Annotated in this window: 37 protein-coding genes, 4 tRNA genes, 2 rRNA genes, 1 other RNA gene and 1 riboswitch; of the genes, 26 read left to right on the forward strand and 18 right to left on the reverse strand. The window is 52.3% G+C overall.

Annotated elements, in window-relative coordinates:
* Positions 1 to 7 precede the first annotated feature (7 nt).
* The 3 genes from rrf (at position 8) to birA (ending at position 2,431) form a co-directional block, all read left to right on the forward strand.
* A 5S ribosomal RNA gene (gene rrf / locus ACQE32_RS19450) occupies positions 8 to 123 on the forward strand.
* A gap of 311 nt (positions 124 to 434) precedes the next feature.
* Positions 435 to 1,472 (forward strand): UDP-N-acetylmuramate dehydrogenase, encoded by a 1,038-nt coding sequence (gene murB / locus ACQE32_RS19455; RefSeq protein WP_427022290.1) that lies wholly within the window; start codon positions 435 to 437, stop codon positions 1,470 to 1,472.
* On the forward strand, positions 1,469 to 2,431 hold the full coding sequence (gene birA / locus ACQE32_RS19460; RefSeq protein ID WP_427022291.1) for a bifunctional biotin--[acetyl-CoA-carboxylase] ligase/biotin operon repressor BirA: 963 nt from the start codon (positions 1,469 to 1,471) through the stop codon (positions 2,429 to 2,431). The genes murB and birA overlap by 4 nt, the downstream gene beginning before the upstream one ends.
* A 65-nt stretch (positions 2,432 to 2,496) precedes the next feature.
* Here the strand turns inward: birA and coaA are convergent, their stop codons facing one another.
* Positions 2,497 to 3,447: a type I pantothenate kinase gene (gene coaA / locus ACQE32_RS19465; RefSeq protein WP_427022292.1), complete on the reverse strand. Its 951-nt coding sequence runs from the start codon at positions 3,445 to 3,447 to the stop codon at positions 2,497 to 2,499.
* Positions 3,448 to 4,038: 591 nt separating this feature from the next.
* On the opposite strand from coaA, the gene ACQE32_RS19470 reads away from it, so the two are divergent.
* The 14 genes from ACQE32_RS19470 (at position 4,039) to rpoC (ending at position 18,357) form a co-directional block, all read left to right on the forward strand.
* A tRNA-Thr gene (locus ACQE32_RS19470) sits at positions 4,039 to 4,114 on the forward strand.
* Between the two features lie 10 nt (positions 4,115 to 4,124).
* Positions 4,125 to 4,209 (forward strand) — tRNA-Tyr (locus tag ACQE32_RS19475).
* 45 nt (positions 4,210 to 4,254) lie between these two features.
* Positions 4,255 to 4,379: non-coding RNA, RtT sRNA (locus tag ACQE32_RS19480), on the forward strand.
* 128 nt (positions 4,380 to 4,507) lie between these two features.
* Positions 4,508 to 4,582: transfer RNA gene (locus ACQE32_RS19485), tRNA-Gly, on the forward strand.
* Positions 4,583 to 4,587: 5 nt separating this feature from the next.
* Positions 4,588 to 4,663 (forward strand) — tRNA-Thr (locus ACQE32_RS19490).
* A gap of 111 nt (positions 4,664 to 4,774) precedes the next feature.
* A complete protein-coding gene (gene tuf / locus ACQE32_RS19495) occupies positions 4,775 to 5,959 on the forward strand; it encodes an elongation factor Tu (protein ID WP_427022293.1) in 1,185 nt (394 codons plus the stop codon).
* A gap of 231 nt (positions 5,960 to 6,190) precedes the next feature.
* Positions 6,191 to 6,574, forward strand: coding sequence for a preprotein translocase subunit SecE (gene secE / locus ACQE32_RS19500; protein ID WP_085072266.1), 384 nt, complete (start codon positions 6,191 to 6,193; stop codon positions 6,572 to 6,574).
* A 1-nt stretch (position 6,575) separates the two neighbouring features.
* On the forward strand, positions 6,576 to 7,121 hold the full coding sequence (nusG, locus tag ACQE32_RS19505) for a transcription termination/antitermination protein NusG (RefSeq protein WP_085069543.1): 546 nt from the start codon (positions 6,576 to 6,578) through the stop codon (positions 7,119 to 7,121).
* 151 nt (positions 7,122 to 7,272) lie between these two features.
* Positions 7,273 to 7,701 carry a 50S ribosomal protein L11 gene (gene rplK / locus ACQE32_RS19510; protein WP_085069544.1) on the forward strand — a complete coding sequence of 143 codons (429 nt, stop codon included), beginning with the start codon at positions 7,273 to 7,275 and terminating at the stop codon, positions 7,699 to 7,701.
* Between the two features lie 3 nt (positions 7,702 to 7,704).
* Positions 7,705 to 8,409 carry a 50S ribosomal protein L1 gene (rplA, locus tag ACQE32_RS19515; RefSeq protein WP_250651102.1) on the forward strand — a complete coding sequence of 235 codons (705 nt, stop codon included), beginning with the start codon at positions 7,705 to 7,707 and terminating at the stop codon, positions 8,407 to 8,409.
* 348 nt (positions 8,410 to 8,757) lie between these two features.
* Positions 8,758 to 9,255, forward strand: a complete 498-nt coding sequence (gene rplJ, locus ACQE32_RS19520) for a 50S ribosomal protein L10 (protein ID WP_012772934.1) — start codon at positions 8,758 to 8,760, stop codon at positions 9,253 to 9,255.
* A 62-nt stretch (positions 9,256 to 9,317) separates the two neighbouring features.
* Complete coding sequence (gene rplL, locus ACQE32_RS19525; RefSeq protein WP_038629792.1) at positions 9,318 to 9,683, forward strand: 50S ribosomal protein L7/L12; 366 nt, start codon at positions 9,318 to 9,320, stop codon at positions 9,681 to 9,683.
* 325 nt (positions 9,684 to 10,008) lie between these two features.
* The gene (gene rpoB, locus ACQE32_RS19530; RefSeq protein ID WP_426982374.1) at positions 10,009 to 14,037 is read left to right on the forward strand and encodes a DNA-directed RNA polymerase subunit beta; all 4,029 of its coding nucleotides are present in this window, start codon (positions 10,009 to 10,011) and stop codon (positions 14,035 to 14,037) included.
* Between the two features lie 96 nt (positions 14,038 to 14,133).
* Complete coding sequence (gene rpoC, locus ACQE32_RS19535; protein ID WP_426982373.1) at positions 14,134 to 18,357, forward strand: DNA-directed RNA polymerase subunit beta'; 4,224 nt, start codon at positions 14,134 to 14,136, stop codon at positions 18,355 to 18,357.
* A gap of 319 nt (positions 18,358 to 18,676) precedes the next feature.
* Here the strand turns inward: rpoC and ACQE32_RS19540 are convergent, their stop codons facing one another.
* Complete coding sequence (locus tag ACQE32_RS19540; protein ID WP_426982372.1) at positions 18,677 to 18,862, reverse strand: hypothetical protein; 186 nt, start codon at positions 18,860 to 18,862, stop codon at positions 18,677 to 18,679.
* A 307-nt stretch (positions 18,863 to 19,169) separates the two neighbouring features.
* Here ACQE32_RS19540 and ACQE32_RS19545 point away from each other — a divergent pair, with 307 nt between their 5' ends.
* Complete coding sequence (locus ACQE32_RS19545) at positions 19,170 to 20,258, forward strand: DUF1176 domain-containing protein (protein ID WP_426982371.1); 1,089 nt, start codon at positions 19,170 to 19,172, stop codon at positions 20,256 to 20,258.
* A gap of 186 nt (positions 20,259 to 20,444) precedes the next feature.
* Here the strand turns inward: ACQE32_RS19545 and thiH are convergent, their stop codons facing one another.
* The 7 genes from thiH to rsd all read right to left on the reverse strand — a co-directional run bounded on the left by thiH (position 20,445) and on the right by rsd (position 26,914).
* Positions 20,445 to 21,572, reverse strand: a complete 1,128-nt coding sequence (thiH, locus tag ACQE32_RS19550; RefSeq protein ID WP_426982370.1) for a 2-iminoacetate synthase ThiH — start codon at positions 21,570 to 21,572, stop codon at positions 20,445 to 20,447.
* Positions 21,572 to 22,348, reverse strand: a complete 777-nt coding sequence (locus ACQE32_RS19555; RefSeq protein WP_427022294.1) for a thiazole synthase — start codon at positions 22,346 to 22,348, stop codon at positions 21,572 to 21,574. Before ACQE32_RS19555 ends, thiH begins: the two co-directional genes overlap by 1 nt.
* Position 22,349: 1 nt before the next feature.
* Positions 22,350 to 22,550 carry a sulfur carrier protein ThiS gene (gene thiS, locus ACQE32_RS19560; RefSeq protein WP_426982368.1) on the reverse strand — a complete coding sequence of 67 codons (201 nt, stop codon included), beginning with the start codon at positions 22,548 to 22,550 and terminating at the stop codon, positions 22,350 to 22,352.
* Positions 22,547 to 23,296: a HesA/MoeB/ThiF family protein gene (locus ACQE32_RS19565; RefSeq protein ID WP_426982367.1), complete on the reverse strand. Its 750-nt coding sequence runs from the start codon at positions 23,294 to 23,296 to the stop codon at positions 22,547 to 22,549. Before ACQE32_RS19565 ends, thiS begins: the two co-directional genes overlap by 4 nt.
* Positions 23,289 to 23,930 (reverse strand): thiamine phosphate synthase, encoded by a 642-nt coding sequence (gene thiE / locus ACQE32_RS19570; protein ID WP_426982366.1) that lies wholly within the window; start codon positions 23,928 to 23,930, stop codon positions 23,289 to 23,291. Before thiE ends, ACQE32_RS19565 begins: the two co-directional genes overlap by 8 nt.
* Positions 23,927 to 25,849 (reverse strand): phosphomethylpyrimidine synthase ThiC, encoded by a 1,923-nt coding sequence (gene thiC, locus ACQE32_RS19575; RefSeq protein WP_427022295.1) that lies wholly within the window; start codon positions 25,847 to 25,849, stop codon positions 23,927 to 23,929. Before thiC ends, thiE begins: the two co-directional genes overlap by 4 nt.
* 84 nt (positions 25,850 to 25,933) lie before the next feature.
* Positions 25,934 to 26,033, reverse strand: a riboswitch (TPP riboswitch).
* 374 nt (positions 26,034 to 26,407) lie between these two features.
* A complete protein-coding gene (rsd, locus tag ACQE32_RS19580) occupies positions 26,408 to 26,914 on the reverse strand; it encodes a sigma D regulator (RefSeq protein ID WP_250651091.1) in 507 nt (168 codons plus the stop codon).
* 137 nt (positions 26,915 to 27,051) lie between these two features.
* On the opposite strand from rsd, the gene nudC reads away from it, so the two are divergent.
* Both nudC and ACQE32_RS19590 read left to right on the forward strand, forming a co-directional pair.
* Entirely contained in the window at positions 27,052 to 27,825 is a 774-nt protein-coding gene (gene nudC, locus ACQE32_RS19585; protein WP_426982364.1) for an NAD(+) diphosphatase, read from the forward strand.
* 243 nt (positions 27,826 to 28,068) lie between these two features.
* On the forward strand, positions 28,069 to 28,887 hold the full coding sequence (locus ACQE32_RS19590; protein ID WP_250651089.1) for an arginase family protein: 819 nt from the start codon (positions 28,069 to 28,071) through the stop codon (positions 28,885 to 28,887).
* Positions 28,888 to 29,027: 140 nt separating this feature from the next.
* Here ACQE32_RS19590 and ACQE32_RS19595 read toward each other — a convergent pair whose 3' ends face one another.
* From ACQE32_RS19595 to ACQE32_RS19625, 7 genes are all read right to left on the reverse strand, one after another.
* Positions 29,028 to 29,465 (reverse strand): hypothetical protein, encoded by a 438-nt coding sequence (locus tag ACQE32_RS19595; RefSeq protein WP_250651088.1) that lies wholly within the window; start codon positions 29,463 to 29,465, stop codon positions 29,028 to 29,030.
* A 76-nt stretch (positions 29,466 to 29,541) separates the two neighbouring features.
* Positions 29,542 to 30,354 (reverse strand): cytochrome c oxidase assembly protein, encoded by an 813-nt coding sequence (locus ACQE32_RS19600; RefSeq protein ID WP_427022296.1) that lies wholly within the window; start codon positions 30,352 to 30,354, stop codon positions 29,542 to 29,544.
* 15 nt (positions 30,355 to 30,369) lie between these two features.
* On the reverse strand, positions 30,370 to 30,846 hold the full coding sequence (locus ACQE32_RS19605) for a DUF2243 domain-containing protein (protein WP_250651086.1): 477 nt from the start codon (positions 30,844 to 30,846) through the stop codon (positions 30,370 to 30,372).
* 216 nt (positions 30,847 to 31,062) lie between these two features.
* A complete protein-coding gene (locus ACQE32_RS19610; RefSeq protein WP_250651085.1) occupies positions 31,063 to 31,248 on the reverse strand; it encodes a DUF1289 domain-containing protein in 186 nt (61 codons plus the stop codon).
* A gap of 123 nt (positions 31,249 to 31,371) precedes the next feature.
* On the reverse strand, positions 31,372 to 32,130 hold the full coding sequence (locus ACQE32_RS19615; RefSeq protein WP_250651084.1) for an ABC transporter ATP-binding protein: 759 nt from the start codon (positions 32,128 to 32,130) through the stop codon (positions 31,372 to 31,374).
* Positions 32,130 to 33,158 carry a FecCD family ABC transporter permease gene (locus tag ACQE32_RS19620; protein WP_427022297.1) on the reverse strand — a complete coding sequence of 343 codons (1,029 nt, stop codon included), beginning with the start codon at positions 33,156 to 33,158 and terminating at the stop codon, positions 32,130 to 32,132. Before ACQE32_RS19620 ends, ACQE32_RS19615 begins: the two co-directional genes overlap by 1 nt.
* The gene (locus tag ACQE32_RS19625) at positions 33,155 to 34,147 is read right to left on the reverse strand and encodes an ABC transporter substrate-binding protein (protein ID WP_426982360.1); all 993 of its coding nucleotides are present in this window, start codon (positions 34,145 to 34,147) and stop codon (positions 33,155 to 33,157) included. Before ACQE32_RS19625 ends, ACQE32_RS19620 begins: the two co-directional genes overlap by 4 nt.
* Positions 34,148 to 34,606: 459 nt before the next feature.
* Between ACQE32_RS19625 and hemE the strand changes: the two genes are divergently transcribed.
* From hemE to ACQE32_RS19650, 5 genes are all read left to right on the forward strand, one after another.
* On the forward strand, positions 34,607 to 35,674 hold the full coding sequence (gene hemE / locus ACQE32_RS19630; RefSeq protein WP_250652781.1) for a uroporphyrinogen decarboxylase: 1,068 nt from the start codon (positions 34,607 to 34,609) through the stop codon (positions 35,672 to 35,674).
* A gap of 2 nt (positions 35,675 to 35,676) precedes the next feature.
* A complete protein-coding gene (gene nfi / locus ACQE32_RS19635; RefSeq protein ID WP_250651081.1) occupies positions 35,677 to 36,342 on the forward strand; it encodes a deoxyribonuclease V in 666 nt (221 codons plus the stop codon).
* A 62-nt stretch (positions 36,343 to 36,404) separates the two neighbouring features.
* The gene (locus ACQE32_RS19640) at positions 36,405 to 36,995 is read left to right on the forward strand and encodes a YjaG family protein (protein ID WP_085069579.1); all 591 of its coding nucleotides are present in this window, start codon (positions 36,405 to 36,407) and stop codon (positions 36,993 to 36,995) included.
* 188 nt (positions 36,996 to 37,183) lie between these two features.
* Positions 37,184 to 37,456, forward strand: coding sequence for a nucleoid-associated protein HU-alpha (hupA, locus tag ACQE32_RS19645; RefSeq protein ID WP_085069581.1), 273 nt, complete (start codon positions 37,184 to 37,186; stop codon positions 37,454 to 37,456).
* Between the two features lie 85 nt (positions 37,457 to 37,541).
* Entirely contained in the window at positions 37,542 to 38,186 is a 645-nt protein-coding gene (locus ACQE32_RS19650) for a DUF1481 domain-containing protein (protein WP_427022298.1), read from the forward strand.
* 48 nt (positions 38,187 to 38,234) lie between these two features.
* Here the strand turns inward: ACQE32_RS19650 and purD are convergent, their stop codons facing one another.
* Together purD and purH are read right to left on the reverse strand one after the other, a co-directional pair.
* Entirely contained in the window at positions 38,235 to 39,515 is a 1,281-nt protein-coding gene (purD, locus tag ACQE32_RS19655) for a phosphoribosylamine--glycine ligase (RefSeq protein ID WP_250651078.1), read from the reverse strand.
* 18 nt (positions 39,516 to 39,533) lie between these two features.
* Positions 39,534 to 41,123, reverse strand: coding sequence for a bifunctional phosphoribosylaminoimidazolecarboxamide formyltransferase/IMP cyclohydrolase (purH, locus tag ACQE32_RS19660; protein ID WP_427022299.1), 1,590 nt, complete (start codon positions 41,121 to 41,123; stop codon positions 39,534 to 39,536).
* Between the two features lie 581 nt (positions 41,124 to 41,704).
* On the opposite strand from purH, the gene ACQE32_RS19665 reads away from it, so the two are divergent.
* Positions 41,705 to 41,783 (forward strand): 16S ribosomal RNA (locus ACQE32_RS19665); the annotation flags it as partial.

A 41,783-nucleotide genomic window follows, 5' to 3' on the forward strand; every position in this document is an offset into this window, starting at 1 on the left:
GAATTTGCCTGGCGGCGAGAGCGCGGTGGTCCCACCTGACCCCATGCCGAACTCAGAAGTGAAACGCCGCAGCGCCGATGGTAGTGTGGGGCCTCCCCATGCGAGAGTAGGGAACTGCCAGGCATCAAAACAGCGACGGAGCCTCAGCGAAAGCTGAGGCTTTTTCGTGTCTGACGATCGGTAAAAAACCCCGTTTTCGTGGCTAGAATATCGTCAGTGCCCACCTGCAGATCCTGCTCTGCGACTAATTTTCATTCCCTTCTGCTTTTAAGTTGACCAGGCTTGATAATATTTATTGCCGTCAGCGCCCTGTCTTTAGTTTTTTCACTGTCAGGCTTATTAACGAACATGCCTTGCCGATCCACAGGATAAAATTTTCTTCCTACTGTATCGATCGGTTAAACTGAGCGCAGTTAATCGGAAAAGGCCGCTTCATGTCCAGTCCTGCATTCTCACTTAAAAAACTACATACCTTTGCCATTGAAACAGGCGCAGAAAAAGTTGTATACGCAGAAACGCCGCAAGATATTCTTGCAGCCTGGCGTGAGTGTCATCAGCGCGATTTGCCCTTCTTATTATTAGGTGAGGGTAGTAATGTCCTGTTTCTGCAAGCTTTCAGCGGCATAGTTGTAATAAACCGTATTAAAGGCATTACTATTACTGAAAGTGATAAGCACTGGCATCTACAGGCAGGAGCTGGTGAAAACTGGCATGCTCTGGTCGCTTACACATTACAGCAAAACATCGCCGGACTGGAAAACCTTGCTTTAATACCCGGCTGCGTTGGCTCTTCGCCTATTCAAAATATTGGTGCCTATGGTGTCGAGATAAAGGATGTTTGCGAGTGGGTTGAAGTTCTTGAACTGGAAAGCGGCCAGATTCATCGGCTGACGGCAGCAGAATGTGAGTTTGGCTATCGCGATAGTATCTTCAAGCATCGGCTACAGAACGGTTATGCGATTACCCGCGTTGGTTTTAGCTTACCCAGGCAATGGCAACCTGTAATGAGCTATGGCGATCTGGCTAAGCTCGATCCCGCAACCGTCACTCCTCAGCAGATTTTTGATTCTGTTTGTCATATGCGTCGCAGTAAATTGCCCGATCCGGCGTTAACCGGAAACGCTGGCAGCTTCTTTAAAAATCCTGTGGTTACTGCAGAGCAGGCTACAGCATTACTGGCAACTGTCCCGCATGCTCCCCATTATCCGCAAAGTAACGGTGAAGTTAAGCTGGCTGCTGGCTGGCTTATTGATCAGTGCCAGTTAAAAGGTTATCGCATTGGCGGAGCGGCCGTACATCAGCAGCAGGCACTGGTATTAATCAATGCGGAAGAGGCAAGTGCAGAAGATGTTGTCGCATTAGCCCGTGAAATCAGACAGCGTGTGGGGCAAAAATTTAACGTCTGGCTGGAGCCGGAAGTGCGTTTTATTGGCGCTGACGGAGAAAAAAATGCCGTTGAGGTTATTTCATGAAAGATAACAGCGTACCGTTAAAATTAGTTTCTATCCTGGCTGATGGCGAATTCCATTCAGGTGAACAAATTGGCGAAAAGCTCGGTATGAGCCGCGCTGCAATAAACAAACATATCCAGACTTTAAAGGAGTGGGGGCTGGATGTCTTTACCGTGACAGGAAAGGGCTATTGTTTGCCTGCTCCTGTACAGTTACTGGACGAAGCGGAAATTAACCGCAACCTGGAACAACAGGGACTGGCGGTAATACCCGTTATAGACTCCACTAACCAGTATCTGCTGGAACGCATGGGATCGCTAAAAACGGGCGATGCCTGCGTGGCTGAATATCAACATGCAGGGCGTGGACGCCGTGGCCGTCAATGGTTTTCTCCTTTCGGCGCTAATCTCTATCTCTCAATGTACTGGCGTCTTGAACAGGGGCCAGCTGCGGCAATGGGCTTAAGCCTGGTTATCGGTATTGTCATTGCTGAAGTATTGCAGCGGCTGGGTGCTGAAGGCGTAAGAGTAAAGTGGCCGAACGATCTTTATCTGAACGATCGAAAGCTGGCTGGCATCCTGGTCGAAATGATCGGGAAAACAGGCGATGCCGCACAAATCGTATTTGGCGCAGGCATCAATTTGAAAATGCGTACCCCTGATGCCACGGTAGTAAACCAGGGCTGGATTAACCTGCAAGAGGCGGGTATTGCTATCAACCGCAACGAACTTGTAAGCCTGTTAGTAAATCAATTGCGTCATAGCCTGCGTGATTTCGAACGGGAAGGATTAGCACCTTTTCTTTCTCGCTGGCAGCGGCTGGATAACTTTATTAACAGACCGGTTAAGTTATTGATTGGCGATCGTGAAGTATTGGGCATCGCTCGCGGTATTGATCAACAAGGTGGGTTACTGCTTGAACAGGATGGCGTAATAAAATCCTGGGTAGGCGGCGAAATATCCTTGCGACCACAGAACTGACGGCTTACTTTATCGACAGAGTGCTTCTGAAGATGCGGATAGCCTCTCAGAAGCACTATTCAGCCTTATTTACGTAACCGCACCTGTTCAACAGCGTGGTTAGCACTTTTGCTCAGGATTAGGCTGGCACGCTCACGCGTGGGTAAAATATTTTCCTTCAGGTTACGCCAGTTAATCTCTCTCCATAGTTGGGTTGCGATATTAACGGCTTCCTCTTCGGACAGCTGTGCGTAGTGATGAAAATAAGAGTCGGGATCGGTAAAGGCCCCTTTGCGAAACTTCAGAAACCTGTTGATATACCAGTCTTCCAGCAGCTCTTCAGGCGCATCGACGTAAATAGAAAAATCAACAAAATCAGAAACAAATACGTGATGCGGATCGTGAGGATAATCCATCCCGCTTTGCAGCACGTTTAATCCTTCCAGGATTAAAATATCGGGCTGCTGTACGATTTTATCGCCGTCAGGGATGACATCATAAATCAAGTGAGAATAAACCGGCGCCGTTACTTCAGTTGCCCCCGATTTCAGGTCAGCAACAAAATTGACCAGGCGGTGCATATCATAAGACTGCGGAAAGCCTTTTTTCTTCATCAGGTCGCGTTCTTTTAATACGGCGTTCGGATGAAGAAAACCATCGGTGGTAATTAATTCGACGCGGCGATGTTCAGGCCAGCGGCTTAGCAACGCCTGTAAAACGCGCGCAGTAGTGCTTTTACCTACGGCTACGCTACCTGCAATGCTGATGATATACGGGATCTTTTGCCCGCTGGTACCTAAAAACTGTTCCAGCACTGCCTGACGACGCAAATTAGAATTAATATAGAAATTCAGCAGACGGGACAAAGGCAGATAGATTTCAGCTACCTCTTCCAGTGAAAGATCTTCATTAATGCCTTTCAGACGAGCGATCTCATCCTCTGATAATGTCATCGGAACAGAATCACGCAACGCAGCCCATTGTTGGCGACTGAATGTCAGATACGGGGTGGTAAATGAGGACTCTTTATTACTCATAAGCATGCTTCTGCCAGCAGATATTTACCGAATGGCAACAGGTAAGCATAGCCATCTTCCTGTGCCCTGGAGGTAATTTCAGAAAACAATGCGCAGGAGGTTAACACCAGTAACAGGAGAAAAAGAAGGAAAAAAATGGATTGCTAAAGGTAATCAGAACGATCCTCGCAAATTTGTTATTAACAAGCAGCAGGAAGTAAGGGAGGTTTAGATAAAACTTCAATTCTCCTTCAGGTGATAAACAGGCTATATAATCCAGTGGGTTTAATCGCCACCCATTAATATGTGATGTGTGTCACAAAAGAAAATTTTGCATGCTTTATCTGTAGCGCTGACCATAATCAGGTGGGCAATTTAGCACCACTGAAGAGAAAAAAAGTTATCCGGCAGCCAATATTTTCACGCAAAAGAATAGCGTTATAAGTAAAAATCACGCTTTGATAACCCAGATCCCACAGTAGGAATGGTTGTTTTTTCTTCAAAAAAACGTAAATTTGCGAAGAATTGCACAAATAGTGACCGATAGAACATTTATCGCAATTTTTTTGTTGCATACCGCAGCCGGTCTTCCTAGAATGCGCCTCACTTGATGCCGGCTTAGCTCAGTAGGTAGAGCAACTGACTTGTAATCAGTAGGTCACCAGTTCGATTCCGGTAGCCGGCACCATCAAGTATCAGGTGGGATTCCCGAGCGGCCAAAGGGAGCAGACTGTAAATCTGCCGTCACAGACTTCGAAGGTTCGAATCCTTCTCCCACCACCATATTTAAGCTTTGGCAACAGAGCTAAACCAAACTGAACCGCCTAAAGGTTTTCGGTTTGGAGAAGGTGAAAACCTTCGTTAAGGTTCGAGTCGAGCAGCGCGAGACAACACGCGCAGCGTGGCCCGAAGGGTGAGGAGCGAAGCGACGAGTAATCCTTCTCCCACCACCATATTCAGACTGAGCTCAAGCACAGTCAGAGTCAGCAGGCAACGCAAGTTGGCTCGAAGCTCGAATAATAAGCATCCTTAACTTATTATTCATTTGCTACAGAAAGAACAGGTAGCCGAGTTCCAGGTTGCGGGCATCGTATAATGGCTATTACCTCAGCCTTCCAAGCTGATGATGCGGGTTCGATTCCCGCTGCCCGCTCCAGATGTGCTGATATGGCTCAGTTGGTAGAGCGCACCCTTGGTAAGGGTGAGGTCCCCAGTTCGACTCTGGGTATCAGCACCACTTCTTTATCTCCCTCCCTGATTCTTCCTGTACAAAAAATTCAACAGCACAGGCGATGCCTGGTTGATGTGGTGATATCACCGATTTAACCGTGTCTTAGAGGGACAATCGATGTCTAAAGAAAAATTTGAACGTTCAAAACCGCACGTCAACGTCGGTACTATCGGCCACGTTGACCACGGTAAAACTACCCTGACTGCAGCTATCACTACCGTTCTGGCGAAAACCTACGGCGGTGCAGCGCGTGCATTCGATCAGATCGATAACGCGCCGGAAGAAAAAGCTCGTGGTATCACCATCAACACCTCTCACGTTGAATATGACACCCCGTCTCGCCACTACGCGCACGTTGACTGCCCGGGCCACGCCGACTATGTGAAAAACATGATCACCGGTGCTGCTCAGATGGACGGCGCTATCCTGGTTGTTGCTGCGACTGACGGCCCGATGCCGCAGACCCGTGAGCACATCCTGCTGGGTCGTCAGGTTGGCGTTCCTTACATCATCGTGTTCCTGAACAAATGTGACATGGTTGATGATGAAGAGCTGCTGGAACTGGTTGAAATGGAAGTTCGTGACCTGCTGTCACAGTATGACTTCCCGGGCGACGACACTCCGATCGTTCGCGGTTCCGCGCTGAAAGCGCTGGAAGGCGAAGCAGAGTGGGAAGAGAAAATCATCGAGCTGGCTGGTCACCTGGATTCTTACATCCCGGAACCTGAGCGTGCGATTGATAAGCCGTTCCTGCTGCCGATCGAAGACGTATTCTCAATCTCTGGCCGTGGTACCGTTGTTACCGGTCGTGTTGAGCGTGGCGTGATCAAAGTTGGTGAAGAAGTTGAAATCGTTGGTATCAAAGATACGGCGAAATCTACCTGTACCGGCGTTGAAATGTTCCGCAAACTGCTGGACGAAGGTCGTGCTGGTGAGAACGTTGGTGTTCTGCTGCGTGGTATCAAGCGTGAAGAGATCGAGCGTGGTCAGGTTCTGGCTAAGCCGGGCTCCATCAAGCCGCACACCCAGTTCGAATCAGAAGTTTATATTCTGTCCAAAGACGAAGGCGGCCGTCACACTCCGTTCTTCAAAGGCTACCGTCCTCAGTTCTACTTCCGTACTACTGACGTGACTGGCACCATCGAACTACCGGAAGGCGTTGAGATGGTAATGCCGGGCGACAACATCAAAATGGTTGTTACCCTGATCCACCCGATCGCGATGGACGACGGTCTGCGTTTCGCAATCCGTGAAGGCGGCCGTACCGTAGGCGCGGGCGTTGTTGCTAAAGTTCTGGGCTAATTGCCGATAACATTTGACGCAACGTACAAGAAGAGGGCATCATTTGATGCCCTTTTTATACGCTGTAACATAGAACCTGGCTCATCAGTGATTTTCCGCTCATAATCATTGCTGAGACAGGCTCTGTAGCACGGCGTGATCGACCGAGTTACGCCTTAACAGCTGCATTCGGTTTGGCTGCCTCGCATGCGCGGGGCAAAATTGTTTCTGATTTATGTGGCAGGTTGGTTTATGAGTGCTAATACCGAAGCTCAAGGAAGCGGGCGCGGCCTGGAAGCAATAAAGTGGGTAGTCGTCGCCATTTTGCTGATCGTAGCAATCGTAGGTAACTTCTATTATCGCGAAGTGACCTTACCGCTGCGCGCATTGGCTGTTGTTGTTCTCATCGCGTTGGCGGGCGGTATCGCACTGTTAACGACGAAAGGTAAAGCAACGCTGGCTTTCGCTCGTGAAGCCAGAACCGAAGTGCGCAAAGTCATTTGGCCTACGCGTCAAGAAACGCTGCATACCACGTTAATCGTTGCCGCGGTTACCGCCGTGATGTCACTGATTTTGTGGGGGCTGGATGGTATTCTGGTCCGTCTGGTATCGTTTATCACTGGCCTGAGGTTCTGAGATGTCTGAAGCTCCAAAAAAGCGCTGGTACGTCGTTCAGGCGTTTTCCGGTTTTGAAGCGCGCGTAGCACAGTCGCTGCGTGAGCATATCAAATTGCACAACATGGAAGAATTGTTTGGCGAAGTCATGGTGCCCACTGAAGAAGTGGTAGAAATCCGTGGCGGCCAGCGTCGTAAAAGCGAGCGCAAATTCTTCCCGGGTTACGTCCTGGTGCAGATGGTTATGAATGACGCGAGCTGGCACCTGGTGCGCAGCGTTCCGCGTGTTATGGGTTTCATCGGCGGAACTTCCGATCGCCCGGCACCCATCAGCGATAAAGAAGTTGATGCGATCATGAACCGCCTGCAGCAGGTTGGCGACAAACCCCGTCCCAAGACGCTGTTTGAGCCAGGTGAAATGGTTCGCGTTAACGATGGTCCGTTTGCCGACTTTAACGGCGTGGTGGAAGAAGTTGATTATGAGAAGAGCCGCCTGAAGGTGTCTGTTTCTATTTTCGGCCGTGCCACACCGGTTGAGCTGGATTTCGGCCAGGTCGAAAAAGGCTAAATTGCCCAATCGAAATTTTCGATTAAGGGTTGCAGAAGGCGCGAAATTGCCCTACAATTTCGCGCCTTTTGTTTTTATGTGGCTTTAATGCCATGTGAAAGATTAATCACGGGAAGCCTTAAACGGCGTTATACCCAAAAGAGGAAATATCATGGCTAAGAAAGTACAAGCCTACGTCAAGCTGCAGGTTGCAGCTGGTATGGCTAACCCGAGTCCGCCAGTAGGTCCGGCTCTGGGTCAGCAGGGCGTTAACATCATGGAATTCTGTAAAGCGTTTAACGCCAAAACAGAAAGTATTGAAAAAGGTCTGCCGATTCCGGTTGTTATTACCGTTTATTCTGACCGTTCTTTCACCTTCGTTACCAAAACGCCTCCGGCAGCTGTGCTGCTGAAAAAAGCGGCGGGTATCAAGTCTGGTTCTGGCAAGCCGAACAAAGACAAAGTCGGTAAAGTAACCCGTGCTCAGGTACGTGAAATCGCAGAAACCAAAGCTGCGGACATGACTGGTGCTGACGTAGAAGCGATGACTCGCTCTATCGAAGGTACTGCTCGTTCCATGGGCCTGGTAGTGGAGGACTAAGAAATGGCTAAGCTGACCAAGCGCATGCGTGTGATCCGTGACAAAGTTGATGCGACTAAACAGTATGACATCAACGAAGCTGTTGCTCTGCTGAAAGAACTGGCTACCGCTAAATTCGTTGAAAGCGTTGACGTTGCTGTAAACCTCGGCATCGACGCTCGTAAATCCGATCAGAACGTGCGTGGCGCAACTGTACTGCCGCACGGTACCGGTCGCTCTGTACGCGTTGCTGTATTTACCCAGGGCGCAAACGCTGAAGCTGCGAAAGCAGCTGGCGCAGAGCTGGTAGGTATGGAAGATCTGGCTGAGCAGATCAAAAAAGGCGAAATGAACTTTGACGTTGTTATCGCATCTCCGGATGCAATGCGCGTTGTTGGCCAGCTGGGCCAGGTTCTGGGTCCGCGCGGCCTGATGCCGAACCCGAAAGTGGGTACGGTTACGCCGAACGTTGCTGAAGCAGTTAAAAATGCTAAAGCTGGCCAGGTTCGTTACCGCAATGACAAAAACGGCATCATCCATACCACTATCGGTAAGGTTGATTTCGACGCTGACAAACTGAAAGAAAACCTGGAAGCCCTGCTGGTTGCGCTGAAAAAAGCAAAACCGTCTCAGGCGAAAGGCGTGTACATCAAGAAAGTTAGCCTGTCTACCACCATGGGCGCTGGCGTTGCCATCGACCAGTCTGGTCTGACTGCAGTGGCGAATTAATAATCGCTTTACGCGGGCGAAAGTTTCTACTAGAATCTTACGCCCGTTGTTCTGTTAAAACAGAACGCATGCCTGAAGTTTTATTTTTAGCATCTGTAACGATGCCAAAGAAAAAGCAAGGCAACAGATTTTCGGTTGGAGCCTGGCCTTATCCAGGCCTCCGTCCAAGACCGCAGGTGTTTCGAAAGAAACTTAATATTCCTGCGTAGACGGTGACAGAGCCTGAAGAATATTTTTATTTTCTGGATTCTGCTCACCGTGTTTTAGCGCCTGGCTTCCTTCCGGTCGCCAGGTGAAGTGAGTTCCGGTGGAATTTTTCCTCCGGCTAAAATCCAGGAGCAAAAGCTAATGGCATTAAATCTTCAAGACAAACAAGCGATTGTTGCTGAAGTCAGCGAAGTAGCCAAAGGCGCGCTGTCTGCGGTAGTTGCGGATTCTCGTGGCGTTACCGTTGATAAAATGACTGAACTGCGTAAAGCAGGTCGTGAAGCTGGCGTTTACATGCGTGTTGTTCGTAACACCCTGCTGCGCCGCGTCGTAGAAGGTACTCAGTTCGAGTGCCTGAAAGACACGTTTGTTGGTCCGACCCTGATTGCATACTCTATGGAACACCCGGGCGCTGCTGCTCGTCTGTTCAAAGAGTTCGCGAAAGCGAATGCAAAATTTGAGGTCAAAGCTGCAGCCTTTGAAGGTGAGCTGATCCCGGCGGCACAAATTGACCGTCTGGCAACGCTGCCGACCTACGAAGAAGCACTGGCACGTCTGATGTCGACCATGAAAGAAGCCGCTGCAGGCAAACTGGTCCGCACTCTGGCTGCCGTACGCGATGCAAAAGAAGCCGCTTAAGGCCTTCTTTTACTACGCACTTTTACGTACACACTATTTTCTGATTCTTAGGAACAATTGTCATGTCTATCACTAAAGATCAAATTCTGGAAGCAGTAGCCGCTATGTCCGTAATGGAAGTGGTTGAACTGGTTTCCGCTATGGAAGAAAAATTCGGCGTTTCTGCTGCTGCTGCTGTAGCTGTTGCTGCTGGCCCGGCTGAAGCTGTTGAAGAAAAAACTGAGTTCGACGTAGTCCTGAAAGCTGTTGGCGCTAACAAAGTTGCTGTGATCAAAGCAGTACGTGGCGCAACTGGCCTGGGCCTGAAAGAAGCGAAAGATCTGGTTGAGTCTGCACCGGCTGCGCTGAAAGAAGGCATCAGCAAAGACGACGCTGAAGCTCTGAAAAAATCCCTGGAAGAAGCTGGCGCTGAAGTTGAAGTTAAATAAGCCAACCCTCCAGGTTGCAGCCTGACTTTTTAGGCTGATGGCTGGTGACTTTTTGGTCACCAGCCTTTTTGCGCTACAGGGCTTCAATGGGGTTTCGCACTGTTTGTCCATTGAACGTCTTCAATATCTTTTTCTATCGACGCCTTAATATACTGCTTCCCTGCAGGGTTCCCTGCCCATGCAACAGCAATGAAATGATTTAAGAGTGATAGAAAGACGTATTGCGGAAAGTCTCTCGTACTTTCCGGCAAACAAAATAGTGTTGCATGAACTGTCCTTCAGGACGGACAGAGTGGGTCGACTTGTCAGCTAGCTGAGGAACCCTATGGTTTACTCCTATACCGAGAAAAAACGCATTCGTAAGGATTTTGGGAAACGTCCACAGGTTCTGGACATTCCTTATCTCCTTTCTATCCAGCTTGACTCGTTCCAGAAGTTTATCGAGCAAGATCCGGAAGGCCAATACGGTCTGGAAGCTGCATTCCGTTCCGTATTCCCAATCCAGAGCTATAGCGGCAACTCTGAGCTGCAGTATGTCAGCTACCGCTTAGGCGAACCTGTATTTGATGTGAAAGAGTGTCAGATCCGTGGCGTGACATATTCTGCTCCGCTGCGCGTTAAACTGCGCCTGGTGATCTACGAGCGCGAAGCGCCGGAAGGCACCGTTAAAGACATCAAAGAACAAGAAGTTTACATGGGCGAAATTCCGCTCATGACCGAAAACGGTACCTTTGTTATCAACGGTACTGAAAGGGTTATCGTTTCTCAGCTGCATCGTAGTCCTGGCGTATTCTTTGACAGCGATAAGGGTAAAACCCACTCTTCGGGTAAAGTGCTGTATAACGCACGTATCATCCCTTACCGCGGTTCATGGCTTGACTTTGAGTTTGACCCGAAAGACAACCTGTTCGTCCGTATTGACCGTCGTCGTAAGCTGCCGGCCAGTATCATTCTGCGCGCACTGAGCTTCACCACTGAGCAGATTCTCGATCTGTTCTTCGAAAAAGTGGTGTTTGAAATCCGTGACAACAAGCTGCAGATGGAACTGGTGCCTGAGCGTCTGCGTGGCGAAACTGCCTCTTTCGATATCGAATCGAACGGTACGGTCTACGTTGAAAAAGGCCGTCGTATTACCGCGCGTCATATTCGTCAGCTGGAAAAAGATGGTATCCAGCATATCGAAGTGCCGGTGGAGTACATTGCAGGCAAAGTGGTTGCTAAAGACTACGTTGACGAAAGCACCGGTGAGCTGATCGTATCCGCTAACATGGAGCTGTCGCTGGATCTGCTGGCCAAGCTGAGCCAGGCGGGTCATAAGCGTATCGAAACGCTGTTTACCAACGACCTTGACCACGGCGCCTATATCTCCGAAACGCTGCGCGTTGACCCAACCAACGATCGCCTGAGCGCGCTGGTTGAGATCTATCGCATGATGCGTCCGGGCGAGCCGCCGACGCGTGAAGCTGCGGAAAACTTGTTTGAGAATCTGTTCTTCTCCGAAGATCGTTATGACCTTTCTGCGGTAGGCCGCATGAAGTTCAACCGCTCTCTCGGCCGTGATGAAATCGAAGGCTCTGGTATCCTGAGCAAAGATGACATCATCGAAGTCATGAAGAAGCTCATCGGTATCCGTAACGGTAAAGGCGAAGTGGACGATATCGACCACCTCGGCAACCGTCGTATCCGCTCCGTAGGCGAAATGGCCGAAAACCAGTTCCGCGTAGGTCTGGTGCGCGTTGAGCGTGCGGTGAAAGAGCGTCTCTCTCTGGGCGACCTCGATACCCTGATGCCGCAGGATATGATTAACGCTAAGCCGATCTCCGCGGCGGTGAAAGAGTTCTTTGGTTCCAGCCAGCTGTCTCAGTTTATGGACCAGAACAACCCGCTGTCAGAGATCACGCATAAGCGTCGTATCTCTGCCCTGGGCCCAGGCGGCTTGACGCGTGAGCGTGCAGGCTTCGAAGTGCGAGACGTACACCCGACTCACTATGGTCGCGTATGTCCAATCGAAACGCCGGAAGGTCCGAACATCGGTCTGATCAACTCCCTGTCGGTATATGCGCAGACTAACGAATACGGTTTCCTTGAAACGCCGTACCGTCGCGTTATCGATGGCGTGGTCACCGACGAAATTCATTACCTCTCTGCTATCGAAGAGGGTAACTACGTTATCGCTCAGGCGAACACCAACCTCGATGAAGAGGGTCATTTTGTCGATGATCTGGTGACTTGCCGTAGCAAAGGCGAATCGAGCCTGTTCAGCCGCGACCAGGTTGACTACATGGACGTTTCCACCCAGCAGGTGGTTTCTGTCGGTGCGTCCCTGATCCCGTTCCTGGAGCACGATGATGCTAACCGCGCCCTGATGGGTGCGAACATGCAACGTCAGGCGGTTCCGACTCTGCGTGCTGATAAGCCGCTGGTAGGTACCGGTATGGAACGTGCGGTAGCGGTTGACTCCGGTGTAACCGCCGTAGCGAAACGTGGTGGTACCGTACAGTATGTTGATGCTTCTCGTATCGTTATCAAAGTTAACGAAGAAGAGATGTATCCGGGCGAAGCCGGCATCGACATCTACAACCTGACTAAATATACCCGTTCTAACCAGAACACCTGCATCAACCAGATGCCGTGTGTTTCTCTGGGTGAGCCGGTTGAGCGCGGCGACGTGCTGGCTGATGGTCCGTCCACCGACTTGGGTGAACTGGCGCTGGGTCAGAACATGCGCGTAGCGTTCATGCCGTGGAACGGCTACAACTTCGAAGACTCCATTCTGGTCTCCGAGCGCGTAGTACAGGAAGATCGTTTTACCACGATTCATATCCAGGAACTGGCCTGCGTGTCGCGTGACACCAAGCTGGGGCCTGAAGAGATCACCGCTGATATCCCGAACGTGGGTGAAGCTGCGCTCTCCAAGCTGGATGAATCCGGTATCGTTTATATCGGTGCGGAAGTGACCGGTGGCGACATTCTGGTTGGTAAGGTAACGCCGAAAGGTGAAACCCAGCTGACGCCAGAAGAGAAACTGCTGCGTGCGATCTTCGGTGAGAAAGCGTCTGACGTTAAAGACTCTTCTCTGCGCGTACCAAACGGCGTTTCAGGTACCGTTATCGACGTGCAGGTCTTTACCCGCGATGGCGTGGAAAAAGACAAGCGCGCGTTGGAAATCGAAGAGATGCAGCTGAAGCAGGCGAAAAAAGACCTGACTGAAGAACTGCAGATCCTCGAAGCCGGCCTGTTTGCCCGTATCCACTCAGTGCTGGTTTCCGGCGGCGTGGAAGCGGAAAAACTGGACAAGCTGCCGCGTGAGCGTTGGCTGGAGCTGGGCCTGACCGACGAGCAGAAACAGAATCAGCTGGAGCAGCTGGCTGAGCAGTACGATGAGCTGAAGCACGAGTTTGAGAAAAAACTTGAAGCGAAGCGCCGCAAAATCACTCAGGGCGATGACCTGGCACCGGGCGTGCTGAAAATCGTTAAAGTGTATCTGGCCGTTAAACGTCAGATCCAGCCTGGTGACAAGATGGCAGGTCGTCACGGGAACAAAGGTGTTATCTCCAAGATCAACCCGATCGAAGATATGCCTTACGATGAGAACGGTACGCCGGTCGACATCGTACTGAACCCGCTGGGCGTACCGTCACGTATGAACATCGGTCAGATTCTGGAAACGCACCTGGGCATGGCTGCCAAAGGCATTGGTGACAAGATCAATGCGATGCTGAAGAAGCAGGAAGAAGTCGCCAAGCTGCGTGAGTTTATCCAGCGTGCTTACGATCTGGGCGCCGACGTACGTCAGCGTGTTGATCTGAACACCTTCTCTGATGATGAAGTGCTGCGCCTGGCAGAGAACCTGAAAAAAGGTATGCCGATCGCAACGCCGGTGTTTGATGGCGCGAAAGAGAGCGAAATCAAAGAGCTGCTGCAGCTTGGCGATCTGCCGACTTCTGGCCAGATCACCCTGTTTGATGGCCGTACTGGCGAGCAGTTCGAGCGTCCGGTTACCGTTGGCTACATGTACATGCTGAAACTCAACCACCTGGTTGATGACAAGATGCACGCACGTTCTACCGGCTCTTATAGCCTGGTTACTCAGCAGCCGCTGGGTGGTAAGGCACAGTTCGGTGGTCAGCGCTTCGGTGAGATGGAAGTGTGGGCGCTGGAAGCATACGGCGCGGCCTACACGCTGCAAGAAATGCTTACCGTTAAGTCTGATGACGTTAACGGTCGTACCAAAATGTATAAAAACATCGTGGACGGCAACCATCAGATGGAACCGGGCATGCCGGAATCCTTCAACGTACTGTTGAAAGAGATCCGCTCGCTGGGTATCAACATCGAGCTGGAAGACGAGTAATTACCGCAAGGTAGCACTCGCAGTCGTACTGGTTACAAGAGAGTCCGGGCTTGCCCGGGCTTTCTTGAGAAGTCTCACTCCGACGGGAGCTAATCCGTGAAAGACTTACTTAAGTTTCTGAAAGCGCAAACTAAAACCGAAGAGTTTGATGCGATCAAAATTGCTCTGGCCTCGCCAGACATGATCCGTTCCTGGTCTTTCGGTGAAGTGAAAAAGCCGGAAACCATTAACTACCGTACCTTCAAGCCAGAGCGTGATGGTCTGTTCTGCGCCCGTATCTTCGGGCCGGTAAAAGACTATGAATGCCTGTGCGGTAAGTACAAGCGCCTGAAACACCGCGGTGTTATCTGTGAGAAGTGCGGCGTTGAAGTGACCCAGACTAAAGTGCGCCGTGAGCGTATGGGCCACATCGAGCTGGCTTCCCCGACTGCGCACATTTGGTTCCTGAAGTCTCTGCCGTCCCGTATCGGTTTGCTGCTGGATATGCCGCTGCGTGATATCGAACGCGTACTGTACTTCGAATCCTATGTGGTGGTTGAAGGCGGTATGACCAACCTCGAGAAGCGTCAGATCCTGACTGAAGAGCAGTATCTGGATGCGCTGGAAGAGTTTGGCGACGAATTCGATGCGAAGATGGGCGCGGAAGCGATCCAGGCGCTGCTGAAGAATATGGATCTGGAGCAGGAATGCGAGCAGCTGCGCGAAGAGCTGAACGAAACCAACTCCGAGACCAAGCGTAAAAAGCTGACCAAGCGTATCAAACTGCTGGAAGCGTTCGTGCAGTCTGGCAACAAGCCGGAGTGGATGATCCTGACCGTGCTGCCGGTTCTGCCGCCGGATCTGCGTCCGCTGGTTCCGCTGGACGGTGGTCGTTTTGCGACTTCTGACCTGAACGATCTTTATCGTCGCGTCATTAACCGTAACAACCGTTTGAAACGTCTGCTGGATCTGGCTGCGCCAGATATCATCGTACGTAACGAAAAACGTATGCTGCAGGAAGCGGTAGATGCGCTGCTGGATAACGGCCGTCGTGGTCGCGCCATCACTGGCTCCAACAAGCGTCCGCTGAAGTCGCTGGCTGACATGATCAAAGGTAAGCAGGGTCGTTTCCGTCAGAACCTGCTGGGTAAACGCGTCGACTACTCTGGTCGTTCCGTTATTACCGTAGGTCCTTACCTGCGTCTCCATCAGTGCGGCCTGCCGAAGAAAATGGCGCTGGAACTGTTCAAACCGTTCATCTACGGCAAGCTGGAGCTGCGTGGTCTTGCTACCACCATCAAAGCCGCCAAGAAAATGGTTGAGCGTGAAGAAGCGGTAGTTTGGGATATACTGGATGAAGTTATCCGTGAGCACCCGGTTCTGCTGAACCGTGCGCCGACGCTGCACCGTCTGGGTATTCAGGCTTTTGAACCGGTTCTGATCGAAGGTAAAGCTATCCAGCTGCATCCGCTGGTTTGTGCGGCATATAACGCCGACTTCGATGGTGACCAGATGGCTGTTCACGTACCGCTGACGCTGGAAGCCCAGCTGGAAGCGCGTGCGCTGATGATGTCGACCAACAACATTCTGTCTCCGGCGAACGGCGAACCGATCATCGTTCCGTCTCAGGACGTTGTACTGGGTCTGTACTACATGACCCGCGACAAAGTGAACGCCAAAGGCGAAGGCATGGTGCTGACTGGCCCGAAAGAAGCTGAGCGTGTTTATCGCGCTGGCCTGGCCGAGCTGCATGCGCGCGTTAAAGTGCGTATCACTGAATACGAAAAAAATGAGCAGGGCGATTTCATCCCGAAAACCAGCATTATCGATACCACTATCGGCCGTGCAATTCTGTGGATGATCGTACCGCAAGGTCTGCCGTACTCCATCGTCAACCAGGCGCTGGGTAAAAAGGCGATCTCCAAAATGCTGAACACCTGTTACCGCATTCTGGGCCTGAAGCCGACCGTTATCTTTGCTGACCAGACCATGTACACCGGTTTTGCCTACGCAGCCCGTTCAGGTGCTTCCGTTGGTATCGATGATATGGTTATTCCGGCGAAGAAAGTGGAAATCATCACCGAAGCGGAAGCGGAAGTGGCTGAGATTCAGGAACAGTTCCAGTCTGGCCTGGTAACGGCTGGCGAGCGCTATAACAAGGTTATCGATATCTGGGCCGCGGCAAACGAACGTGTTGCTAAGGCGATGATGGAAAACCTCTCTACCGAAACGGTTATCAACCGTGACGGCGAAGAGGAAAAACAGGTTTCCTTTAACAGCATCTTTATGATGGCCGACTCTGGTGCGCGTGGTTCCGCCGCTCAGATTCGTCAGCTGGCTGGTATGCGTGGTCTGATGGCGAAGCCGGATGGCTCTATCATCGAAACGCCGATCACCGCGAACTTCCGTGAAGGTCTGAACGTACTCCAGTACTTCATCTCCACACACGGTGCGCGTAAAGGTCTGGCGGATACCGCACTGAAAACGGCAAACTCCGGTTATCTGACCCGTCGTCTGGTTGACGTGGCGCAGGACCTGGTAGTAACCGAAGATGACTGTGGTACGCATGAAGGCATCATGATGACGCCGGTTATCGAAGGTGGCGACGTTAAAGAGCCGCTGCGTGAGCGCGTTCTTGGCCGTGTAACGGCAGAAGACGTACTGAAGCCGGGCACTGCTGACATTCTGGTATCACGTAACACTCTGCTTGATGAGCACTGGTGTGACGTACTGGAGCAGAACTCTGTCGACAGCGTTAAAGTTCGCTCTGTTGTTGCCTGTGAAACCGACTTCGGTGTGTGTGCACACTGCTACGGTCGTGACCTGGCGCGTGGCCACATCATCAACAACGGTGAGGCTATCGGCGTTATCGCGGCACAGTCAATCGGTGAGCCGGGTACACAGCTGACGATGCGTACCTTCCACATCGGTGGTGCGGCATCGCGTGCGGCTGCTGAATCCAGCATCCAGGTGAAGAACAAAGGTACTATCAAGCTGACCAACGCCAAGTCGGTTACCAACTCCGCTGGCAAGCTGGTTATTACCTCCCGTAACGTTGAACTGAAAATGATCGACGAATTCGGGCGCACCAAAGAAAGCTATAAAGTGCCTTACGGTGCGACCATGGCGAAAGGTGACGGTGAGCAGGTCAATGCCGGTGAAACGGTAGCGAACTGGGATCCACACACCATGCCGGTTATCACTGAAGTGAGCGGTTTCATCCGTTTCACCGATATGATCGACGGCCAGACCATTACCCGTCAAACTGACGAGCTGACCGGTCTGTCTTCGCTGGTGGTACTGGATACCGCAGAACGTACCACAGGTGGTAAAGATCTGCGTCCGGCACTGAAAATCGTTGATGCTAACGGTAACGATGTACTGATCCCGGGCACCGATATGCCGGCACAGTACTTCCTGCCGGGCAAAGCGATTGTTCAGCTGGAAGATGGTGTGAAGATCAGCTCTGGTGATACGCTGGCGCGTGTGCCGCAGGAATCTGGCGGTACTAAGGATATTACCGGTGGTCTGCCGCGCGTTGCTGACCTGTTTGAAGCGCGTCGTCCGAAAGAACCTGCGATTCTGGCTGAAATCAGCGGTATCGTCTCCTTCGGTAAAGAGACCAAAGGCAAGCGTCGTCTGGTGATCACGCCGATCGACGGTAGCGATCCGTACGAAGAGATGATTCCGAAATGGCGTCAGCTCAACGTGTTTGAAGGTGAGCGCGTAGAACGTGGTGACGTTATCTCCGATGGTCCGGAATCACCGCATGACATTCTGCGTCTGCGTGGCGTTCAGGCTGTGACCCGTTATATCGTTAACGAAGTGCAGGACGTATACCGTCTGCAGGGCGTTAAGATTAACGATAAACATATCGAAGTTATCGTGCGTCAGATGCTGCGTAAAGCAACCATCGCTAACGCGGGCAGCTCCGAGTTCCTGGAAGGCGAGCAGGTAGAATACTCACGCGTGAAGATTGCCAACCGCGATCTGGAAACCAATGGCAAAGTGGGCGCAACTTACGCTCGCGATCTGTTGGGTATTACCAAAGCGTCACTGGCAACCGAATCGTTTATCTCTGCAGCATCGTTCCAGGAAACCACCCGTGTCCTGACCGAAGCCGCAGTAGCAGGCAAGCGTGATGAACTGCGCGGCCTGAAAGAGAACGTGATCGTGGGTCGTCTGATCCCGGCTGGTACCGGTTACGCGTACCATCAGGATCGTATGCGTCGTCGCCAGTCTGGCGAGCCGACCGTGGCGCCTCAGGTGAGCGCGGAAGAAGCAACGGCCAGCCTGGCCGAGCTGCTGAACGCCGGCCTCGGTGGCAACGACGACGAGTAATCGTCAGACGTAGCGCCGTTAGAGCCATAAATAAAAAACCCTGCTTCGGCAGGGTTTTTTTATGGAAATCCAAAAACATGTAAGCTTTTCTGATCCTGTTTTCACCTGTTGTGAAAAAAACGATATTTACTGAGGAAGAATAATATCGCCATGCATAACGGGGACATCAAGGAATGATAAGGTCGCTCTTTCAGTATGCCAATCAAGATAAGCGGTGCACCACTTGCCCGGTAATAATGGTCGCTATCCTATGGAGTTCTTTTAACATCAAATGTTCTCGGTCGGGTTAAGACGTTTATCTGGGTGCCATTATTTGTCACTATCTCTGCAAGACCTGATTCAAAATTTGGCTATGCTCACCGATATCCATATTGTCTAAAAGAAACCGTACATCATCTCCTCTGGCATGGCCTAAATCTATCCAGCCAGGAACGTCGGAGTAGACCAGCCCATTATCCGATACAGGTGCGTACTGCCCATCAATGACGCTATCACGATTAGCCATTTTCTCTCCCTGTTAGCATATCTCCTTTAGTCGCTTTACCTGCGCTTTACTCAAAAAAATTAGTAAAATCAGTAATAAACGCGAAAATTAAGTAGAAAATGAGGCGTTATAATCTAGTCAGCTGCCTGAATATATTTACTGAAGCGGCCGGGAAGCCGCAGCGAGAATAGTCATAAAGAATATGAATACGATCGGCTATTATGCTGCTCTAAAGCCTTAGTTGAGTAACCGCTAAACTTTGTGGCCATCGGGCACAGGTAGAAGTGTGCTTATCTATTTGTTTACTGCATATCAAGGGAATCCAGGCATGAACTTATCTGGCAAGGCTCTGCTGTTATTAATGCTGTCTGGTGGGCTACCTACCGCAATGGCTATCGCCGAGCCGCCGGGAGAGCCGGTACAGCGTTTTTTTAAAGGGTGGCAGGTAACCTGCAACAACCTTAACGACTGCGATATCCGCAACGTGGATGAAAATATGCGCATCGTGATCCGTCATCAGGCGGGGCCTGAAGGTACTGCCTCGCTGGATATTATGAGCTTTGATGCCAGGAAAGCGGAGGGTGTCTGGCTGGATGGAAAACGGTGGAACCATGCCATAAGCCTTTCAGATGCTGATGCGAATAATGATTACGCTAATGCACACAGCGACAGCTTAAGCGATATTCAGGCGCTGGTGACAGCGGCTAAAAATGCCATGACGATTTCCCTGACGTCCGATAATGAGATTACCGGTTCATTAAGCGGCCTGAATGCGGCGCTGCTGTTTGTTGATGAACGGCAGGGGCGTCTCGGTAATCAAACGGCGCTGTTTAAAACCGGTACTGAGCCAGCCGGGAGCGTGCCGTCGCGCGCCTCCGTAGCGCCTTCATTACCGCCTGTGCCGCCTGTTGTGCCATTAAATAACGCCCAGGCGCTGCTTCAAAAGGTGATCGCCAGCCAGCAGCCGGTACTGAAAAGGGAAGAGTGCGAACCCGCTGAAGAAGATATCGCACGCAGCGAGGCGCAACCGCTGGACGCGCAGCATGCTTTAGTGATGATTAACTGCGGCATGGGAGCCTATCAATCTTCCAGCGTACTGTTTATTACGCCGCGCGCCGCACCTGAAAAAGCGCAGCAGTTGGTGCTACCGTTACCGTTACATAACGCGGAAGGCAAGCCCAATAGCGTAAGTTGGTTTACCGAAGCCAGCTACGATCCGCACAGCGGTCAGTTGTTTCATGCTGCGCGTGGTCGAGGCATCGCTGATTGCGGCGAAAGCGCAGCCTGGCGCTATGACGGTAATATATTCCATTTGATGAGCTATAACAGTCAGCCGGGCTGCGACGGTGGTGAACCGGGAGACTGGCCTTCGGTATGGGCTACGCCGGGTTATACCGACAGCGAAAACAGCCGGTAATTACCCGGTCTCATTGCCGGGTTGCGGAGGGCAGGGTCAGCAGAGTGAATAAAAAACTGACCCTGGTCAGCACGTTATTGCCTGACGTCATCACTGTAATTCGTCCAGCCAGCACGGCAAAGCGTAGCCGTTCAGTACTGGATAATCCCTTCCAAAAAAGATCGGCAACGCTTTATTCATTACCCTTTATTGCGGCGTGCGTCCCAGCCAGCTGTCCCAGTCTTTCCATACCGGTTGTAATCCTGCCTGCGTAAGCGCCGCTGCCACTTCCTGAGGGGTACGGTGATCGTCCGGTGAAAATTGCTCCAGCTGCGGATTATTTTCGGCATAGCCGCCAGGCTGTGTTTTGGAGAAAGCGCTAATGCTGTTGATGGCCAGCGGTACTACTCGGTCGCGAAACGCAGGAGATTCCCGCGTTGACAGCGAAAGCTCTACTTCCGGCGCAAACAGGCGGAAAGCGCAGATGGTCTGCACCAGCTGGGCTTCGCTCATCAGCGAAGCAGGCTCAATACCGCCAGCACAGGGGCGTAAGCGTGGGAAAGAAACGGAATAACGGCTCTGCCAGTAAGTTTTTTGTAACCACAGCAGATGTTCCCCCAGCATAAAACAGTCAGTTCGCCAGCTGTCGGAAAGACCAATCAGCGCGCCAAGTCCGATCTTGTCGATCCCGGCGCGGCCAAGCCGATCCGGCGTTTCCAGCCGAAAGAAAAAGTCCTGCTTGTTTCCTTTCAGATGGTGCTGCTGATAGATTTTGGGCTGGTAGGTTTCCTGATAAACCAGCACGCCATCCAGTCCGATATGCTTCAGCCCCACATATTCCGCTTCCGATAGCGGCTGCACTTCCATCATCAGCGAACTGAAATGCCGTCGGATCTGCGGCAGATGCTGGTGGAAGTATTCAATGCCTACTTTGGTCTGATGCTCGCCAGTAACCAGCAGCAGATGATCAAAGCCCATGGCGCGGATCGCCTGACATTCGCGTTCGATCTCATCCGCATCAAGCGTTTTACGCTTAATGCGGTTGCTCATTGAAAAACCGCAATAGGTACAGTCATTGGCGCACAGATTCGAAAGATAAAGCGGCACGTAAAAACTAACCGTATTGCCGAACCGCTGACGCGTCAGGCGTTGAGCTTTCTGCGCCATTGGCTCAAGAAAAGCCGCCGCCGCCGGAGAGAGCAATGCCATAAGATCTTCACGATCCGGGCGCGAGGCGTTTAGCGCCTGCTGCACATCGGCGGCGGTTTTGCTGTGAATACGCAGGCGAATATCATCCCAGTCAAGCTGCCGCCAGCGTTCAGTAAAATCCTTCATTACGCGCCCTCCGATTGACTGAGAAAAGCAGTCAGCGGACTGGATGGCACTGCCTGTGGCTGGCTGGCGCCAAGGCCGCTTTGGTGCGCGATGCGTCCGGCTTCAACAGCGAGACGAAATGCCCGCGCCATTTCTACCGGAGAACGTGCCACGGCAATCGCTGTATTTACCAACACCGCATCCGCGCCCATTTCCAGCGCTTCACTGGCATGACTGGGCGCACCGATACCAGCATCAATAACCACCGGCACTTTCGCCTGTTCGATGATGATCGCCAGCAGATCGCGGGTTTTTAATCCCTGGTTGCTGCCGATAGGCGCGCCCAGCGGCATAACCGCGGCGCATCCCACTTCTTCCAGCCTTTTGCACAATACCGGATCGGCGCTGCAGTAGGGCAGCACGGTAAAGCCTTCCCTGACCAGTTGTTGCGCCGCTTTCAGCGTCTCAACCGCATCCGGCAGCAGATAGCGCGCATCGGGATGAATTTCCAGCTTCAGCCAGTGGGTGCCAAGCGCTTCGCGCGCCAGACGGGCGGCAAAGATCGCTTCCTCTGCGGTTTTCGCTCCCGAGGTATTTGGCAGCAGCTGTACGCCCAGTGCCTGCAACGGGGCAAGTATGCCATCGTCGCCGCCGCGTAAGTCGAGACGTTTCATCGCCATGGTCACCAGCTGCGAGCCGGAGGCGCGAATCGCTTCCAGCATCAACGCGGGCGTGGCGAACTTGCCGGTGCCGGTAAACAGGCGTGAAGAAAATTGTTTGTCTGCTATCTGTAACATATCAGCCTCCGGCTATTGCCTGAAAAATCACCACCACATCGCCTTCACGTAATGCATGCTGTGACCAACTGCCACGCGGTATTATCTGTTGATTAACCGCCAGCGCAGTGCCAGCAGGCTGACACTCCAGCTTATCCAGCAGTTGATCCAGCGTGAGCGGAGGATCCAGCATCAGCGTTTCATCATTAACGACGATCTTCATTTATCGCCTCCGCAGATCGGGCAATGCGGATCGGCTGTCAGGCTCAACGTACGCCAGGTTTGTTGACGACCATCAAACAGACGCAGCTCTCCATCCAGCGCCGAAGGCAGGCCAGCGAGCATTTTGAGCGCCTCAAGCGCCTGTAACGTTCCGATTGTGCCCACGACCGGGCCAAGTACGCCGGCGGTACGGCAGTTACGCTGAGGTTCGCTGTTGTCTGGCCAGAGGCAGCGGTAGCAGCCATGTCGCCAGGGCGGTGAGATCACCAGCAGTTGTCCGCTGAAACCAACGGCGCTTCCGCTGATCAGCGGCGTATTGGCCGCGACGCAGGCAGTATTAACCACATGACGGGTGGTCATATTATCGCTACAGTCCAGCACCAGATTCACCTGCGGCACCCAGTGCGCCAGCTGTTCAGCATCCATTCTTTCCTGCAGGGCGATAGTTTCCACCTGTGGATTAAGGGATTGCAGTTGATACTGGGCCAGTGGCGCTTTCGCTTTACCGCAGTCGGCGCTGCGATAGAGGATCTGTCGCTGTAAGTTGCTGATATGCAAAATATCATCATCAGCCAGCAGCAGCTTGCCAACGCCCGCCGCCGCCAGCCATAGCGCGGCCGGCGCGCCAAGACCGCCAAGGCCGACAATCAGTACGCTGGCCTGTTGCAGCTTCTGTTGGCCCTCTACGCCAAATTCTTCCAGCAGAAGCTGGCGGCTGTAACGCAGGAAATCACGATCGTTAATCATGATCCTCATCTCCCGTACCGGCCAGCGCCAGTAATTGTTGGGTGGCGTCGCGCCAGTCAGCCGCTTTTGTAATCGCGCTTACCACCGCAATGCTGCCGACGCCGCAGGCCAGAACATCCGGCGCGCGTTCAAGACTGATACCGCCGATGGCAACGGTAGGTATATCTTCCAGCCGTGCCAGATGGCGTTTTAACTGCTCCAGCCCCTGAGGAGAAGAGGGCATTAGCTTGGTTTGCGTCGGGAAAATATGGCCCAGGGCAATATAGGAGGGCTTCACGGCCAATGCCCGATCGATTTCCTCATCATCATGCGTAGAAATGCCAAGACGCAGGCCAGCGTGACGAATTGCCTGCAAATCGGCGACATCCAGATCTTCCTGTCCCAGATGAACGCCATAAGCATGGTGTTTAATCGCTAACTGCCAGTAATCATTGATAAACAGCCGAGCCTGGTACGTTTTACCTAACGCGATAGCCTGTTGCACAATCGGCTCTACTTCGGCGTCAGGCTGGTCTTTGATGCGTAGCTGTAAGGTACGCACGCCCGCATCCAACAGACGCGCTATCCATTCCAGGCTATCGACAACAGGATAGAGACCAAGCCGGTGGGGCGTTGCAGGAAAAGGCTGGCTCATGCTTTTTCCTCCGGGCGGAGCGCATCAGCAGGATGATAAAGCTCACTGCCACGCTGTCGAAATGCCTGCGACATCTCAGCCATGCCCACTTCAATCGGCTGCGCCTCAGCCTGCTGTTTTGCCGCGTAATCGCGCACTTCCTGGGTGATTTTCATTGAGCAGAATTTCGGACCGCACATTGAACAGAAGTGTGCGACCTTGCCTGACTCCTGCGGCAGCGTTTCATCGTGATAAGCGCGAGCGGTATGCGGATCGAGTGCAAGGTTAAACTGATCTTCCCAACGGAATTCAAAACGCGCTTTTGACATGGCGTTATCGCGGATCTGCGCGCCGGGATGACCTTTCGCCAGATCGGCGGCATGTGCGGCGATCTTATAGGTAATCAGGCCTTGCTTAACATCCTCTTTATTCGGCAGACCCAGATGCTCTTTCGGCGTGACGTAACAGAGCATCGCACAGCCAAACCAGCCAATCATGGCGGCGCCGATACCGGAGGTGAAATGGTCATAGCCAGGGGCAATATCGGTGGTCAACGGGCCGAGCGTGTAAAAAGGTGCTTCGTGGCAGTGTTCCAGCTGCTCGGTCATATTGCGTCGGATCATCTGCATTGGCACATGTCCCGGCCCTTCAATCATCACCTGAACGTCATACTCCCAGGCAATTTTAGTCAGCTCGCCCAATGTATGCAGTTCGGCAAACTGCGCTTCATCATTGGCATCCTGAATCGAGCCGGGACGTAGCCCATCGCCCAGCGACAGAGATACATCATAGGCGGCACAAATTTCACAGATTTCGCGGAAGTGCTCATAAAGAAAGCTTTCCTGATGATGGGAGAGGCACCACTTAGCCATAATCGAGCCGCCGCGCGAAACGATGCCGGTCAGACGTTTTGCCGTCATGGGCACATAGCGCAACAGCACCCCCGCGTGGATAGTAAAATAGTCCACGCCCTGTTCCGCCTGTTCCAGCAGGGTATCGCGGAACAGTTCCCAGGTCAGGTTTTCCGCAATGCCGTTGACCTTTTCCAGCGCCTGATAAATAGGAACCGTACCAATCGGCACCGGGCTGTTACGCAAAATCCACTCGCGCGTTTCATGAATGTAGCGTCCGGTAGAGAGATCCATCACCGTATCCGCGCCCCAGCGGGTGGACCAAACCAGCTTTTCAACCTCTTCTTCAATAGAGGAGCTGACGGCAGAGTTGCCGATATTGGCATTCACCTTAACCAAAAAGTTACGGCCAATAATCATTGGCTCGGCTTCGGGATGGTTAATATTGGCAGGGATAATCGCGCGGCCTGCGGCAACCTCCTGGCGCACAAATTCCGGCGTGATGTTTTCCGGCAGCTGAGCGCCAAAGCCGTGGCCAGGATGCTGCTGGAGCAGAACTTCGCTGCGAATACGTTCGCGGCCCATGTTTTCCCGCAGGGCGATAAATTCCATTTCCGGCGTGATGATCCCCTGACGGGCATAGTGCAGTTGGGTAACGCGGCGGCCAGCTTGCGCGCGGCGCGGACGTGGCAGGTTATCAAAGCGCAAATGATCAAGCCCTTCATCTTTCAGGCGCAGCTGGCTGTAGCTGGAGCTAAGTTCTGTCTGTTCGGTATCAGCACGTTGCTCGATCCAGGCACTACGTAGGCGCGGCAGCCCCTTATGCACATCGATAGTTGCTTCGGGATCGCCATACGGGCCAGCCGTATCGTAAACCGGCACCGGCTCGTTATCTTCATACACCGGCGCGGTTTTATCACCGCCGATCAACGTTGGGCTCAGCTGGATTTCACGCATCGGTACGCGAATATCGGGGCGGCTGCCTTGGATCCAGATACGCTTTGAGTTGGGAAATGCGGTTCCCTGTAAAGAGGCGATAAATTGTTGCGCCTGGGCGCGCTGTTCACGACGGTTTGGTTTAGCAGACATAGCAAACTCCAGATAAAGGAACGTTGCTTGTCCGGAGCTCGGAAGGAGTAACGACACGGCGTCAACACGGATTGACGGCGTGAGATGATCTGTACTCTTGTTCCCTTCGCAGGTACTAACCTGATCAGGTTCCGCGGATCCCGAATTAACGGTCTCAGCCTAAAAGGCACTCCGACAAGAAGAAAATCGCGCTGCAGACAGGCTGCTGGCGACACCTTGCACGCGTTACGCTGCGGCAAGGTCATAAAAAAGCCCCTTCAGCATAAAGGGGCGTTGGCAAAACTACAAGAGGTATACCCGTCATCCTTCACGTTGCTGGTGCGTTGGCTTTCCTCGCTCACCCCAGTCACTTACCGGTGTAAGCTCCTGGGGGACTCACTGCGTCGCCGCCTGCCTGCAACGCGAATTATTTAGGGTATACCCGTCATCCTTCACATTGCTGGTGCGTTGGCTTTCCTCGCTCACCCCAGTCACTTACCAGTGTAAGCTCCTGGGGATTCACTGCGTCGCCGCCTGCCCGCAACGCGAATTATTTAGGGTATAAAAAATTATTAACGGTTACGCCGGACGTGCCAGTGCCTGATCGTTAGCCGCAGCCAGCGCAGCTAAATTGTTCTCAAAGGCCAGTTGGATCAGTTTATCTTCCAGCGTGAAACGCGCTTCCAGCGCCTCGCCTACTTCAGATAGCGCCTGCTGGAACTCCATGCAGTTATCATGATCGATAGCTGCTTCAAAATGGGTATCGTAAAGCTGCATGATTTGTTCAGTATTACCCTGCAGCGCAGGATAGATTTGTGCAGCAGCCAGCAACGGGCTGTCGCCAGTCATCTCTTCGATAATGCGTTCATAAACATTGAAATGGCCGGTAGAAAGATAATCCACCAGATTTTGACAAAAGTTGTCGAGCGCCTTTTCATCAAGGGCGGTGAGAGACTCTTTGTTCGGTTTGATGCCAACAACCTGATAATAAGCAACCAAAAGCTGCCTGCGCGCATTAAGCCAAAAGTCTACCAGTTCATTACTGCCACCTACGCGCTCGGTCAGAACGTCTAACTGGTTAAGCATGTTTGTCTCCGTGAGTTATAGTCTTACCGCTACTTATACTTAACATCAGTACAGAGGCTGTGTCCCGTATCCGTTCCACTTTTAGGAATAATTACGGCCCCAGTCACAAAAGTGCTGAAGCAAAGGATCACTCTCTTATGGAACGTGCGATCAAAAGCGTAGACGCTGGCTGGTGGGTTGTCAGCCACGAACAAAAAATTTGGTTGCCAAACGGTGAATTACCGTACGGTACAGCAGAAAATTTTGGTCTGGAAGGATCGCAGGGCGCGGTTATCGGCGAATGGCAGGGTGAACCGGTCTGGTTGATCCGTGAGAACCGTAACGATCAGATGGGATCGATACGACAAATTATCGATATCGACAGCGGGCTGTTTCAGCTGGCAGGTCGTGGTGTACAGCTGGCTGAGTTTATTCGTTCGCATCGTTATTGCGGCTACTGCGGCCATGAAATGCATCTTAGCAGTCGTGAAAATGCCTGCCTCTGCGGTCATTGCCGCCAGCGCTACTACCCGCAAATCGCCCCCTGCATTATTGTCGCCATTCGGCGTGACGATAAAATTTTGCTGGCGCAGCATGCACGCCATCGCAACAGCATTTACACCGTGCTGGCGGGGTTTGTTGAAGTTGGCGAAACGCTGGAGCAGGCGGTGGCGCGTGAGGTTATGGAGGAGAGCAGCGTGCGAGTGAAAAATCTGCGCTATGTCACCTCTCAGCCCTGGCCCTTTCCCCATTCGCTGATGATGGCGTTTATGGCGGAATATGAAGGAGGCGAACTGCAAATCGATAATAACGAGCTGATCGATGCCGACTGGTTTCGTTATGACGCCCTGCCGCAGTTGCCTCCGGCTGGCACCGTTGCCCGCCGCCTGATCGAAGATACGGTAGCGCTCTGTCGCGCAGCGGATGAGTAGTTGTATTTGATATCAATCAGGCAGGCGGAAACGTTACGCAGAAATTGTAAACGATGAACATCCGCTTTGAGCGAGAAGCGGACATTCACATTTTTTTGCAACAGATGAAGGCTTGTTAGCGTAGTCGCGTATTAATTAACAGGGAACAGGTCAGGGTTGGCAGGCAAAGCTGCCCCTTTAAGCCTCTTTAACTAAATTGATGTAAGCTAAAAGCAATAAATTAGCGGTAAGGAAAAAAACCACATGTCACCAATAAAAATGGCCTACACCGTGTTTCAGGGGAGAGCCGGCGACCCTAATGATCTTGCCATACCTGGTGCCAAAGCAATTGGAGATTATCTCGCCCGTCGGAACGGTATCAATCCCGTGATAGTCGGGGAGCCAGAGCCAGCCCTGAATAAGGGATGGCGTAAGGAACTGGACGCCGCAATGTTAAACCTCGAAGCTGTTAAGGCACGATTTGAAGAGGTGTTTACATCCGGAGTTGTATCTGTTGCTGCTATAAGTCGCTGCGTGGTCTCACTCGCTACGCTGCCTGTAGTAGCAAAGTACCATCCTGATTGTTGCATAGTCTGGTTCGATGCTCATGCTGACCTGAATACGCCGGAGACATCAGAAACGGGTTACCTTGGAGGACTTGCATTTGCAGGTGCTGCTGGACTATGGGATTCAGGGCTTGGTAATGGAGTGCGTCTCGATCAGATTGTGCTTGTCGGTCAGCGTGATCTGGATCCGTTCGAAACAGCACTGATTAGTAGGTATAGCATCCCTTACATTACACTGGGCGATAATTTATCCGGGCGTCTTAAAGAGGCGATTGCCGGTCGTGCGGTTTACGTTCATCTGGACTGTGACGTTCTTGAACCCGGGATTGTACCAACTGATTACAAACTTGAAAGCGGTATGACTCTTGAGGATTTAAAAGCCTGCAGCGAAATAATCGCCGCACATTCTTTCATAGGTATTGAAATTGCGGAGTTCCAGAATGCCTGGGAGTCTAATGGTACTCCTGCTTCCCCTTCAGCTCTGCTTGAAGCTCTTTCGCCATTAATTAGCCGTTGATTCTCACTGGGGGTTACTTTACCACACCTCTGAGACACATCTTGTAATCCCTCATTTACCACAATCTTCTCAGCAAATCTTTGTAGTACCCCAAAGTACCGTGTCCGCTTCTGGCACAAAGCGGACGTTCAGCATGAGAATTATGAGCAATTAGTAACTCCGGGCCAGCGATGTGTAAGCAAGCTGTCACTTGCTTCCCTCTCCTCACTTTTTCGGCTACTGATAATCATCATGTCTTCATAATCGACTGAGATCAGTCCGTGGCTTTCAAGCCTGGCCAGCCAGTGGCTGAAGTTTTTGCTGATATCGATGCCCATGGCCTTCATACCATCCTGGATGACCGTGCGGGTGCAGATGTCTTTGTTCATTGTCCGGGTGCGGATCAGGTTCCAGAGTGCGATATGATTATCTGTAAGTTTTGCAATATCACTGAGTTCAGTAGCCAGTTCAGTAACGTTGCGTGAAACATTCCGCACGGCCAGCGAATGGATCTTCTTACTCTCTTCGTCCGTGAACAGCTTTCCCGGCTGCAGGTCGTATTCCCCACACTTAGGTTCCCTGGCATTCCTTGCTGTCAACGTATCAAACTTGTTTGTGACGTAAAAATATTAACTGAAGCAATCAGTTATGCGCCGATAAACGAAAGATATGCTGTTATTTTGCTACAGATCCAGGTGCGCTTCCGTCAGCCAGTATTTCCGGTAGCCTGCTGCGATGCCTGAACCAGGCCGCAAAAAAGGCTGCTATAAGCAACAGTTCTGCCAAATCTCCGCCGTAATACATCCATTGCGCAGCCGCCTGTATTTCAAACAAACTGGCTGAGGTACCGTGCGGGAAACCATAACCGTACATAAGTTTGCCGAGAATGGCATGTGCCGCCGTCGCCAGAAACAAGACCGTTAGTCGCACCGTTCTTCCAGGGCGGTGTGGTGCCGGGTCGGGGCCGGCAATTGACCAGGTAAACAGGTAGCCTGAAATGACAAAATGCAGATGAAGTAATGTAAACAGTGCTGGATGCATCATAATGAGCGCAAATAATGGCGTCAGGTAAAGCAGATACATACCGCCTATATCAAGCAAGGCGGCTGAGATGGGATGGATCAATAATCTGATGGGTCTGAGCCGAAGGAAATCCATGAAGCACCGAGCAGTGCGTGCCTGCACAGAACGGAGTAAAAGCGTACCGGGGCAGCCGAATACCAGTCCGAGGGGGGCAAACATCCCCAGAAAAAGATGCTGCACCATATGGCCACGTAAATCCTGATGGGCCCAGTTTGCCAGAGGCGGCAGCATAGATACCACGATCAAAGCAATGCCGGTGGTAAAGCTGGCTATACGCCAGGGGCTCCATCGGGCAGTATGACGTAGCCGGACAGCGGCATGCAGATAAAAACAGAGTATTACAGCAGGAATAGCTACCAGAAGAATTAGCAGCATGCCTGAATGAGGCGCCCCTGTATGATGCATCACTGGCTCCACAGATTAATTTTCTGCATCAGGATGCACAGTTGCACGTGCGCGGTGATACAGGAACCACCCTATCAAAAGTAAAAGAATACCTGCGCCATTCCATACCAGATCATAGGGCAACACGTTTTCGACATAGCGAATCTGGTGCAGCCGGAGTACCTTATGATCGACAATGCCGTCAAATATCTGGAATCCCCCCAGCCCCAAAAAGAAACCAGACCATGCCGACCTCCGGTTAAGCGTGCAGCGTTTACGCAAGTCCATAAACATAAAAAAACCGACAACAAAAAAAATCAATTCAGCAGAATGCAGAAGACCATCTGATAACAGGCTAAAAGCAGGTGTGCCTCGGTCAAAAAAATGATGCCAGGCCAAGATCTGATGAAATATGATTTCATCAGCCGCCGCCATTAGTCCGATACCGAGAGGGACTGCAGCTCTTAATGAACGCTTCAGATCGGGTTTGAGGCGTGGTTTTGCATGTGTCACCGCTTTCTCCTGAAATAACAATATAAAGGCCAGTAGAAAGCTTAGCTGAAATAACAGTTTCGAAATCAGGCCTTCAGGCAGGTAAATACCAACATGAGGGCTTAACCGAAGCGTCTCGAGCAGATATTTTTATGTACTGTTATCACCGGTTCACTGGCACGCTGAGCAATTGCATGGCGCAATAGCCGCATTCCAGTAAACAAAGGGAAATATTCCCTACTCTTCCGGCTTTGCGCAAAGCATTTTTAGCCGCGAAGGCAGCTCCCGTTCGATTTTTTTACGATGGAAAGGAGAAAGCTTGCGCCATTCACGCGCTTCCTGCAGCGTACGGCCACAGCCCTCACACCAGCCTTTAGTTTTACTGAAGATACAGATATCAGTACAGGGGGACTTTACGGACATAACTACTCCTTAGATAGGGATCAGATGAGAACAGGCTGAAATTCCGGACCAGTCGCTACCTGGCCTCTCAGGATATTGACGACACTCTTAGCCCGTTAATGACGGTTTTTCAGCCGTCTTGCCTCAGGCGTACTGAATGTTCATCGTTCCCTGTTTGGTTCGGTTGATTGAGGCATCGACCTGCCAGGTAGATCGAATGAGCGCCGGAGTAAGCACGGCAGCCGGATCACCGGTGGCCACGATCTGTCCCTCATGCAATACCACCAGATGCTGACAATATTTTGCCGCGAGATTGAGATCGTGTAGTGCCACAATCACGGTAACGGGCAACGCAGAGATAAGCCGCATCAGTTCCAGCTGAAACTGTATATCCAGATGATTAATCGGTTCGTCCAGCAGCAGGATATCCGGTTGTTGTGTGAGTGCGCGGGCTATCTGACAGCGCTGACGTTCCCCGCCTGACAGGCGATGCCAGGATCTATGCACCAGGGCATCAAGCTTCATCATCGAAAGCGATTGTTGCACTGCATCCTCATCGGCCTGACGCCATGGCGCGAATGCGCTGCGATGCGGTGTACGCCCGAGACGAACAATATCAACAACGCTCATCTCCGCCTCGGACTCCGCATGCTGCGGCACAAAAGCAAGCGTACGTGAAAGCTCACGTCGGCTCAGATTCCTTGTCAGCGTACCGCCAATTTTTACGTCCGCGTAAGCGCAGGACTGTACGCCAGCCATAGCGCGAATCAGCGTGGACTTACCGGAGCCATTCGGGCCAAGCAGCCCCACTGTTTGCGATCGTTTCACACTGAAACTGATATCAGATAAAACGCTACGAGCCTGGAGCGTCACACTCAGCTTCTCAACCACGACATGCATCATCATTTCTCCCGGTTGCGGTACAGAATCAGGGCAAAAACAGGGGCACCGACCAGGGCCGTTACCACACCAATGGGTAAAACCTGATGACTAATCAGGGTGCGGGATACCAGGTCCGCAAGGATCATGAAATGACATCCGGCAAGAAAGGCGATTGGTATCGTGATAAGGTGCCGGTGGCCGGCCATCATGCGCGTTATATGCGGGATAACCAGCCCGACAAAGCCCACAGCGCCAATAGCGCTGACGATAACTGCGGTAATTAAAGCAGTGGTCAGTAGCAAAATAATGCGTACCAGCAGCACCCGTGTGCCAAGCGTTGCAGAGACGTCGGTACCCACATTGAACGTATCCAGTGAGCGGGCATAGCAGATCATTATCAGTAAGCCTGTTGCCACTACCACAAGGCACAGCAGTGCATCAGCCCAGCGTACACCGCTCAGGCTACCCAGCAACCAGAACATTACGCCGCGCGATTGTTCGGCATTTGCCGCCGTACTGACAATGTAGGATGTCAGTGCATTAAACAGTTGCGTACCGGCGATACCGGCCAAGATGATGCGTGATGCGTTCTCGCGCATGCCGCCCGACAACACTACGATCAGCGAAAAAGCAACACAGGCCCCGGTGAACGCCCCGGCTCCTGTGGTGATTGCGCCGCTGCCAATACCAAGCAGCATGACACTGACGGCTCCGGTTGAGGCTCCGGCAGAGATGCCCAGTAAATAAGGATCCGCAAGCGGATTACGCAATAACGACTGCAAAACCAGTCCGCATAACGCCAGGCCACCACCACTGCTGGCTGCCATCAGCGCCCGGCTCATGCGGTACTGCCAGATAATTCCGGCTTCGACAGGGGGCAGATTGAATTGGGTTATACCAAGGCCATTGGTTATTGCACGAGCGGTAGTGGCAAAACTCACTGGCATATCGCCGGTCGCAGCAGCCAGCACCATCATTACAGGCAGACTCAGTATGCCGGTGAAAATGATCAGGCCGTTTCGCCAGTAAAAAAAAGGATGACTTGTCATCTGGAGTGATCGAAAGCATGGATCTGTTGCCCAATCAGCTCTACCGCTTCTACGTTACGTAATGACGGATTGAGCGACATAGCCGGAACCACTGCGATATGGCCTTGTTTCACCGCAGGCATTTCGCGCGTGACAGGGTCAGTTTCCAGAAACCTTTTTTTTGTCGTCACGTCATCGGCGGGATAAAGCCGCCTGTCCATGCTCGCGATGACGATAATATCTGGCTGAGCCTTAACAATGTATTCCCACGTCACCGCAGGCCACTCTTCATCTGAATCGATGATGTTAGACAGACCAAGGGTTTTACTGATCCAACCCGGTGCGCCTTTGTTACCGGCTACCCACGGATCGCCTTTCAGGCGAGTGCTTGAAAACCAGTAAACAACTTTAAGCGGTGCTGACGGCTTTATACGGCTCTGCTTCAGCACGGCAGCAATGCGCTCAGACAGCTTTTGCTTCAGTGCTTGGCCACGTTGAGGCACATCAAAAATGCGCGACAGCGCTGTAATTTCATCAAAAATAATATTGATTGAGTAAGGTTCAGAACGTGCGCCATCACCGTTCGAGGTAGAGGTGACTGTTTTTGCTGTGCAGTCAGCTGGCGATACCCAGCTTTTGATACCCAGCGCCTCAAATTGCTGGCGGGTGGCGACTTCGCCCTGCGGCCCAACGTGCCAGCTGTACTGAGCAAGAACAAGCTCGGGGCGCTGAGCCGCCACGGCTTCGAATCCAGGCGCATTCTCAGCCAGCCGTTTCAGTTTTTCACCCTGCTGTTTCAGATCATCAGGTAGTGCGCCAAACCAGACGGATGTACCTGCTATTTTCTCTTCCAGCCCCAGCGCCAGCATCAGTTCTGTTTCATGCTGGCCAATGGTCACAACACGTGAAGGTACCTGACTGAACGTCTCTTTAAACCCACAATTTTCAACTGTGAGCGGATAGTTAGTGGCGCCCAGGCTGACCAGAGGGAATAACAGTATTGCAGACATGATTAGAGGGGAAGTCAGTTTCATCACTATGCTTTATGTTATGTTATAATATAACAATATGCACAATGAAAAAATTTCTGTCAATGCATAGAGAACGACTCAGCAAAGGGCGCAGCCTGTGCTTCTCTTCAATCAACTCCGTCAGAATCATAATCAGCGTCACTGCGCACAAAACATTCTGCACCAATCAATCGCCGATATGTCGTCTTAAAAGCACCAGCCTGTATCGGAAAAAATTACGTTAACCACGGAGCAACTCTGGCAAAGGGCGGATGCTCGGCATGTTTTTTTTACTAAGTAACTCCCCGGAGTAAGAACATAACCCAACAAGAGCACTTATCTTACGACGATCAAGCGTTCCCGGTTCAGGCATCTGAGCCAGTGATGCACCATGGCAAACTTGCTTAACCGGTGAGAATAACTGCTACACTAGGCGCCTGTATTTGAGAGAGCCTTATGATGAGCGAATTAAAGAACGATCGTTACCTGCGTGCCCTGTTACGCCAGCCGGTAGATGTAACGCCGGTATGGATGATGCGTCAGGCTGGACGCTATCTGCCGGAATACAAAGCCACGCGCGCGCAGGCTGGCGATTTTATGTCGCTGTGCAAGAATGCTGAGCTGGCCTGTGAAGTGACTCTGCAGCCGCTGCGTCGCTATCCTCTGGATGCGGCGATTCTCTTTTCTGACATCTTAACGATTCCCGATGCGATGGGGTTAGGGCTGTTTTTTGAAGCGGGCGAAGGTCCGCGCTTTGCCTCGCCGATTACCTGCCGTGCCGATGTGGATAAATTGCCGGTGCCCGATCCAGAACAGGAACTGGGCTATGTGATGAATGCGGTACGCACCATCCGTAAAAATCTCCAGGGCGCGGTGCCGTTGATCGGCTTCTCCGGCAGCCCGTGGACGCTGGCTACCTATATGGTGGAAGGCGGCAGCAGTAAAGCCTTTACGAAAATCAAAAAAATGATGTATGCCGAGCCGGCAACGCTGCATGCCATGCTGGATAAACTGGCAGAGAGCGTCACGCTCTACCTGAATGCGCAAATTCGTGCTGGTGCACAGTCGGTAATGATTTTTGACTCCTGGGGCGGCGTATTGACCGGCGCGGATTATCAGGAATTTTCTCTGCACTACATGCATAAGATTGTTGATGGCCTGATCCGTGAAAACGACGGCCGTCGCGTGCCGGTAACCCTGTTTACCAAGGGCGGCGGTCAATGGCTGGAAGCGATGGTAGCTACCGGCTGTGATGCGCTGGGACTGGACTGGACCATCGATATTGCCGATGCGCGTCGTCGCGTCGGAGACAAAGTGGCGCTGCAGGGCAATATGGATCCGTCTATGCTTTATGCATCGCCTGCGCGTATTGAGCAGGAAGTGGCGACTATCCTTGCTGGTTTTGGAGAGGGTAACGGGCACGTGTTTAATTTAGGACATGGCATCCATCAGGATGTGCCGCCTGAGCATGCAGGCGCATTTGTGGAGGCGGTGCATCGGCTGTCACGTCCTTATCACAAGGAGTAGATATGGATATACAGGCATTACGAGCCGAACAGCTACAGCGCGCCGCGGAAGTGGTGCGTCATGATGATTTCGATGTGATGCCGCCGCGCCTGATTGGCGGCGCGGACGTTGGGTTTGAACAGGGCGGCGACATTACGCGCGCTGCCATGGTTATACTGGAATATCCTTCGCTAAAGCTTATCGAATATAAGGTGGCGCGCATCGCCACCATCATGCCTTATATACCAGGCTTCCTCTCTTTCCGCGAATATCCGGCGCTGCTGGCGGCATGGGAACTGCTGGAGCAGAAACCCGATCTGCTGTTTGTGGATGGTCATGGCATTTCGCACCCACGGCGGCTCGGCGTAGCCAGCCACTTCGGCATGCTGGTGGATGTACCGACCATCGGCGTGGCCAAACGTCGCCTGTGCGGACGCTTTGAGCCGCTGGATGAAGAACCGGGCTCGCAGCAGCCGCTAATGGATAAAGGCGAGAAAATTGGCTGGGTCTGGCGCAGTAAAAAACGCTGCAATCCGCTGTTTGTGTCTACCGGCCATCGCGTCAGCATCGATACCGCTTTGCAGTGGGTGCAAAACTGTATGGCTGGCTACCGTCTGCCGGAGCCGACGCGCTGGGCTGACGCCGTCGCATCAGAGCGTACGGCCTTTCTACGCTGGCAGGAGGGTTAGCCGTGCCGGAAGGTTTCTTTTGCGTTACACTGCCGCCAGAATGATGCTAAAGAGACCTTATCATGTTACGTAACCCCATCCATCTGCGCCTCGAAAAGCTGGAAAGCTGGCAGCATGTTACCTTTATGGCCTGCCTGTGCGAGCGCCTCTATCCCAACTATTGGGCTTTTTGCCAGCAGACGCAGTTTGCTGACGCGCAGCTTTACCGACGCATTCTCGATCTGATCTGGGAATCGCTAACGGTAAAGGATGCCAAAATCAATTTCGACAGCCAGCTGGAAAAACTCGAAGAGGCGATTCCGCTGGCGGACGATTTCGAGGTTTACGGTGTTTATCCTGCGATTGACGCTTGCGTCGCGTTAAGTGAGCTGCTGCATTCGCGTTTGAGTGGGGAGACGCTGGTGCATGCGATTGAAGTGAGCGAGACCTCCATTACCACGGTAGCGATGCTGGAAATGACCCATGCTGGTCGCGAAATGACCGATGAAGAGCTGGGCGCGCTCCCGGCGATTGAAGAAGAATGGGACGAGCAGTGGGAGATTTTTCGCCTGCTGGCAGCCTGTGAAGAGCGAGACCTGGATCTGATAAAAGGACTGCGTTCTGACCTGCGAGAAGCAGCGATTAGCAACATTGGTATAAAAATAGAGCAATAACGCGATAAAACGTGACTTCACGCCTGAATTGTCGTGCCTAAAGGCTTCACATCCGCCCCCTGTCTGGTCTACATTTGGGGGGCTGAAAAATGTGGCTATCGGTGCGTGCAGGCTGAAGGGTGTCAGAATCTGGCTATTCCCTCGCACTCGATGCTTAGCAAGCGATAAATACACTGTAAGGATAACTTATGAACAAGACTCAACTGATTGATGTAATTGCAGAGAAAGCGGATCTCTCCAAGTCCCAGGCTAAAGCTGCGCTGGAATCCACCCTGGCTGCAATTACCGAGTCTCTGAAAGATGGTGATGCTGTACAACTGGTTGGTTTTGGTACTTTTAAAGTTAACCACCGTGCTGAGCGCACTGGCCGCAACCCGCAGACTGGTAATGAAATCAAAATTGCTGCTGCTAACGTACCGGCATTCGTATCTGGTAAAGCACTGAAAGACGCCGTTAAGTAATCGCGTTGCAGTGAAAGGTTTAACGAGGGCGGCAATTATTGTCGCCCTTTTGTTTTTTTGTCGTTTGTTGTAAACACGGAGCATCATGAAGCGGCTATTTGCACTTCTGACGTTACTGCTGGCAGGCTGTAGCTCACAGCCGTCGCTGCCTGACTTTACCGCCAGCGGCTATCTGGCCGATCGCGGTGCGGTACGCATCTGGCGTAAGAACCATCAGGATAGCGTGCATATGCTGACGGTCTTTACGCCGTTTCAGGAAGGCGCTACCGTCTTTACCCGCTATGGCTGGCAGGATGGCAATCTTATCAGTATTGAACGCCATCTTAAGGATGCCCGGCCAGATGATGTAACGTTGCGTTTTGACGGCGATGGCAGCCTGAGCTTTATGCAGCGACAGCTGGCGGGACGCCGCGAGGCGGTCAGCGAACAAGCCATTGAACTGTATAAATTTGATGCGCAGCGCATGTTAAAGATTAGCGATGCGTTGCTGGCCGGGCGTGTACTGTTGAAACAGGGACGCTGGCAGGGTAACAACACGCTGCAAACCTGTCAGGGCGAGCAGATCAAGCCGACGCTGGATGAGAGCGAATGGCGAAGAATAGGGCAGCTTCAGCATCAGACAGGAGCTAGGGTCAGCGTCGCCTGGCTGGAAGCGCCTGCGGATACGCAGCTGTTGGAGGTTTCAACGGAGGATGACTGCCAGTGGGAACCGCAAGAAGCGGACTTTTAGTCAGGCGTGAAGCGCGGCTCCGCCGGAATAGCGGAACCGCAGCAGAGATTATTTCCGTCCGATAGCGCGATAGCCGATATCACGACGGCAGAAGCTGCCATCCCATGAAACAGACGTTGCCAGCTCATAGGCGCGACGCTGTGCCGCAGCGACATCGGCGCCAAGCGCCGTTACGCAAAGTACGCGCCCGCCGTTGGTGGTAACCAGATCATTTTCCAGACGCGTTCCGGCATGGAAAATTTTACCATCAGCGACTTCTTCCAATGGCAGGCCGTGTATCACATCGCCGGTGCGGTAGTCGCCAGGATAACCGCCAGCGGCCAATACCACGCCCAATGCCGGACGCTCATCCCACAGCGACTCTGTTTCATCCAGCTTGCCTTCGCAGGCCGCCAGACAGAGCTCAACCAGGTCTGACTGCAGGCGCAGCATGATTGGCTGCGTTTCCGGATCGCCAAAGCGGCAGTTAAATTCAATGACTTTCGGCTGACCATCCTGGCCAATCATTAACCCGGCATACAGGAAACCGGTATAGACATTGCCTTCTGCTGCCATGCCGCGCACGGTTGGCCAGATAACCTCATCCATCACGCGCTGGTGGATTTCCGCCGTAACGACCGGAGCAGGGGAGTAAGCGCCCATGCCGCCAGTATTGGGGCCGGTATCGCCATCGCCCACACGTTTATGATCCTGGCTGGTCGCCATGGGCAAGACATGCTCGCCATCCACCATCACGATAAAGCTGGCCTCTTCGCCATCAAGAAACTCTTCCACCACGATACGGTGCCCGGCATCGCCAAAGGCATTGCCCGCCAGCATATCCCGTACTGCGGCTTCCGCTTCTTCCAGCGTCATGGCAACGATCACGCCTTTACCGGCTGCCAGACCGTCCGCTTTAATCACAATCGGAGCGCCTTTAGCGTGAACATACTGCAGCGCCAGCTCAACGTCGGTAAAGTTTTGGTATTCCGCCGTAGGGATCTGGTGGCGCGCCAGAAAATCCTTGGTAAAAGCTTTAGAGCCTTCCAGTTGGGCGGCCGCTTTTGTGGGGCCAAAAATTTTCAGTCCCGCTTTACGGAATGCATCGACCACGCCTTTTACCAGCGGCGCTTCGGGGCCAACGATGGTTAAATCAATTTTTTCGCTCTGCGCGAAAGCGAGTAAGGCCGGGATATCGGTAGCTGCGATATCAATATTCTGTAGCGCAGGCTCTAAAGCGGTACCCGCGTTGCCCGGCGCGACAAAGACGCGATCCGCCAGGGGAGACTGAGCCGCTTTCCATGCCAGCGCATGCTCGCGGCCGCCGTTACCAATGATCAAGATATTCATTTATGACTCTCCAGGCGATTAATGACGGAAATGACGCATATCAGTAAAGATCATCGCGATACCGTGTTCGTCTGCGGCGGCAATCACTTCATCATCGCGAATTGAGCCGCCCGGCTGGATAACGCAACTAACGCCAACGGCGGTAGCGGCATCAATGCCGTCACGGAACGGGAAGAAAGCATCAGAGGCCATAGCGGAACCTTTTACTTCCAGCCCTTCGTCTCCAGCTTTGATACCGGCAATCTTAGCGGAATAGACGCGGCTCATCTGACCGGCGCCAATGCCGATGGTCATATTGTCGCGCGCATATACGATGGCGTTGGATTTAACAAACTTGGCGACTTTCCAGCAGAACAGGGCATCACGCAGCTCCTGTTCCGTTGGCTGACGTTTAGAGACCACACGCAGCTGGCTACGGTCTACCATGCCTAAATCGCGATCCTGTACCAGCAGACCGCCATTAACGCGTTTGAAATCCAGGCCACCTACACGCTGCTGCCAGGTACCGCAGGTCAGTACACGAACGTTCTGTTTTGCCGCTGTGATCTGCAGGGCCGCGTCGCTGGCGGAAGGCGCAATAATCACTTCAACAAACTGACGGCTAATAATTGCCTGTGCAGTCGCTTCGTCCAGTTCGCGGTTAAAGGCGATAATGCCGCCAAAAGCGGAGGTAGGATCGGTTTTGAACGCGCGCTCGTAGGCTTCCAGCAGAGAGCCGCCGACCGCCACGCCACAGGGGTTGGCATGCTTAACGATAACGCAGGCAGGTTCGTCGAACTCTTTCACGCACTCCAGTGCGGCATCGGTATCGGCAATATTGTTATAGGAGAGCGCTTTGCCCTGCAATTGATGAGCAGTAGCGACGGAAGCTTCCTTAATCTCTTCTTCAATATAGAAAGCGGCCTGCTGATGGCTGTTCTCGCCGTAGCGCATGTCCTGTTTTTTAATGAAGTTCAGATTTAAGGTGCGCGGGAAGCGGCCTGAAGGCGCATTGGTCTCGCCATGATAGGCCGGTACCAGGCTACCGAAGTAGTTAGCAATCATACTGTCATAGGCAGCGGTATGTTCAAATGCCTTGATAGCGAGATCGAAGCGGGTAGCGAAGGTTAATGCATTTTCGTTAGCGTCCAGCTCGGCAACGATCGCCTGATAGTCGCTGCTTTTAACTACGATCGCCACGTCTTTATGGTTCTTGGCCGCCGAGCGCACCATGGTCGGCCCGCCAATATCGATATTTTCTACCGCATCTTCCAGCGTACAGCCTTCACGCGCGACGGTCTGAGCAAAGGGATAAAGATTGACCACGACCATATCGATTGGCGCGATTTGATGCTGACTCATGATCGCATCATCCTGCCCGCGACGTCCGAGAATGCCACCGTGTATTTTCGGATGCAGAGTTTTAACGCGTCCATCCATCATTTCCGGGAAACCGGTGTAATCAGAGACTTCAGTAACCGGCAGGCCAGCATCAGCCAGCAGACGAGCGGTGCCGCCAGTGGAGAGAAGCTCGACGCCTCTTTGAGAAAGAGCCTGAGCGAATTCGACGATACCGGCTTTATCAGACACGCTGAGCAGAGCGCGGCGTACAGGACGACGTTGTTGCATGGTGGTTTTATCCCTTGGCTTTGGTTCGCAAGTAAAGAGCGTTACATCAAGCTTAACAGACCTTTTATAAAGGTAAGCTTCAGGTAACGCCCCATCAGGGGCATTAATAACGTCGGCTGGCATTGTAGCGAAAACGTTTGCGCGATGCTCGCCTAAATTAGAATCCTCGCGGCGCGTGCATAAATCTGTGGATAACTGCGTATAAACCGGGCTTTTGCTGGGGATTGCAGCAAACAGTCACTTTTTTGCAATTTAGCGGTTGCAGGCCGCGGAGAACTCCCTATAATGCGCCTCCATCGACACGGCACAACGGCTTACGCCACGCGGTGTTGAGCGGTTCAGCAAGATGAATCGCCGGAGAAAAACTTCTGAAAAAAAGAGGTTGACTCTGAAAGAGGAAAGCGTAATATACGCCACCTCGCGACAACGGTATCAGGTACCGGTCGCACTGCTCTTTAACAATTTATCAGACAATCTGTGTGGGCACTCACGGACGGGATATCGCAAAAACTATTGCAGTATCAAGTCTCAGAGTGAACACGTAATTCATTACGACGTTTTTCTTTGAGCATCAGACTTTTAAATTGAAGAGTTTGATCATGGCTCAGATTGAACGCTGGCGGCAGGCCTAACACATGCAAGTCGAACGGTAACAGGGAG

This window comes from Pantoea sp. FN0302 (genome assembly GCF_050113775.1).
Taxonomy (GTDB): Bacteria; Pseudomonadota; Gammaproteobacteria; order Enterobacterales; family Enterobacteriaceae; genus Mixta; species Mixta alhagi.

Bases quoted from the DNA above. Each gene is read 5' to 3' on its own strand.
- ACQE32_RS19620 (WP_427022297.1), bottom strand. From the start codon at position 33,158: ATGACAAGTCATCCTTTTTTTTACTGGCGAAACGGCCTGATCATTTTC.
- secE (WP_085072266.1), top strand. From the start codon at position 6,191: ATGAGTGCTAATACCGAAGCTCAAGGAAGCGGGCGCGGCCTGGAAGCA.
- ACQE32_RS19540 (WP_426982372.1), bottom strand. From the start codon at position 18,862: ATGGCTAATCGTGATAGCGTCATTGATGGGCAGTACGCACCTGTATCG.
- ACQE32_RS19615 (WP_250651084.1), bottom strand. From the start codon at position 32,130: ATGATGCATGTCGTGGTTGAGAAGCTGAGTGTGACGCTCCAGGCTCGT.
- rplA (WP_250651102.1), top strand. From the start codon at position 7,705: ATGGCTAAGCTGACCAAGCGCATGCGTGTGATCCGTGACAAAGTTGAT.
- ACQE32_RS19590 (WP_250651089.1), top strand. From the start codon at position 28,069: ATGTCACCAATAAAAATGGCCTACACCGTGTTTCAGGGGAGAGCCGGC.
- ACQE32_RS19625 (WP_426982360.1), bottom strand. From the start codon at position 34,147: ATGTCTGCAATACTGTTATTCCCTCTGGTCAGCCTGGGCGCCACTAAC.
- hemE (WP_250652781.1), top strand. From the start codon at position 34,607: ATGAGCGAATTAAAGAACGATCGTTACCTGCGTGCCCTGTTACGCCAG.
- murB (WP_427022290.1), top strand. From the start codon at position 435: ATGTCCAGTCCTGCATTCTCACTTAAAAAACTACATACCTTTGCCATT.
- rplK (WP_085069544.1), top strand. From the start codon at position 7,273: ATGGCTAAGAAAGTACAAGCCTACGTCAAGCTGCAGGTTGCAGCTGGT.
- rsd (WP_250651091.1), bottom strand. From the start codon at position 26,914: ATGCTTAACCAGTTAGACGTTCTGACCGAGCGCGTAGGTGGCAGTAAT.
- rpoB (WP_426982374.1), top strand. From the start codon at position 10,009: ATGGTTTACTCCTATACCGAGAAAAAACGCATTCGTAAGGATTTTGGG.
- tuf (WP_427022293.1), top strand. From the start codon at position 4,775: ATGTCTAAAGAAAAATTTGAACGTTCAAAACCGCACGTCAACGTCGGT.
- ACQE32_RS19640 (WP_085069579.1), top strand. From the start codon at position 36,405: ATGTTACGTAACCCCATCCATCTGCGCCTCGAAAAGCTGGAAAGCTGG.
- birA (WP_427022291.1), top strand. From the start codon at position 1,469: ATGAAAGATAACAGCGTACCGTTAAAATTAGTTTCTATCCTGGCTGAT.
- rplJ (WP_012772934.1), top strand. From the start codon at position 8,758: ATGGCATTAAATCTTCAAGACAAACAAGCGATTGTTGCTGAAGTCAGC.
- ACQE32_RS19650 (WP_427022298.1), top strand. From the start codon at position 37,542: ATGAAGCGGCTATTTGCACTTCTGACGTTACTGCTGGCAGGCTGTAGC.
- ACQE32_RS19600 (WP_427022296.1), bottom strand. From the start codon at position 30,354: ATGCATCATACAGGGGCGCCTCATTCAGGCATGCTGCTAATTCTTCTG.
- thiC (WP_427022295.1), bottom strand. From the start codon at position 25,849: ATGTCTGCTAAACCAAACCGTCGTGAACAGCGCGCCCAGGCGCAACAA.
- thiS (WP_426982368.1), bottom strand. From the start codon at position 22,550: ATGAAGATCGTCGTTAATGATGAAACGCTGATGCTGGATCCTCCGCTC.
- ACQE32_RS19610 (WP_250651085.1), bottom strand. From the start codon at position 31,248: ATGTCCGTAAAGTCCCCCTGTACTGATATCTGTATCTTCAGTAAAACT.
- hupA (WP_085069581.1), top strand. From the start codon at position 37,184: ATGAACAAGACTCAACTGATTGATGTAATTGCAGAGAAAGCGGATCTC.
- ACQE32_RS19545 (WP_426982371.1), top strand. From the start codon at position 19,170: ATGAACTTATCTGGCAAGGCTCTGCTGTTATTAATGCTGTCTGGTGGG.
- purD (WP_250651078.1), bottom strand. From the start codon at position 39,515: ATGAATATCTTGATCATTGGTAACGGCGGCCGCGAGCATGCGCTGGCA.
- rplL (WP_038629792.1), top strand. From the start codon at position 9,318: ATGTCTATCACTAAAGATCAAATTCTGGAAGCAGTAGCCGCTATGTCC.
- thiE (WP_426982366.1), bottom strand. From the start codon at position 23,930: ATGAGCCAGCCTTTTCCTGCAACGCCCCACCGGCTTGGTCTCTATCCT.
- thiH (WP_426982370.1), bottom strand. From the start codon at position 21,572: ATGAAGGATTTTACTGAACGCTGGCGGCAGCTTGACTGGGATGATATT.
- nfi (WP_250651081.1), top strand. From the start codon at position 35,677: ATGGATATACAGGCATTACGAGCCGAACAGCTACAGCGCGCCGCGGAA.
- purH (WP_427022299.1), bottom strand. From the start codon at position 41,123: ATGCAACAACGTCGTCCTGTACGCCGCGCTCTGCTCAGCGTGTCTGAT.
- ACQE32_RS19565 (WP_426982367.1), bottom strand. From the start codon at position 23,296: ATGATTAACGATCGTGATTTCCTGCGTTACAGCCGCCAGCTTCTGCTG.
- ACQE32_RS19555 (WP_427022294.1), bottom strand. From the start codon at position 22,348: ATGTTACAGATAGCAGACAAACAATTTTCTTCACGCCTGTTTACCGGC.
- nudC (WP_426982364.1), top strand. From the start codon at position 27,052: ATGGAACGTGCGATCAAAAGCGTAGACGCTGGCTGGTGGGTTGTCAGC.
- nusG (WP_085069543.1), top strand. From the start codon at position 6,576: ATGTCTGAAGCTCCAAAAAAGCGCTGGTACGTCGTTCAGGCGTTTTCC.
- coaA (WP_427022292.1), bottom strand. From the start codon at position 3,447: ATGAGTAATAAAGAGTCCTCATTTACCACCCCGTATCTGACATTCAGT.